Source organism: Nocardia sp. NPDC058640, from assembly GCF_042716995.1.
In the GTDB taxonomy this organism is placed as follows: domain Bacteria; phylum Actinomycetota; class Actinomycetes; order Mycobacteriales; family Mycobacteriaceae; genus Nocardia.
Genome location: NZ_JBHXRG010000017.1, coordinates 1 through 57,671 on the forward strand (window position 1 = coordinate 1; position 57,671 = coordinate 57,671).

The window sequence follows — 57,671 nt, forward strand, 5'->3', positions numbered from 1 at the left end:
CACCGTTGCTGGAGGCTTCGCCTCGGACGCAACGGCGGCTAACTCGCGGCCGGGCCGCTACGGCCACTGCGTGGCCGCTGCTCCCTATGGGTCGCAGGTGGGGGCTGGGTTTTGTGTGGGCGTGGCGGATTTGGGGTTTGCGGGTCAGCGCGGGTTGAAGGCGCCTTCGAGGGCCGTGATGAAGTACGGGAATTGGGAGGCGAAGCGGTGGAGGTTTCTGTCTTGGTCGTAGCCGGCGAACCAGTAGAGGCCTGGTTGGGAGTCGGCGCTGGGGTCCATGTCTCGGAAGGTGCGGATCCAGTTGTCTGCTCGGCCGCTGATCACGGTGTAGGGCAGGGCTCGGGAGAAGATCGTTTCCTGGTCGATGGGGGGGATCTGGTCGCGGGTGATGGTTTCCAGGGCGCGTTGCATGGCGCGGACTCGGCCGGCGACGGTGTCGCCCAAGGGGGTTCGCGTCGGCAGGTAGGTGGGTAGCAGCATGGCTGCGCCGCCTGCCAGGGCGATGGCTACGCCTACCAGGGCGTGGCCTGCGGTCAGGGCGAGGACGACGGTGATGGTCACGCCGAGGGCGATCAGGGCGGCGCCGATCCAGCGGGGCAGGCTTCGCTGTTTGGGGTCGGCGAAGGCGCCGGTGGCTACGGCGTCGTCGCGCATGGCGTTGCGGATCGGGTCCAGTTGCAGGCGGCCGGGGGTGCGTAGTTCGCGCACGGCCACGGTGTCGGTGCCCTCGGGCAGCAGCATGTCGTAGACGGTGCGCTCGAAGTCGCGCAGCTGGTCGTCGGGGGCGTTGACTCTGCTGATGCGCCAATCGTTTTCGCCGCGCGCGTTCACCGGCGTGATCCACAGGTAGCGGCGCACGGCGAGGTCGACCACGGTGGCGGCGATGTCGACGGGGTCGGCGTGCTCGTCCAGGATCAGGCCCGCCTCGCCGGGCAGCACACCGTCGGGGGAGGTGAATTCGACGCGGCCGCCCTGCTGGATCAGCGGATCGAACGCGTCACTGCCCGCCATCGCGGCCGCGGCACGTTTCCGGGCCAGCAACACGTAGGCGATCATGCCCGCCAGGGCCAGCAACAGCGCGCCGAACGCGGCGAGCACGGGCATGGTGAAGTCGAAGAAATTGTTCGAATCACCGCCCCGCACATCGGCATTGGCGGGCACGGTGCCCGGCGGCATCTGCAGGGTGAGGTCGATGGCATCGCCCTTGTGCAGGTCGGTCTGGCGCAGATACAGCACGCCGTCGGGTTCGGTGTGCACGTCCGCGCACGGCTTGGCATTGCCCGCGGGCCCGAGTTTGCAGTCGATGATGCCCATTTGGAAGCTGGGGCTGATCACCGAGACGTCGAGTTCGGCGATATCGGCGTTGAGCACGCCCAGCCAATGGAACACCTGCGTGCCGGGCGCGTCGGAGACGGTGTTGTGCACCGTATACGTGAACTTGGATTCGCCGGGCTTGGCTTCGACGACGAACTGATCTTCGACGGTGGTGGCGGTGCCCGACCCCGTCGCGGTCACATCGGTGACCTTGAACACGCGCTCGACATCGTCGCCGACCTTCAGGCGCAGCGGCAGCGACATCGTGAAGTTGCCGTTGTCGGGCACCACCACGGTTTCGCTGACCTGCAGCACACCGGTTTCGGTGAGTGTGAGGTCGGCGATGATCGAAACACCGGTCGGCGCGGGCTGCGTGTGGGCCACCGGCGCGGCCGCGAGCAAACCCGCCGCGGCGAGTAGCAGCGCGCCTGCGGCGCCCCCCCGAAAAGTCAGCATGGGTGCTTACTCTAGACAGCTTGCTATTCTGCGTCAGCGGCTGTCGATGACTCATGAGACAAGGGGGGTACGGGGGAGTGACTCAACCACCGTACGGTTATGGGCCCAACGGCCCAGGTGGACGACCGGTTCCACCACCCCCTGGCTATGGCCCGCCCCCGGGATATCGGCCTGCACCCGGATACGGGCAGCCAGGTTATCCACAGCCCCAGGGTTATCCGTCAGGTTATCCACAGGGTTACGGCCAGCGTCCGGCCTACGGTCCGCCGCCCGGATATCGGCCACCGCCGATGCCCTACGGCCCGCCCGGCAGGCCCACTCCGCCCCCGCGTAAGCGTGGCGGCGGGTTCACCTCGCTCGTGCTGGTGGTCATCTTCCTGCTGGTCGGCGGCCTGGTGAAGTACGCCGTCAACACCGGCGTCGACCTCGGCATCGGCGCGATCGGCCCCAAACCGAGCACCACCTACACCCCCGAACCCGGCATCGCGCCCGCCGCGACCGGCGACAACCCGCTGCTCACCGACGCCGACGGCGCCCTGGTCCCGTCCTCGTGCAACTACGCGCCGTGGGGCACCCAGGTCGACAAGGCCCGCGCCTTCTTCGAATCGGCCGCGCGCTGCCTCGAGGCGTCGTGGAAACCGTTGCTGGCGCAGAACAAACTGCCCTTCGAGGCGCCCACGCTCAGCGTCACCGCGAACACGTCGGGCATCACCACCCCGTGCACCGGTTCCACGAGCAACTTCGCCGCCTTCTACTGCCCGGCGAACAAGACCATCTACATGCCGATAAGCCAGCTGCAGACCGAGCAGTTCCGCGACAACTGGGTGGTGTACCTGTCGGTGTTCGCGCACGAGTACGGCCACCACGTGCAGGCCCAGTCGGGCATCCTGCGCAAGGCCAACAGCGAACGCGTCGACGTGGGCGCCCGCTCGGACAAGGGGCTGGAGCTTTCGCGACGAGTGGAGTTGCAGGCCAACTGCTTCGACGCGATGTTCATCGCCGCGTCCAACGACGCGGGCTCGCTGAGCTCGTCGCAGGTCACCGTCGCGACCAAGGATTCGCACGGCCGCGGCGACGGCCCCGGCGACATGCGCGATCACGGCACGGCCGCGCACGGCGGTCAGTGGTTCGAAACGGGCCTGGATAACCGCACGCCGCAGTGCAATACGTTCACCGCCCCGGCCGGCGAAGTCAGCTAGATGTCGCAACCGCCCGGCTACGGGCCCTACCAGGGTCCGGCCGTGCCCGGCTACGGGCAGCAGCCGAACTACGGGTATCCGCCGCAGTACCAGCGCCCGATGCCACCGCCGTACGGGCGCCCGATGCCACCGCCCTACGGTCGACCGTTGCCGCCACCGTATGGCTATGCGCCGCAAGGCTATCCGCCGCCGCGCCGTGGTGGGTCGGATGTGCTCGGTGCGATGTTCACCGTGCTGATCGTGTTCGGGGTCGTCGGACTGTTGGTGGCCGCGGTGGTGATGTCCGATCAGAGCTCACCCGGCACGGTCGCGCACCCGCCCTCGCCCAGCTTCACCTACACCCCGGCCGCGGCGACCACGAATCCGACCACGGCGCGCGCCACCTCCGCGCGCACCAGTGCCCCGACCACGACCAAACCCGCAGGGCCGCAACCGGTTATCGCGCTGGATCAACATCCGCTGTTCCGCGACGACAACGCCGGCCTGACCAATATGGACTGCGATCTGCCGCGCTGGTCGACGAATGCGACGGTGGCCAAGGCGTTCTTCGCGGCCGCGCAGGTGTGCCTGGACCAGATGTGGCGACCCAACCTCGCCGCGGCGAACCTGCCCTTCCGCAGTCCGGGTCTTGTTGTCACGGAACAACCTTCGGAACTGTCCTCGCCGTGCGGTGGCGCCACCAGCGACGCGTTCTACTGCAGTGCGTCGAGCACCATCTACATGTCGACGGCGGGGCTGGTGCTGCACAACACCCCGTATCCGCCGATGGAAGCGCTGTCGGTATACGCGCACGAATACGGCCATCACGTCCAGGGGCTCACCGGGCTGCTGCAGGCTTCGTCGAACCAGCGCCGCTCGCAGGGCACGATGTCGGCGGGCGGGCTGGAGACGTCACGTCGAATGGAGTTGCAGGCCAGCTGTTTCGGCGGCATGTACATCGGTTCGTCGGAAGCAGGCGGTTCGTGGACCTCGCAGGAGGGCTACGCCGCGGTGAAGCACAACTACAACCGCGGTGACGGCAACGGCCGCCACCGCGATCACGGCACCCCCGACCACAACGGGAACTGGTACAACCACGGCTACTTGAAGAACCGAAACTTCGAATGCAACACGTGGTTGGCACCAGCGAACGAGGTCAGTTAATTCCCGTAGTGACCTTCGCCGAAACGGCGGGGCGAACTACCGTGCACGCCTTCGGCATACGCGGTTTCGGCGTGGAGGGCGAAGTCGATGCCCGCGGTTTCGTCTTCCTTGCTCACGCGGAAGCCCAGGGTCTTGTCGATGCCCTTGCCCAGCACCCACGAGACCGCGAAGGCGTACGCCGCCACCGCCAGGATCGCCACGATCTGCTTGCCGAGCTGGGCGAGGCCGCCGCCGTAGAGCAGGCCGTTCACGCCGCCGGTCATCACTTCGGTGGCCAGCAGGCCGATCAGCAGGGTGCCGATGATGCCGCCGACGAAGTGCACGCCGACCACGTCGAGCGAATCGTCATAGCCCGCTTTGTGTTTCCAGCCGACCGCGAACGAACACACCACGCCCGCGAGCAGGCCGACGACCACCGCGCCGAGGGTGTTCACCACGCCACACGACGGGGTGATCGCGACCAGACCGGCCACCGCGCCCGAGGCCGCGCCGAAGGTAGTGGGCCTACCGTCGCGCACCTGCTCCACGATGAGCCAGCCGAGCATGCCCAGACTGCCCGCGACCAGGGTGTTCAGGAACACCGCCGCCGCGGCACCGGTGGCGCCCAGCGCGGAACCCGCGTTGAAACCGAACCAGCCGAACCACAGCAGGCCCGCGCCCAACAGCACGAACGGCAGATTGTGCGGACGCATCGCGTCGATGTTGAAACCGATCCGCGGGCCGAGCACCAACGCCAACGCCAAGGCCGAAGCGCCCGAGGCGATCTCGACCACCAGGCCGCCCGCGTAATCCAGCGCACCGAAGTTCAGCAGCCAGCCATCAGGACCCCACACCCAGTGCGCGATCGGCGCGTACACCGCCAACGTCCACAGCGGCACGAACACCATCCACCCGGCGAACTTGGCGCGGTCGGCGATGGCGCCGGAGACCAGGGCGGCGGTGAGGATCGCGAACGTCAGCTGAAAGGTGACGAACAGCAGTTCCGGAATGGTGCCGCGCACCGACTCGGGACCGATCCCGGCCAGGCCGAAGTGTTCGAGATTGCCGATCAGGCCACCACCGGCGTCGTCGCCGAAGGCCAGGCTGTAGCCGGCGAGCAGCCAGACCACGGTGACCAGCGGGATCGCGATGAAGCTCATCATCAGCATGTTCAGCACGCCGGTCGAGCGCACCATCCCGCCGTAGAACACGGCCAGCGCCGGCGTCATCAACAGCACCATGGCGGTAGCCGCGAGTAGCCAGGCGGTGGCCGCCGGGTCGATCGTTGCGGGCACGGGAACTCCTTCCACGCGTGATTGCGTCGCGAGAAAGTTACCGAACGCTCACCGTGGGGGTCGGCGCTAGGCCCGGTTTTCCTTCGCCAGCGCCCGCGCGCCGCGTTTGCCGGGAATGGGCAGGTCATCGCTGTCGGCCAGCCACTCCGCGGTGGTGAGCCAGCGGCGCTGGGCGTGCGCGTCGGCCACATCGAAGAACAGGCGGCGGCCGCGATCGTCGCGCGCGTCCCTGGCCAACACCGCCCAACTGGGCGGCTTGCCCCGCTGCGCGGTGTGTTCCACCACGAATCCGGTGACCAGCTTGCCGACCATGTTCACCGGCTTCTGCGAGACCCGATTGCCGAACTTGGTGGTGTGCCAGCGCCGCGCCGGGCACAGCGAACCGGGACTGGCGTTCGACGCGATCCAGCCCGCGCGCTGCGCCCGCTCGATCAGCCAGAGATGTTTGACTGCCGACGGCGCGATCTCGCCGACCCGTTCGGCGATGAGCTCGCAGATCTCGGCGTCGGCGAGGATGTCGCGCCTGGTCGGGCCCACATTGTGGTCGGTCCAGTGGGCGGCGGCCAGGCGCGCGAGGATGCGACCGAACTCGTCGATGCTGCGCTGGGCGCGACGGCCCAGACGTTCGATCCGCTCGGCCTCGCGGCGCATCTCGTTCTGCGCGGTCAGCGTGCGAATCGCCGCCATCGTCGGCACCTGCCCGCGGTGCAGCAGTTGCAGGATGGCGTCGGCGGTTGCCGGGTCGGCCGCGGCCGCGACGGGTAACGAGTCGCGTTTGATGTCGTAGTCCTGGGGGCTGATCGCGCGGCTCAGCAGCCCGACCGCGGCGTTGTCGCCTGCGAAGTCGGTGTGGGCCAGCCAGGCGGTTGCGATGTCATCACACGACAGCACGGTGAAACGTTCCTCCGGTCGGTGCGGTGGGGGAGCGATCGGTGCGCGAAAGTTGTTGTGCCCCGGCCGGGATGAGGGACCGGCCGGGGTCACCAACCTGATGAAGGTTTGGCCACCGAAGTTGCCGAGACCCACGTTAGCCAGACGCTTGCGCCGATGTCACGGTGCTTGATGTTTCCGTTACATTCAGTAAGTGGGCGTCAAGCGGGGAATGGGTTTGCATTTCCGGTGTAACCAGGATCGTTGGACTGGACGGTGCGGGTTTAGCCGTGCACGGCGCAGTCGATAGCTCGGTCGTTGCGCCTGCTGGACCGCTTTGCTCCTACGCTCCAGACCGCGTAATGCAATGTGATTTAGATCACAACATGGCCTTGGCTTCGTTACCTGGCGGGCGTCCAGTGCCAGCCGCCGATCAACCATGTCGGTGGGTCTCGGTAGCCTGTGAGCTGTGGCTCTGTACCGGAAGTATCGACCGGCGACATTCGCGGAAGTAGTGGGTCAGGAGCATGTCACCGACCCGCTGAGTACAGCGCTGGACACCGGGCGCATCAGTCACGCGTACCTGTTCTCCGGTCCGCGTGGTTGTGGCAAGACCTCGTCGGCGCGCATCCTCGCGCGCTCGCTCAACTGTGTGGACGGGCCGACCTCCACGCCGTGCGGGACCTGCTCGTCGTGTGTGGCGCTGGGTCCGGGTGGCTCGGGCAATCTCGACGTCACCGAACTCGACGCGGCCAGCCACGGTGGCGTCGACGACACCCGTGAGCTGCGCGATCGCGCCTTCTACGCCCCGGCCGAGTCGCGCTACCGCGTGTTCATCGTCGACGAGGCGCACATGGTCACCACCGCCGGTTTCAACGCGCTGCTCAAGATCGTCGAAGAACCACCGGCCCACCTGATCTTCATCTTCGCCACCACCGAGCCGGAGAAGGTGCTGCCCACGATTCGCTCACGCACGCACCACTATCCGTTCCGGCTGCTGCCACCCGCGACCATGCGCGGCCTGCTCGGCAAGATCTGCGAGCAGGAGAATGTCCCGGTCGAGGAAGCGGTGTATCCGCTGGTCATCCGGGCCGGCGGCGGTTCCCCGCGCGACAGTCTCAGCGTGCTCGACCAGTTGCTGGCAGGCGCCGGAACCGAAGGCGTCACCTACCCGCGCGCGGTCTCGCTGCTGGGCGTCACCGATGTGGCGTTGATCGACGACGCCGTCGACGCGCTGGCCGCCGACGACGGCGCCGCCCTGTTCGGCACGGTCGACGCGGTGATGGAAGCAGGCCACGACCCCCGCCGCTTCGCCGTCGACCTGCTCGAACGCCTGCGCGACCTGATCCTGCTGCGCGCGGTCCCCGACGCCGCCGACCGCGGGCTGGTCTCGGGGCCCGGCGACGTGCTGGAACGGATGCGTGACCAGGCGCAACGCCTCGGCCCCGCCACTCTGACCCGCTACGCCGAACTGCTGCACGAGGGGCTGGGTGAAATGCGCGGCGCGACCGCACCTCGGCTGCTGCTCGAGGTGATCTGCGCTCGGATGCTGCTGCCGTCGGTTTCCGATGCGGAATCGGCGACGTTGCAGCGGTTGGAACGGTTGGAGCGTGGGTTCGCCGGGGGAGTTGTTCCGGCTCCTGCGCGTCCGGGTCCGGCTGCGGGCGAGGGGGTTGATCGTCCGGCTGCTCAGGCCTCGACCAGCGAAAGCCGTCGTCGCGGAGCGGAACTCCTGGCCGCAGCCCGCGCTGAGAAAGAAGCAGCGGCCGGTGGAAACCCGAACTGCGGTGTCGCGGAGCAGGTGTCCGTCAGTTCGCCCTCGACCCCCGCACCTGTGCATTCCGCGCCACCTGTGGAAACGTCCTCGCCCGTTGCGGATTCGCCGGTCCGAGCCGCGCCGCCTGTATCTGTGCCGCCCGTGCCTGCGCCGGTACAGCCCGAGCCTGCGCCGGCGCAGGCCGAGCCGTCGGTGCCGGTCGTCGCGGCAGCCGCAGCGGCCTCGTCGTCTGTGGCCGTCGATCAACCAGCGGTCGAAAGTGCTCCCGTGCGCACCGTCGCTCAGGAGCCGGTCGCCGCACCGCCGGAGTCGCCCATCGTCGCCGCGCCGCCCGTCGTCGATGACGTCGTTGCCGCGGAAGTAGAAGCCTCGCAGCCTGATTCGGTTCCGGCACCGGCGGAACCCGAGCCGCAGCGTCCGTCCGCACCGGCAGAACCGCAGGCCGGCGCCCCGCAAGCACCGGAGTCGACCGAGGATCTGGTCGGGATCGTCGATGCCGCGTGGCCGGAGATCAAGGGGCGCGTGCGTGAGTTCGGCGCCACCTTGCAGGCGTTGTTGTCGGGCGCTGCGGTGTCGCGGGTGGACGGTGACGTGATCGTGTTCGCGCATCAGAGCGCTCCGCTGGCGCAGCGGCTATCCGATCCTCGCAATATCGATGCCGTGCGCTCGGCGGTGCGCGCGGTGCTGGGTCGCGAGTTGGATGTGCGCTGGGAAACAGGCGCACCCACGCCGCGCGCAGCACCGGCAACCAAGGCCGCGCCCGCACGGGGACCGGCGGAGACCAAGCCCGCGGGTCGACCGAAGTTCTCGCGACCGAGCCAGGCCGCGGGCAGTCAGTCGTCGAACCGGGCCAACCGTCCGTCCGACGACGACATCCCGCCGCCCGATTTCCCCGACTTACCCGACGACCCCGGCCCCGAAGACGGCTCGCAGCCCCGGTCCGACGCCGATTCCGCGCGTGCGGCCGCGGTTCTCGGACCGCCGACCCCGGAGGAGGAACGGGAGATGTTGGCCGCCGCCGCGGTGCCGGTGGCCGCGGGCGACCGTCAGGACCCGGACGAGGTCGCCTTGGCCTTGCTGCGTGAACAGTTCGGGGCAAAGAGTGTGGACGGTTGACAGTGGCCGTCCGCAGCGCGTTAAGTTAACCGGAGTTCGCACACCACGGTAGTATGAACGGGTGGCCGGAAACGCTGGATGGACATGGTTCTATGCTCCGCTGGTGCTTGCCGGGATTTGTACGACGCGCAGCCGATCGGTCGTGGCGTTCGTGCGGCCACCGCACCCCAAGGAAGGAAACACTCCGATATGACCACAGAGGCCTACATCTACGAGGCCATCCGCACTCCGCGCGGCCGCGGCAAGAAGAACGGCTCGCTGCATTCGGTCAAGCCGCTGGATCTGACTGTTGGTCTGATCCAGGAGCTGCGTAACCGTTTCCCTGACCTCAACGAGGATCAGATCTCCGACGTCATCCTCGGTGTTGTCACCCCCGTCGGTGACCAGGGCATGGACATCGCCCGCACCGCGGTCACTGCGGCCGGCCTGCCCGACACCGTCGGTGGCTTCCAGCTCAACCGCTTCTGCGCCTCGGGCCTCGAGGCCGTGAACTTGGCTGCGCAGAAGGTTCGCTCGGGCTTCGACGATCTGGTGATCGCCGGTGGCGTCGAGTCGATGTCGCGCGTGCCGATGGGCTCCGACGGCGGTGCGTGGGCGCTGGACCCGGCCACCAACTACGACGGCTACTTCGTGCCCCAGGGCATCTCGGCCGACCTGATCGCCACCATCGAGGGTTTCTCCCGCGATGACGTCGACGCCTACGCCGTGCGTTCGCAGGACCTGGCCGCCGCGGCGACCACCGGCGGCTACTTCGCCAAGTCGATCGTCCCGGTCAAGGACATCAACGGCCTTGTCGTGCTCGACAACGACGAGCACATGCGCCCCGGCACCACCGCCGCGGACCTGGGCAAGCTGAACCCGGCCTTCGCCGGCATCGGCGAGATGGGTGGCTTCGACGCGGTCGCGCTGCAGAAGTTCACCTACATCGAGAAGATCAACCACGTCCACCACGGTGGCAACAGCTCGGGCATCGTCGACGGCGCCGCCCTGCTGCTGATCGGCTCCGAGGCCGCCGGTAAGGCTTCCAACATGACCCCGCGTGCGCGCGTCGTCGCGACCGCCACCTCGGGTGCGGACTCCACCATCATGCTGACCGGCCCCACCCCGGCCGCCAAGAAGGCGCTGGCTCTGGCCGGTCTGACGATCGAGGACATGGACCTCGTCGAGATCAACGAGGCCTTCGCCTCGGTGGTGCTGAAGTTCCAGAAGGACCTGAACGTCCCGGACGAGAAGCTGAACGTCAACGGTGGCGCGATCGCGATGGGCCACCCGCTGGGTGCCACCGGCGCGATGATCACCGGCACGGTGCTCGACGAGCTGGAGCGTCGAGGCGGCCGCTACGGCCTGATCACGCTGTGCATCGGTGGCGGCATGGGTGTTGCCACCATCATCGAGCGTGTCTGATCCCCGGCCGAACACTTCTCACAGGAGAGAACGAAACACTATGACTGACAACATCATCGGCTGGGAGAAGGACGCCGACGGCGTGGTCGTCCTCACCATCGACGACCCCAGCCAGGGCGCCAACACGATGAACGACGCGTACATCACCTCGATGGCCGCCACCGTTGATCGCCTCGAAGCAGAGAAGGACGACATCACCGGTGTCGTCATCACCTCCGGCAAGAAGACCTTCTTCGCCGGCGGCGACCTGAAGAACATGATGCAGGTCGGCCCGGACAACGCGGCCGAGGTTGCCACGATGCTCAACGGCGTCAAGGGCCCGCTGCGTCGTCTCGAGCAGCTGGGCAAGCCGGTCGTCGCGGCGATCAACGGTGCGGCGCTGGGCGGTGGCCTCGAGATCGCGCTGGCCACCCACCACCGCATCGCGGCCGACGTCAAGGGTTCGGCCATCGGCCTGCCCGAGGTGTCGCTGGGCCTGCTGCCCGGTGGCGGCGGCGTGACCCGTGTGACCCGCATGATCGGTCTGCAGAACGCGCTGATGCAGGTGCTGCTGCAGGGTCAGCGTCACCGCGTGACCAAGGCCAAGGAAATCGGCCTGATCGACGAGGTCGTGTCCTCGGTCGACGAGCTGCTGCCCGCCGCCAAGGCGTGGATCGCGGCCAACCCCGAAGCGGCGCAGCCGTGGGACAAGAAGGGCTACCGGATCCCCGGCGGCACCCCGTCCACCCCGGCCTTCGCGGCGAACCTGCCCGCGTTCCCGGCCAACCTGCGCAAGCAGATCAAGGGCACCAACATGCCCGCCCCGCGCGCCATCATGGCCGCGGCGGTCGAGGGCGCGCAGGTCGACATCGACAACGCGCTGGACATCGAGGGTCGTTACTTCATCAGCCTGCTCACCGGGCCGGTCGCGAAGAACATGATCCAGGCGTTCTTCTTCGACCTCAACCACATCAACGGTGGCGGCTCGCGTCCGTCGGTCGAGGATGTGCCCAAGCGTGACATCAAGAAGATCGGTGTCATCGGCGCCGGCATGATGGGCGCCGGCATTGCCTACGTTTCGGCGAAGGCCGGCTACGAGGTCGTGCTCAAGGACGTCGCCATCGAGTCCGCCATCAAGGGCAAGGGTTACGCCGAAGCCATCGAGGCCAAGGCGCTGTCGCGTGGCAAGACCACCCCGGAGCGCTCGGCCGAGCTGCTGGCTCGCATCACCCCGACCGCGGACGCCGCCGACTTCAAGGGCGTCGACTTCGTGATCGAGGCCGTGTTCGAGAACCCGGACCTGAAGAACAAGGTCTTCCAGGAGATCGAGGACATCGTCGAGCCCGACGCGCTGCTCGGCTCCAACACCTCGACCCTGCCGATCACCCTGCTGTCGGAGGGTGTGAAGCGCTCCGAGGACTTCATCGGCATCCACTTCTTCTCCCCCGTGGACAAGATGCCGCTGGTCGAGATCATCAAGGGCGACAACACCTCTGACGAGGCGCTGGCCCGCGTGTACGACTACACCCTGGCGATCAAGAAGACCCCGATCGTGGTCAACGACAGCCGCGGCTTCTTCACCTCGCGCGTGATCGGCACCTTCATCAACGAGGCGATCTCGATGGTCAAGGAAGGCGTCGACCCGTCGACCGTCGAGCAGGCCGGTCTGCAGGCCGGTTACCCGGCCGCGCCGCTGAAGCTGAGCGACGAGCTCAACTTCACCACCATGCAGAAGATCTCCAAGGAGACTCAGGCCGCGCTGATCGAGGCGGGCCAGGAGGATCAGATCAACGCTGCCGCCAAGGCGTCGTCGGAGGTCATCAACAAGATGGTCGACGAGTTCGACCGCAAGGGCAAGGCGGGCGGCGCCGGTTTCTACGACTATGTCGACGGCAAGGCCACCGGCATCTGGGAGGGTCTGCGCGAGACCTTCAACTCCAGCCGTGAGCTCCCGGAGGGTGTGACCTTCCAGGACCTCAAGGACCGGATGATGTTCGCCGAGGCCATCGAGACCCAGAAGTGCTTCGACGAAGGCGTGCTCACCAGCACCGCCGACGCGAACATCGGCTCGATCTTCGGCATCGGCTTCCCGGCCTGGTCGGGCGGCTCGCACCAGTTCATCGTGGGCTACCCCGGCGGCCAGGAGGCCTTCGTGGCCCGTGCCGACGAGCTGGCCGCGAAGTTCGGCTCCCGCTTCGAGGTCCCGGCCTCGCTGCGCAAGTAGTTCACGGCTTCCGGTTCACCGGATAGGAGCCCGTCACCCTTTCGGTGGCGGGCTCCCGCTGTTTTCTGACGGCGTGCCGTGCCATACTGTGACGCAAGTTCTGAAAAAATTCAGAACTGTTCCCGGATGGCTGAGGTACGCGGCATGATCACCGAAGTGCAGTGGAGCGAGCTACAGCGAGACCCAAAGCAGGTGGCGCGGCTGGCCGACCAGGGCGACGTACGCGTGCGTCGCCGCGACGGCGCGGCCCTATTGCTGACGCGCGAGGATCGGGCGAATGGACAGTCCGAAGGCGCGGTCTTCGCCGCGCGTGCGCTTCGCAGCGTGTTGTTGCATCTACCGCACGACGCGGCGGCCCTGGCATTGCTCGACGAGTACCCGTGGATCGATCACCTGCCAGATGATGCGAAGCGGGAGTTCGTGCGCGACTTCGCCCGCGCCTTCCAAGCCTCAGCAGAACTCGGGGAATGGTCGTTGCTGACCCGCGTTCTGCATGAATGGCGAAGTACCGCACAGGTTTTCGCCGACCCCACGCTCGCGAAGCAATTGGCCGCGCCGATCGACGACGACTTCGGCCCAGTGCCTCCACCGGAGGGCGACTGACGTGCCCAAACGAGGAGATCGGGTGGCGCCGCCGGCTCGGCCAGGCGCGTGGGAGGCACGATTTGCCACCTCTGAGGCAGCCAAGGGCTGGGAAGAGCTCTGTCGGGTCTGTCGTTCGAATACCTGGGAGGCATGGATTGTGCTGACTGAGCGGCCGACAGACCCGGAGAACCCTTCGCGGCAGCATCGACTACGCAACATCTATTCAACTCGGACGATCGGTGGATCGACCCTGGATCAGTGGCAGTACGAGGTCACGTCCGGCGGCCGGATCTGGTATTGCCCCGATCCTGATGCTCGCGTGGTCTGGTTGACGTTGGCGGGCACTCGACATCCAAAAGCGACCGACTGAGATCGGTGTTCGTGGCTCGCGCCGACGAGCTGGCCGCGAAGTTCGGCTCCCGAGAAACCAATTCTTCGCCGATCCGCGGTGCGGCGCAAGAGTCGCTAGCGGAAGCCGATCGCGGCGGCGATGTCGGTGTGGCGGTAGCGCAGGTACTTGTCGACCAGGGCCGCGTCGACCGCGGCGGTGGCGGTGGCGAGGGTGATCACCACGAACTCCTTCGAGGAGCTGGCCTTCCATTTGCCGGTCTCGAAGTCGTCGATGATGCCGCCGGGTCGCACGTTCAGATCCTTCTCCTCGATCTGATCCGCGGCCGCCTCAGCCGCCGCCGCGTCCTTCATGCCCAACACGAACTGCTTCAACTTCACCGCCCCGCCCTCCGCGGTCAACAGCATCTCGGTGGCGTACTGGCAGCCGAGACCGGTGAGTTTCCCGCCCTTCTCGACCGGCGCGCACCCGCTGTGATCGCGCCCCTCCACCCAGTCGGCCGTCATCGCGACATCGCCCATCTTGAAGTTCCACGGACCTTCATAATCGGCATAACTCAACCGAGCCCCCGCCTTGGGCGTCGGCTTCCCGGTGGTGGTCTTGGTCGGCGCCGTCTTCGTCGTCGGGGTAGCCGTGGCAGACGCGGCCACCGCCGTCCCCGCGATCCCATCGCGCGCCCCCCACACCAAAAGCCCGGCCCCACCGACCAGCCCGACCACCACAATCAACGCGATGACAATCCACCCCGCGTTCGACTTCGGCGGCGGCCCGAGCGGCGGAACCTCCTGCGCGTACCCAACAGGCCCATACCCCTGCGGCTGCCCCCAAGCCCCTGGATCCTGTTGTCCCGATGGATACGTCATAAAGCCAGCCCCCCTTGTCAGCCCGGCGGCACTCCCAGTCCGGGTTCGTACCGTCGACCCTACTTTCCTCTATCGCTGAGGCGAGCGGGTGCTCCATTCGAGAAGTGATGACGCGACCAGGTATTGCTCAAATGCTATGTGAGAACACGGAATTGGAAATCACGTACTCCGTCCCGTACTGCTCGTTCGATGGACAGTTCGGCGCGCGGGCCTGATTCCTGCGCGCGGTGGAGCAGTGTGCGGCGACTCGCTATGCCGCGTTTGAGCAGGTCGGCGACGGCTGATGCGACGACATCTTGGTCTGTGGTGGCTAGTGCGGCGTCGAGGATCGATCGGACGGCGGTGGTTGCTACAGGGATGGCTCCACCAGGGCGATGGGCCTACGATCAGGGTAGGTCGGGCAATGGTTCAGCAATCTCTAGGAGATCTGATGAATGCGTTTCTTGCGCGGGCGTCCGCTGTTTCCTTCGCGTGCGCATCCGTCGCCAGCCTGGTTCTTTTCTCATCCGCTGCCGTATCGGCTGATTCCGGGGCGGGAATCACTGATTACGGCAACGGTTGTTATCTCGATCCTGGCAATCGTGGGGCGACCATCGACTCGTTGCGGTTCCGGTGCAATGTCACCCAGCAGGACCAGATCTACCGGGACTCGCAGGCGGGGGCGATCGCGAACGGGCTCACCAACGGGTGGGTGACGCGGCCGCCGCAGCTGGAATCGGTGGCGCCCGCGCTGTGGATCGGCAAGGTGTTCCGCACGGGGCCCGACGGTGGCTCCCTCACCAACCGGGTCACCGGCGCCGGCATCGAAGCCTTCCCGGCCGACGTCTACCGAGCCTCCTCGATCCTGGACGGCGGCCCGGCCTGGGCTCTGAACTACGCACCGTCGCCGACCCCGCAGGTCTACGACGAGATTCGCGAGGTCACCCCGGGTGTCTGGTTCGGCTATTCGTGGTGGCGCGAGGGTGATTGGCCGCTGTTGGCCGCGTTCGTTTTGGCACCGGCCTGATCGAGTTCTTGACCCTCCACCCGCTGGAGGGTGTTTTCTGGTTCTCATGACAGCAACCGTGGCGATCGGCGAGTTCGCCCGCCTCACCCATCTGAGCGTGAAAACGCTGCGGTACTACCACGAGATCGAGCTACTCGAGCCTGCGTCGGTAGACGCGGGCACCGGGTATCGCCGGTATTCCACCGACCAGGTGGAGGGCGCGCATCTGATCCGCCGCCTGCGCGATCTCGACATGCCGCTGCCCGAAATCCGCACCGTGCTGGCCGCGGCCGACCCCGCCGAGCGTGACGCCGCCTTACGGGCGCATCTGACCAGGATGGAGGCGGAACTGGATCGCACCCGGGAGGTGATCCTGTCGCTGCGCGCGCTGCTCACCGCGCCCCCGCCGCCGATCGACGTCGACTACCGCGTCGAGCCCGCGTTCACCGCTCTCGCCTACACGGACCAGGTCGACAGGACCGGCATCGACACATGGTGCGGGACCGTCTTCGAACAGCTGTACATGATCCTGCTCGAAGCGGGTATCGACCCGGCAGGTGTTGCGGGAGCGACCTATTCGAACGAGTTCTTCACCGACGACAACGGCGAGGTCACCGCGTTCGTGCCGTTACCGCCCGGAACGGACTTCGTCCCGATCGGCGACTTCGCTGTGCTGGAGTTCCCGTCCCGCCAGTTCGCCGTGGCCGTGCACGACGGCCCGTTCGAAGACTTCGACCGCACCTATGGCGCCCTGGGCAGCCACGTCGCCGAACACGACGCCGTACTGCCCGACGAACCGGTCCGCGAGCGCTATCTCGTGGGCCCTGACATCACCGACAACCCGGCCGAATTCCGCACCGAAGTGTGCTGGCCGATCACCGAAGGAGAGACCTCATGACCATCGCCCTGGCCAACATCACCATGGATTGCAGCGACGCGTCCGCGCAGGCGCAGTTCTACGCCCAACTGCTCGACGTGCCGGTGGACCCGGAAGCCACACCGTTCTTCGCCACGGTCGGGAAATCCGCGGGACTCTCCCCGATCCTGATGTTCATCCAGGTCGCCGACAAGACCCCTGGCAAGAACGTGGTCCACCTGGACTTCCACACCGCGGAATGGGCGGACTACATCGAGCGCGCAGTCAGCTTGGGCGGCAAGCACATCGGTGACTTCGACGAGTACGGCATCCAGTGGACAACCCTCGCCGACCCCGAAGGAAATCTCTTCGACATCGGCAAGGACTGACCAGCGACTGCGCTCAGGCCAGTTCGGCGGCGAGCTTGCCCAGCACCTCGGCCTGGATCTTCTTCAGGCCCAGCGGCGCGAAGATGCCTTCGAAGATGCCGGCGATACCGCCCGCGCCCTTCCAGCTGGTGTCGACGGTGACCTTCGAGCCGGTGCCGTCGGGGGTGACGGTGTAGGTGGTGACCATGGTGGAGTTGGCGTCACGCTCGGTGAGCACCGAATCCGACACCGTCACGGTCGCGCGGACGTTGCGGGACCGCTTCTCGGTGGCCTGCAACGTCCACTCCACCACGGTGCCCGCGCCCTGACCGCCCTCGATCACCTTGTAGTCGCGGTAGTGCGAGGAAAGAATGCGCGGCCGGATCGTCTCGTAATCGCCGATGGCCGCGAGCGTGCGCTGCGGATCCGCTGCGACCACGATCGAACTGCTGGCGCTGACCTGTCCCACTGTGTGACTCCTTGCTGGGGGGTGACGATATATCTCGACCGGGTTACATCCTGCCCTGTGCCAGTGCGGATCACCCGGCCAGGTTGCGGCGGCGGAGAAACATGTGCGTGACATTTTGTCGCGGCGCGCAAGTAACCGGTGGCCCAGCGGTCAGGCTCGTACTAGCGTCGAGGGGGTGGCAGTGAGTCTTTTGGGTAGGGCTGGTCACGAACCGGCCGCGCGCGAGTCCGGATATGCCGCGCATCGAGCGGGGGTGAAGCGACTGCTGGACAGCTATCGCGCCATCCCACCCGGTGCCGTCGTCCGACTGGCGAAGAAGACGTCGAACTTGTTCCGAGCCAGGGCGGCCACCACCGCGCCCGGGCTGGACGTGTCGGGCCTGGGGCAGGTGATCGCGGTAGACCCCGAAGCGCGCACGGCCGATGTGGCGGGCATGACCACCTATGAGGACCTGGTGGCGGCCACCCTCCCGTACGGGTTGGCGCCGCTGGTGGTGCCCCAGCTCAAAACCATCACCCTGGGCGGCGCGGTGACCGGCCTCGGCATCGAATCGACTTCGTTCCGCAACGGTCTACCCCACGAATCCGTGCTGGAAATGGACATTCTGACCGGCGCGGGCGAGATCATCACCGCGACCCCGACCGGCGAGAACGCCGACCTGTTCCACGGCTTCCCCAACTCCTACGGAACCCTCGGCTATGCCGTCCGCCTGAAGATCGAGCTCGAACCGGTCCTGCCGTTCGTCGAACTGCGGCACGTGCGTTTCCACAACCTGCGCGACATGGAAGCCGAGCTCGCCCGCATCGTCGAGGAACGTCGGTACGACAACGAGGATGTCGACTACCTCGACGGTGTGGTGTTCAGCGCCGGCGAAAGCTACCTGACGCTGGGTCGCAAGACCGACGAACCGGGCCCGGTCTCCGACTACACCGGCATGGACATCTTCTACCGTTCCCTGCAGCACGCCGACGGCGTGAAACGCGACCGGCTGACCATCGCCGACTACCTGTGGCGCTGGGACACCGACTGGTTCTGGTGCTCGCGCGCCTTCGGGGCGCAGAACCCGAAGATCCGTAGGCTCTGGCCGAAGTCGCACCGTCGCAGCAGTTTCTACTGGAAATTGGTCGCGCTGGACCGCAAGCACCACATCGGCGACCGTCTCGAGGCCCGCAAAGGCAACCCCCCGCAGGAACGCGTCGTGCAGGACATCGAGGTCCCTGTGCAACACACCGCCGACTTCGTCGAGTGGTTCCTGCGGGAAATACCGATCGAGCCGATCTGGTTGTGCCCATTGCGGTTACGTGCCGTCGATGACCCCGCTACGGAGAACGCGCGTCCGTGGCCGCTGTACCCGCTCGAACCGCAACGCACGTACGTCAATGTCGGATTCTGGTCGGCGGTGCCGACCAAGCGAGGTCAACCGGAAGGGGCGGCCAACCGCGCGATCGAGAAGATCGTGTCCGCGTTCGACGGACACAAGTCGCTGTACTCGGACTCGTACTACGACGAGGCCGAGTTCGCCCAGCTGTACGGCGGCGACACCTACACCGAACTGAAGAACCGTTACGACCCGGACCAACGACTGCTGAATCTGTATTCGAAGGCGGTGCAACGCAAGTGACGACATTCAAGGACCGAACTGACAAGGCCGTCGGCCTATCCGAACTGGGGACCCGGCTCACGATCGCGGAGGTATTCGAAACCCTCGTGAACGGCGATGTCCCGGTCCGCCTGACCGCCTACGACGGTAGCGCGACCGGACCGCAGGACGCGCCCTACACCCTCGAGATCAAAACCCCGCGCGGCATCAACTATCTGGCGGGTGCCCCCGGCGACCTCGGCATGGCGCGCGCCTATATCGCCGGCGACATGGTCGCCGACGGTGTGCACCCCGGCGACCCCTACGACCTGCTGAAAGCCATGCAGGGCATGAAGTTCCATCGCCCGTCGGCCCTGTCGCTGGTGACGATCGCCCGCTCGCTGGGCTGGGAACGGCTCAAACCGATCGCGCCGCCGCCGCAGGAGACGCTGCCGCGCTGGCGCCGGATCGCGCTGGAAGGCTTACGCCACTCCAAGACTCGCGATGCCGAGGCGATCCACCACCACTACGACGTGTCCAACAAGTTCTACGAATACGTCCTCGGCCCGTCGATGACCTACACCTGCGCGGTCTACGGCGACGAGAACTGGACGCTCGAGCAAGCACAGGAGAACAAGTACCGGCTGATCTTCGACAAGCTGCGCCTGAAAGAAGGCGACCGGCTGCTCGACATCGGCTGCGGCTGGGGCGGCATGGTCCGGTACGCGGCACGACGCGGCGTGCACGTGATCGGGGCGACCCTGTCCGCCGAACAGGCCGCGTGGGCGCAGCAGAAGATCGCCGAGGAAGGCCTGAGCGAGCTGGCGCAGGTCCGGCACAGCGACTACCGCGACATCCCCGAGGGTGAGTTCGACGCGGTGTCCTCGATCGGCCTCACCGAGCACATCGGCGTGCACAACTACCCGTACTACTTCGGCTTCATCAAGGACAAGCTGCGCGACGGCGGCCTGTTCCTGAACCACTGCATCACCCGCCACGACAACACCCGCACCACCAAAGCCGGCGACTTCATCGACCGCTACGTCTTCCCCGACGGCGAACTGATCGGCTCCGGCCGCATCGTCTCCGAGGCCCAGAACATCGGCCTCGAGGTACTGCACGAGGAGAACCTGCGCGAGCACTACGCCCTCACGCTGCACGAATGGTGCAAGAACCTGGTCGAAAACTGGGACGCCTGCGTCGACGAGGTCGGTGAGGGCACCGCGAAGGTGTGGGGCCTGTACATGGCGGGCTGCCGACTGGGCTTCCAGCGCAACGTGGTGCAGCTGCATCACGTGCTCGGCGTGAAGTTGGGCCCCGACGGAACCTGGGATGTGCCGTTGCGACCTTGGTGGACGCCTTAGCTTGTTGCCGTGTTCTCGGCGCGCCTCCGCCGATGGACTGACCGGAGGGTGCGACGAAGGAGTGCCCGTAGGGAGGGAAGAGGTGGAGTTAAGCGCCGAGAACCGCGGCGCCAGCCGCAAAAATTACAGCAATTGGTCGAGGAAGTGACCGGGGAGGGCCTGCAGGATCGGGTGGTCCTGCCCGTCATGGGATTGCGTGCGCAGCACGTGGAGCAGGCCCACCACCCCCGGGCCCGCGTCCAATAGCGGTCTGGTCCAGCCGAGTTCGGCGCAGGTGCGCAGGACCGGCAGCACCAGCCCGGTCGCTTCCCCGACCCACCCTGCCGACGCCAGGCACTCGGCAAGCAGCAAGGTCGCGTCCAATTCCGCACGGGGACGGTTCTGTTCGAGTGTCTGCGCGTAGATCACCCTGGCGTGCCGGGCCGCGCGATCGTCGGCGCGTAGGCGCTGCTCGGACAGCAGTACCCGGATGTCGGCGATGGCGCGCGCCTCGGTGATCAGCGCGGGGGCGCCCTTCTTGCTACGACGCACGCCATTGCCGGACGTGTCCGGTGCGAAGTTGTCGGGACCGGTGGGCAGCCCGAGTCGGGACCGCTCGGCGCGGACATGGGCGTCCAGGCGGGCCAGGTTGTTCTCCGCGGCCACCCGCGCGCCTTCGTCGAGCCGGGCCGAGGCCGTGTACTGGTCGCCGAGCGCGGCCTTCACCCTGGCCCCGATCACGAACGTCGCGATCAGGAAGTCGACCGGCCCGACCCTGGTCACCAGCTCGTGACTCTCGTCGAGTAGTCGATCAGCAGCCGCCAGATCACCACGGCGATAGGCCAACTCGCCCAGCAGAGCGGCTGCGACACGGGCGGCGTCCGAATGCGGGCCGGCTCGCTGCCGTGCGGTTTCGTAGGCCTGCTCGAAACAGTCTGTGGCAGTAGCGATATCGAGCTGCTCGTAAGCAGAATCGCCCAGCGCGCACAGTCCGAACACCGGACCGAGCGGATCCTTCGACTGCGCGTGATAGTCCGCCGCCCAGTCCTGCAACTGCGTCACCGCGGCGAAATCGAACTCGCACAGTCGAACGAACGACATCAAGTTCGCGGCGGTGGAAACCGTCCAGACGGGCAGGTCGTTCGGCTGCGCCACCAGGGAAGCAAGCCGGTCGGCCACCTCGGCGGTGTCATCATGCGCCACCCGATCCGCCGCATCCAACACCGTTGCCGCAGACCGCTGTTCGGACACCTCCGGCCCGTCTGGCGAACTGCGCGCCAGCAGGTTCGACAACCGACCCAGCGCACTGCGCGCCGACCCCGTCTGCTGCATGTTCATATTCGCCCGAGCCACCGCCATCAACAGCTTCGACCGCGAAGTCACCTGCTGCACAGGCAGTTTCGACACGCTGCTGAGCAGGGTAGCCAGCCGCGACCCATCGATCAGATCCATGCCACCGCTTTCGAGCAGATCGGCGGCCAGCTTGAGATCGGTCGCCGCCAGCGCGTGATCCACCGACTTCCGCAACGACTGATGCTCGGCATACCAACGAGCCGCCCTGCGGTGCAACACTTTCGAACGCCCCGGATGCTCGCGTTCCAGCCGCGCACGCAGATGCTCGGCGAACAACGGCTGCATCCGATACCACTCCGGATCATGCTGAACCCGATGCAGAAATAGCTCCCGTTGCTCGGACTGTTCCAGCATCGCCGCGCCGTCGGGCACATCGGCGAGCAGCCCGGCCAGCGAACCGTTCACCCGCTCGACCACCGAGATCGCCATCAGGAACTCCAACTGCTGCGGCGCCAACGCGTCGAGCACGTTCTCCGCCAGATACTCCCGCATCCCGTGCCCGCCCTCGGCCAGCGAACTGAGCAGCTGCGCCGGGTCGGCTTTTCCGCGCAGCGTCAGGCTCACCAGTTGGATCGCGGCGGGCCAGCCGTCGGTGGCGGTGTGGATCTGCTCGATCTGCTCGTCGGTGAGCGCGAAACCGTTGCGCTCCACCAGGATCTGCCGGGTTTCGGATTCGGTGAGGCGCAGCGCGGCGGCATCCAACTCGACCAGTTCGTCGCGCACCCGCAACCGACTGATCGGCAGGCCGGCTTGATCGCGGCTGGTGATCACGAACCGCACATGGTGACAACCGTTGTCGAGCAACGCCGCCATCGCCCGATGCACGCCGGGGTCGCGCACGCGATGCCAGTCGTCCACCACGATCACCACCGGTTCACCGCTGGCGTGGATCTCGTCGATCAGTTTCGCGATCACGTAGGCGACCGCGTCGGCGGGCCGTTCCTCCAGCACCTGCTCGAGGCCCGCGCCGACATCGGGGCGCACGCGGCGGATGGATTCGATGAGGTGCGCCAGGAACCAGATCTCGCTGTCGTCGTCCTGGTCGACACCGAGCCAGGCGACCGGAATGTCGCGAGTGGCCAGGTCAGCGCGCCATTGGGTGGCGACGGTGCTCTTGCCGAAACCGGCAGGGGCGTGGATCAGGGCGAGGCGGCGCTGACCTCCGTCGCGCAGGACGTCGAGCAGGCGTTGACGCGGAAAGGGCTCGCGGGCTGGGGTGGGCGGGCGGAATTTGGTGGCGGCGGTGGGCGGCAGGGTGCCGGTTGTCGTGCTGGGCATGGGCATCGACGCGCCCGCCGGTTGCAGCGTCAACGGCCAACTACGGTGGCCGGTCACCGATTTCAGCGCGTGAGGCGCCTCGTCGGTGGTGTCCGTGGAGTCCAGCAGCGCCATTTCGTCGGGCATCTGCGCGTGCGCGCGCTGGACCTCGCGCAACAGTTCGCCGAACTCGTAGGCCGAGGCCGGACGGTCGTTCGGGTCAGGGGACATGGCCCGTTCGATCACCGCGGCCACGTCGCCGGGGATGTCCTGAGCGCGCAAGTCGGGGACGTGCTGGGTGGTGATGCGCAGGAACTGGGCGACCACCTTCTCGCCGGTGTGGCGTTCGAACGCGGCGTGGCCGGTCAGCAGGGCGAACAGGGTCGCGCCGAGCCCGTAGACATCAGACCGCACGGTCGGTTCATGGCCTTTGAGAACCTCCGGCGCGGTGAACGCGGGCGACCCGGTGATCAGACTGCTCGACGTCTGGAACCCGCCGGGAATCCGTGCGATGCCGAAGTCGGTGAGCTGTGGTTCGCCGTAACCGCTGATCAGCACGTTCGCCGGTTTCACATCCCGGTGCAGGATCCCCGCACGATGCGCCGACTCGATCGCCGCGGCCAACTTCACCCCCGCACGCAGGGTATCCGCCCAGGTCAGCGGGCCGCGATCATGGATGAGCCGTTCCAACGAGCCGCGCGAGCAGTACGGCATCACGATCAGCGGCAGACCCGTCTCGGTCACGTCGACCTGCAGGATGTCGACGATATTCGGGTGCCCCGACAGCCTGCCCATCGCCTGTTCTTCGCGCAGAAACCGCTCCCGGCTCTCCATATCGATCTCCGAGGACAGCACCTTCACCGCGACGGCCCGATCCAGCGCCGGTTGTAAAGCCCGGTACACAACCCCGAACCCGCCCCGCCCGATCTCCTTGGCCCCCGTCAACCCCATGACGTCGAGTTCCGCGATCACCGCCTCGTCCGGCTCCCCCGGAGCCACCGTCCGCTGCGTGTTCAATCCCCCGGCCGCCGCCTCGGAGTGCCCGCGCTGCAACCGCGTCGGCTCCGGATCCATGTGACCACCTCTCGACAATCGGTGTCACCGGCGTTTCAGTCGGTACGCGGCGGCCGAAACCGACCATGCCGCACATATCCAAGCTAGCGCGATCGAGCATCTATCGGGTGGAGATTCGACGCTGTGGCGGCAACGGTTATCCCAACCGCCGCACCTGACGCCTACGACTAAACTGACAACACAACGCGCCCATCCCCGCTCCCACGGTTTTCGGCCGCCTCGCACCTGGGGGGCGCGACGGAACGTCGAAGGCGCAGTATCGTCCCTCGGGTGCGGCCTCGAGGGCCGAAAACCCCCGCGGCCCCGGCCGCCGAATAAACACAGGAGTGTTGTGCAACCCGGTGATGGTCAGTTCGATATGCAGGCACTGCTGGCTCAGGCTCAGCAGATGCAGCAGGCAGTGATGCAGGCGCAGGCCGAGCTCTCCGAGACCTCGGTGTCGGGTCAGGCCGGTGGCGGTCTGGTGCAGGCCACGATCAAGGTCAGTGGCGAGGTGACCGCGCTGACGATCGATCCGAAGGTGGTCGATCCCGCCGATGTCGACGGTCTGCAGGACCTGGTCATCGGGGCGATCAACGATGCGATGGCCAATGCGCAGCAGCTCGCGGCCGAGCGTCTCGGTCCGCTGTCGCAGGGTCTCGGCGGCGGTTCGATGCCCGGTCTGCCCGACTTCTGATGTATGAGGGGCCGGTACAGGATCTGATCGACGAGCTGGGCAAGCTGCCCGGCGTCGGTCCGAAGAGCGCACAGCGCATCGCTTTTCATCTGCTGCAGGTGGAGCCGCCGGAGATCGACCGGTTGCAGGCCGCCTTGCAGAAGGTGCGCGACGGCGTGCAGTTCTGCGTGTCGTGCGGCACGGTCGCCGACGGTGAGCTGTGCCGGATCTGTGCCGACCCGCGCCGCGACCGCACGATGATCTGTGTGGTCGAGGAGCCAAAGGATGTGCAGGCGATCGAGCGCACCCGCGAGTTCCGTGGTCGGTACCACGTGCTCGGTGGTGCGCTCGATCCGCTCAGCGGTGTCGGGCCCGACCAGTTGCGGATTCGGGAGTTGTTGACCCGCATCGGCAATCAGGAGGACGGCATCGATGTGAGCGAGGTGATCATCGCGACCGACCCCAATACCGAGGGCGAGGCCACCGCGACCTACCTGGTGCGGATGTTGCGCGATTTCCCCGGGCTCACCGTGACGCGGTTGGCGTCGGGTCTGCCGATGGGTGGCGATCTGGAATTCGCCGACGAACTGACGCTGGGTCGCGCGCTGTCGGGTCGACGGACGCTGTAGGGACTAGATCTCCACGCGCGACCAGGTCACGTCGCTGCCCATGTCGGGTTTGCCGTTGGCCCAGTCCCAGATGATGCTCGCGACCTGTGCCGGATCGTCCAGGGTGGTGCCGAAGTGCCGGTCGGGGGCGCCGTCGCGGTATTCCAGGGTGTACGGGCCGCTGGGGTCGCGGTAGGTCTGGATGTAGCGCTGCTCGCCCTGCTCGACGATCAGGTACGGGTTGGGGGCGGCCAGGCCAGCGACCCAACGGTGCGCCAATTCCTCGGTGAGGTACGGGAATTCGCCCGCGCCGCCGTGCGTGACATTGATCGGGATGTGTCCGGCCGGGTCGATCAGCCAGGTCAGCTGCGGGTCGTAGACGGCGTAGCCGAGGGGTGTGGCCAGGTCGAACAGCAGGTTGCGCACGAAGCCGATGGCGTCGTACGGCGAGGGGACGTAGAGCGTGTCGCCGCTGGGGCCGCCCACCGTCGCGACGCTGAGGAACGAGTCCTCCTCGGGCAGTTCGGCATTGCGCGCGTTCAGCTCGGCGGCGATCCGCGCGATCGGCTCGGACTCGGGTAGGCCCTCCTGGGCGGCCAGGTACGCGTCGATTTCGTCGACGGAGCTGGCGACGCCGGACGGCAGCAGGATGTGGTCGTAGCTCACCTGCTTCACCCTACGGGCAGCGGGTTCGCCTGCCATCGATGCGGGTCCGCGGCTCGCGCTATTACCAGCGTGTTTCGAAACGGGTGCCCGTCGGGAAACTCAGGTTTCGTCAGCCCGCGCCGTGTCGGTGGTGTGTGGTCCACTGGGTGAATGGGCATCAAGGTGTCACTCGAGCACCGCACGGCATACTCGTTCGATCGTCTCGTCGAGGTGCATCCGCATGAAGTGCGGTTGCGTCCTGCGCCGCATTCGCGGACACCGATCGAGGCGTATTCGTTAGAGGTGTCGCCTGCGGATCACTTCGTCAACTGGCAGCAGGACGCATTCGGCAATTTCGTTGCGCGGCTGGTGTTTCCGACGCCGACCAAGGAGTTGTCGATCACCGTCGGGTTGATCGCCGACCTCGAGGTGGTGAACCCGTTCGACTTCTTCATCGAGGATTACGCGGAGTTCATCCCGTTCGAGTACGACGCGGCCCTGGCCGAGGATCTCGCGCCCTATCTGCGGCGTGTCGACGAGGACGGGCCGGGCAGTGGGCCGGGGGAGCTGCTGCAGGACTGGGCGCGGGTGCACCGGCCGCAGGGGCGTATCAGGGCCATCGACTATCTGGTCGAACTGAACTACGCGCTGCGCAACAGCGTCGACTACACCGTGCGCATGGAAGCCGGTGTGCAGACGCCGGATCACACGTTGCGCACCGCGCTGGGGTCGTGCCGTGATTCGGCGTGGTTGCTGGTGGGGGTGTTGCGCGAGCTGGGGTTGGCGGCGCGGTTCGTCTCCGGGTATCTGGTGCAGTTGACGTCGGACGTGCCGTCGCTGGACGGGCCTTCGGGTCCGACCGCGGACTTCACCGATCTGCACGCTTGGACCGAGGTGTATCTGCCCGGCGCTGGGTGGGTAGGCATGGATCCCACGTCCGGCCTGTTCGCGGGCGAGGGGCATATCCCGCTCGCGGCGACCCCGCATCCCGGCGCCGCTGCTCCGATCACGGGCGCGACCGGGATCACCGAGGCGACACTGGATTTCAGCAATGTGGTGCGGCGGATTCATGAGGATCCGCGAGTCACGTTGCCCTACACCGAATCTCAATGGGAGCGGATCGTCGCCTCCGGTGCCGCGATCGATGCGCGGATGGCCGCGGCCGATGTGGGGCTGACGATGGGTGGCGAGCCGACGTTCGTGTCCATCGACGACCAGGTCAGCGCGCAGTGGACCACCGATGCCGACGGTGCGCACAAGCGTGAGCGTGCGGTCGACCTCAGTGATCGGCTGCGGTCGATCTACGCGCCGACCGGGATCGTGCAGTATCGCCAGGGCAAGTGGTATCCGGGAGAGCCGTTGCCGCGCTGGGAGATCGCGATCGCGTGGCGGGCCGATGGTGAGCCGATCTGGACGCGGCAGGATTTGCTTGCTGATCCGTGGACGCCGGTTGCGCGCAGCGTGGCGCGTTCGAACGGGTACGCGCCTGCGGGGGCTGAGGTCGCGTCGGCTGTTGTCGCGTTGGGGTTGGCTGATGACGGCGATGATTCCGTCGATGAGCAGCAGTGGGCTTCGGATTCGGTGTCGGTGCTCGATGCGCCTCGTTCGGCTGCGGTCGACCGGGTTTCCGCTGGTCCGGTCGATATGGTCGCAGTGTTCGATGCGCGGCGTCGAGTCGGTGGGGGTGAGGTCGCTGCGGCGGTCGTCGCGTTGGGGCTGGCCGATGACGGTGAGACGCAGGGGGTCGGTGGCGATGTGCTCGAGATGGTCGATCCGGGTGGGGTGGGTGATGTCGCCGGGGCGGTGATCGCGCTCGGTCTCGCGGGTGGGGCGGATGCGCCCGGTGAGATGTTCGGGGCGGTCGCCGGGCCGACGCTGCCGGATCAGGGTGCGGTGGCTGCCGCGGTGGTCACGATGGGCCTCGCTGATGCGGATGACCGGAGTGCGGGATTCCAACCGGCCGACGAGCTTGCCGATGTCGGCGACCGCACGGAGTCGGCGGTCGAGGCGGATTACCTCGCCGATGCGCCTGATTCCGGTGTCGAGTTGGTGGAGTTCGAGGACGCGCCGGTGTTGATCGACGAGCCTGTCGGTCTGGTCGAGGCCGAACATCGGCGGCCGACGGAGGCGCAGCAGGCCTGCGCTGATGCCGGTGGTTCTGTTCGCCCGGCGAAGAAGTCCAAGGTGTCGGAGAAGGCCGACAAGAAGGCCAAGTCCGCCGCACGGAAGGGGCTCGGGAAGAAGAAGTTGCGCGGGAAGAAGGCGAAGGCTGCGGCGAAAGAGGCTGCGGCCAAGGGGGTTCGCGCTACCGAGTCGCCGCAGCAGAACTCGGCTGCCGGGGTGATCCCGGATCGGGCGCCTGCGGCTGATATCGATGCGGCCAGGGCGTTGATCGCGGAGATCGCCGGCACGCTCGGGCTGCCGGAGGGGCAGGTGCGGCCCGCGTTCGAGGATCCGTTGGCGCGGTTGGCGGCGACGGTGAGTGCGCCGTACGGGGATCCGCCTGTCGCCGATATCGATCCCACGGAGGACTCGCCCGAGGTACGGCGGGTGTTGCTCGAGACGTTGGAGGAGTCGGTCGACCGGCCTTCGGCGTATGTGTTGCCGATTCACCGGCGCGCCGACGGGGCGGGTTGGGCCAGTGCCGATTGGCAGTTGCGGCGTGGGCGCAGTGAGGACGGGCCGGGGCGGATTGTCCTCGCGGACGGTGATTCGCCTGCGGGACTGCGACTTCCGATCGGGTCGGTGTCTTGGCACGCGCCGCCGGTGCTGCCCGACAGTGATCCGCTGTACCAGAAACCGTTGTCCGACAAGCGGTCCGAGCCGCCCGCCGCGGTGGAACCGGCTGATTTCACGCCGACGACCGCGCTGGTGGCCGAGGTCAGGCAGGGGCGGCTGCACGTGTTCCTGCCGCCGGTTACCGAGTTGGACGATTTCCTCGATCTGATCGCCAAGGTCGAGGCCGCGGCGGTGGCGATCGGGCAGCCGGTGGTGTTGGAGGGCTACGCACCGCCCAGTGACGCACGGCTGCACACGTTTTCGGTGACGCCGGACCCTGGCGTAATCGAGGTGAACATCATGCCGACCAGCTCGTTCGCCGAGCAGGCGCAGGTGTTGAACACCCTGTACGAGCAGGCCAGGCTGGCTCGGTTGAGCACCGAGTCGTTCGATGTGGACGGCACGCACGGCGGCACCGGCGGCGGTAACCACATCACCCTGGGTGGGGTCACGCCCGCGCGTTCGCCGATGTTGCGTCGTCCGGATCTGCTGGTGTCGATGCTCACCTATTGGCAGCGACACCCCGCGCTGTCGTACCTGTTCTCCGGGCGTTTCATCGGACCGACCTCGCAGGCACCCCGCGCCGACGAGGGTCGCGAAGACGCGCTGTACGAACTCGAGATCGCGTTCGCCGAGGTCGCGCGACTGTCCGCCGAGCAGTCCGACGGTTCAACTCCGTCGGAAATCCGTTCGGCCCCTTGGCATATCGACCGGGCGTTGCGGCATCTGCTCACCGACCTCACCGGCAACACCCACCGTGCCGAGTTCTGCATCGACAAGCTGTACAGCCCCGATTCCGCGCGGGGCCGACTCGGGCTGCTGGAACTGCGCGGTTTCGAGATGCCGCCGCATTTCCAGATGGCGATGGTGCAGTCGTTGCTGGTGCGCGGTCTGGTCGCGATGTTCTGGGACAAGCCGTTGCGCGCGCCGCTGATCCGGCACGGGGCCAACCTGCACGGGCGCTATCTGCTGCCGCATTTCCTGATGAACGACATCGCGGAAGTGGCCGCTGACCTGCGCGCGGCAGGGGTCGACTTCGATACCGCGTGGCTGGACCCGTTCACCGAGTTCCGGTTCCCGCGCATCGGCACCGCGATGATCGGCGAGGCGGAACTGGAACTGCGCGGCGCGATCGAGCCGTGGCTGACCCTGGGCGAACAGACCACCGGGCAGGGCACCGCCCGGTACGTCGACTCGTCGGTGGAACGCCTGCAGGTGCGACTGGTCGGCGCGGATCGCGGCCGGTACGTGCTGACCTGCAACGGCATGCCGGTCCCGCTGCTGGCCACCGACAAATCCGACGTCCAGGTGGCGGGCGTGCGCTACCGCGCCTGGCAGCCGCCGAACTCGCTGCACCCGACGATCACCGTCGACGCGCCGCTGGTATTCGACCTGGTAGACGTGGCAACGGGCATCTCCCGTGGCGGCGCCACCTATCACGTCGTGCACCCCGGCGGTCGCGCCTACGACGACGCACCCGTCAACGCCGTGGCCGCGCAGTCGCGCCGCAACCGTCGGTTCGAGGCGGCCGGACATACGGTGAATCCGATGGATCCCGCCGAACTCCGTGCGAAGATCGCGGCGCAGTCGACCGATGTCGGCGCACCAGGCATCCTGGACCTACGCCGCGCGCGAACCGTGTGGGGCCGCTAGGCGAGAGATTTCGGGTGAGTGCGCGGGCCCTCCACGGGTAGGCGGTCTTTGTCGGGTTGGCCGCGAAAATTACAGGAGGCTCGGGTGGTGCGCGACGAAGCGCTGGGGGACGGGTCGACGACGGGCGTGCGCGCAGCGGTGGCTGAGCAGTTCGCGCGGTATCGGGCCGAGAGCAAGACGCAGGCCCGGTTCGACGAGTGCGGGCGGCCGACCACGGGCTACTACGACGAGTTGGTCGACGGGCGCGGCCGGGTGCGGTCGATGTGGTCGGAGCTGTCGGCGGACTTCGTCGACCAGGGGATCGGCGGGATCGACCGGATCGATCATCGGGTGCGCAGGCAGATCGAGGACGACGGTGTCACCTACACCGAGGTCGGTCTCGGTGGCGACGACGACACCGCCATCCCGCAGCCGTGGCGTCTGGACCCGATTCCGCTGCTGGTCTCCGCGGAGGACTGGACCCGCCTGGAAACCGGGCTCGTCCAGCGGTCGCGGGTGCTCGACGAGGTGCTCACCGATGTGTACGGGCCGCGCAGGCTGCTGAATTCCGGTCTGCTGCCGCCGGAGTTGGTCTTCGGCAGTACCGGGTATGTGCGGGCCGCGCACGGCATCACCATTCCGGGTAACCATCAGCTGTTCCTGCACGCCTGCGACATCAGCCGCTGGAGCGACGGGCAGTTTCGGGTGCTGGCCGACTGGGCGCAGGCGCCCTCGGGGGCCGGGTACGCGCTGGCCGACCGGCGCGTGGTGGCCGCGGCCATTCCCGAAGCATTCGAACACGCGGGCCCGCGTCCGCTGACGCCGTTCGCGCGGGCGATGCGGTTGATGCTCGAGGAGGCGGCGCCGGAACTGGCCGACGGGGAGGAGCCCGTCGTGGTCGTGCTCAGCCCCGGCTCGCACTCCGAAACCGCGTTCGACCAGGCCTATCTCGCGCAGATGCTCGGGTTCCCGCTGGTCGAGAGCGCTGATCTGGTGGTGCGCGACGGTGCGCTGTGGATGCGGTCGCTGGGCAGTTTGGAACGGGTCGATGTGGTGTTGCGGCGCGTGGACGCCGAGTTCTCCGACCCGCTAGACCTTCGGCCGGATTCGCGGCTCGGCGTGGTCGGGCTGGTGGAAGTGCTGCGCCGCGGTGCGGTGACCGTGGTCAATACGCTGGGTAGCGGGCTGTTGGAGTCGCCCGCGCTGAGTCCGTTCCTGCCGCGCATCGCCCGCTCGGTATTGGGGGAGGAGCTGCTGCTCGAAGCCACTCCGAGCTACTGGGGCGGCGACGACACCGAACGTTCGCATCTGGTCTCGCACGTCGGTGACCTGGTGATCCGCTCCGCAGTGGACGGGTCGACGATCTTCGGGCCCAGTCTGTCCGCAGCGGAACGTACCGACCTCGCCGCCCGGATCGAGGTCGAGAAGTGGAAGTGGATCGGGCAGGAACCCGCCGAGTTCTCGGTCGCGCCCGCGGTCGACGGTCCGGCCGGGTTGGCGCCCGCACCGGTGGGGATGCGGTTGTTCTCGCTGGCCCGGCGCGGTGGTTACACGGCGATGTCGGGCGGGCTCGGGCAGCAGCGGATGCGCCTGGAACCCACCCGCAGCGTGATCAAGGTGGCCGCCAAAGATGTGTGGGTGCGCGCGGCTCCGGCGACGGTGCCTGCCGTGAGTTCCGAAGCGCCGCACGAGGAACGGTTGCGCAGGGCGGTGCCGGTCGTCGAGGCGATCAGTTCGCCGCGTGTGCTCAATGATCTGTTCTGGATGGGGCGGTACAGCGAACGGGCTGAGTCGGTGGTTCGGCTGTTGGCGGCTACGCACGACGTCTATCAGGATTACCGCTATCGGCCCTGGCTGGACGGTGCCGAGGCGTTGCCGATTCTCATGCGGGCGTTGTCGATCACCACGGGAACTGTTGCGCCACAGTCGGTGCTGCCCAACGGGATCGGCAATGTCGGGCTGGCCACGGTGCGCTCATCTGCCGACGACGTCGACTTGTTCGATGCCGATGAGGTCGCATCCGAAGATGAAGTCGAACAACACGATTCGACGCTGGTGGCTGATTCGAGCGGGTCGTCCTTACGGCAAGCTTCGTCGGCGCAGGCAGATGCTGAACCTGATGCAGTGCGACAAGAGTCGCCATCGGCCCCGCCGCCGCTGCAGTCCGCTGGACAAAGTCAATCCACAGGGCAAGGTCAGTCCGCGGGGCAGAGCCAGTCCGCAGGGCAGAGCCAGTCCGCGGGGCGGAGCCAGTCGGCGTCGGGGGGCGAGCGGGACGCCGGAGAGGACGAGGGCGAGGCGCCGTGGGAGCGGGCGGGGACGAGTGCGCTCGCGCGTGCCCTGCGCACCACAGGTGTCACTGCTGAGCGGGGCGTCGAGCCGGAACCGGAGCCAGTCGTCACTCGGTCGCGGCAGACACAGGGTCAATTTACCCATCGCGCAATGGATTCCAGCGGTCAGGACGGCGTAGCCGCGCGCAGGGCTGTTGCGGGTGCTTCCGCGGAAGGGTTCCAGTACCTTGCCTCGCTGACCGGCAATCGCGAACTACCAGGGTCGCTGTCATACGCGGTCGACCACTACGGGTCCGCCGCGCGTGCGGTCCGTGATCAGCTGTCGGGTGACACCTGGATGATCGTCGGTGCTGTTGACCGTGCGCTGGCTGAATTCCGCAGCGCCAGTACGGAACAGGAGACCGCGCTGTCGGCCGTGCATTCACTGACACTGGCCGCACTACTGTCCCTGTCCGGCATCGGCGCGGAGTCGCTGGTGCGCGACACCGGCTGGTACGTCATGGATATCGGCAAGCGCATCGAACGTGGCCTGGCGGTGACGGCGCTGATCAATGCCACGCTCGGCCGGGAGAGTTCGCCCGAGGCGCAGGGTGTGGTCGCGGAAGCCGTACTCACCGCGACCGAGTCGGCGGTGAGTTACCGTCGCCGCCACCGTGGTTCGGCGCACGTGGCCGCACTGGCCGGCCTGCTGCTGTTCGACGCGGGCAACCCCCGTTCGTTGATCTACCAGCTCGACCGACTCGAAGCCGACTTCCAAGCCCTCCCGGGCGGTTCCGGCGCATCTCGCTCGCACCGCCTGCTCGCCGACGCCCAGCGGATGTTGCGCCGCGTGGACCCGGCCGACCTGGAACACACCGACGACGACGGCGTCCGGACCGAACTGGTGGAACTCCTAGAAGGTGTGCACTTGCGACTGCGCAAGCTGGCCGAATCGTTCGAGACCACCAAACTGGCTGTGCCACTGGGTATTCAACCGCTGTGGGGTAACACCAGGATGGTCGGATGACCCGCCGATACATGGTGGTGCACCGCACCACCTACAGCTACTCCGACGAGGTGACCAGTTCCTACGGCCGCGCCTACCTCACCCCGCGCGAATACCCCGGCCAACGCCTGCTCGAACACGAGATCTACATCGACCCGGTGCCTTCGGACCGCTCGATCGGCACCGACGTCTACGGCAACACCACCACGTATTTCCATGTGACATCGGAACATCGGAACCTCGAGGTCACGGGCGAATCCCTGGTCGATGTCGACGGCGAACACCCGTCGAACATGCCTGGCGCCGATATGCCTTGGGAGGCAGCACGTCCCACGATCGCCACCGGCCCACTCGCCATCGAGTTCACTCTCGATCTGCTTCCGCCCGAAATAACCCCTGACGTAATTGCCTATGCCGCAGAAAGTTTCCCACCAGGTAGGCCGCTGCTCGAGGCCGTCACCGAGCTGAACACGCGCATCCACCACGACTTCCAGTACCGCTCGGGCTCGACAACGGTGAGCACCAGCGTCGCCGACGTGTTCGCCGCCCGCGAAGGCGTCTGCCAGGACTTCGCCCGCATCGGCGCCGCCTGCCTGCGCTCGCTGGGCCTGGCCGCCCGCTACGTCTCCGGCTACCTCGCCACCGACCCGCCACCGGGCAAGGAACGCATGGTGGGCGTGGATGCCACGCACGCCTGGGCCGCGGTGTGGTTGCCCGGCCTCGACGAGACCGACCGCACCGGTCGCTGGATCGCCTTCGACCCCACCAACGACCAATTCGCCGACGAGCGCTACGTGACCGTGGCCTGGGGGCGCGATTACCAAGATGTTCCGCCGTTGCGTGGCATCATCTACACCGACGCTAAGCAGTCCACGATCAAGGTCTCAGTCGATGTAGCCCCGGTGGAGGTGTAGTCCGTGCGTGATTTCGTCTGCCCGAATTGCGGTCAGCAGTTGGCTTTCGAGAACTCTGTGTGCCTATCGTGCCGCAGCGCACTAGGTTTCAGCGTGAGCGAGCGGGCGCTGGTGGTGATCGGCGACCCGCCCGGCGACGACGCGATCGATCACGCGGCAGGTGTCGTGGATGCAGACCGTTTCCGGTTGTGCGACAACCTGCATGTAGCGCAATGCAATTGGCTCGTCGATGGCCACGTCGACGGCCCGGCACTGTGCCTGTCGTGCCGGCTCACCAGGACCAGGCCCAATGATTCCGACAAAGAGGGACTGGTCGCCTTCGCCGAAGCGGAAACGGCCAAGCGGCGGTTGATCTTCGAACTGGTCGAACTCGGCCTGCCGATCGTGGGCCGCGACGAAGATCCCCAGCACGGACTGGCGTTCGATCTGTTGTCCAGTCGCACCGACGGCGTGCTCACCGGGCACGTCGACGGCGTGGTCACCCTGGACCTGGCCGAGGCCGACGACCCGCATCGCGAGCAGTTGCGCATCGAGATGGCCGAGCCGTACCGCACCCTGCTCGGTCACTTCCGGCACGAGACCGGGCACTACTACTTCCCGGTGCTCGTCTCCGATGACACTGCGCTGCAACGCTTCCGCGATCTGTTCGGCGACCCCTTTGCCGACTATCAGGCGGCGCTGGACCGCCACTACTCTCAGGGCGCGCCCGCGGGCTGGAAACGCAATTACGTCTCCTCCTACGCGACCATGCACGCCGCCGAGGACTGGGCCGAGACCTTCGCCCACTACCTGCACATCCGCGACACCCTCGACACCGCCGCCGCCTTCGGTCTCGCCCCGGCGGGTGCGACGCTGGATCGCCCGCAGGTCGGCCGGGCGGGCTTCGACAAGATCATCGAACTGTGGCTGCCGCTGGCCTGGCAGCTGAACATGGTGAACCGTTCGATGGGCCGCGACGACCTGTATCCGTTCGTGCTGCCCGAGCCGGTGCTCGAGAAGATGCGCTTCGTGCACGACCTGTGCACCGGCAGTCACGCGCCCGCGCCGGAGGTCGTCGCCTCCGCGCAGTAATACGTCGTCGGGCAGTAATGCGTCGCTGATTTTCCTGCGACCGGGCTCACAGTCAGTTACCCTCCGACATTGAGACCATCGCGTCTCAATCCGGGTCGGCTCCTCGGCCCGGACTGCTCGACGAGGATGGCTATGAACTCTCCCCTGGTATCGATCGGTCTACCGCTGGCGCTGGCGGTGATCATGTTCGGGCTCGGCCTGTCGCTGACCACCGCCGACTTCACCCGTATCGCGAAAACCCCGCGCATCGTCGCCATCGCGCTGGTCTGTCAGCTGCTCGTGCTGCCGGTGGCCGCTTTCGGCCTGGTGCTGCTGTTCGATCTGACGCCGATTCTGGCCGTGGGCATGATGCTGCTGGCGGCCTCGCCCGGCGGCACCACCGCCAACCTGTTCAGTCACCTGTTCCGCGGTGACGTGGCACTGAACGTGTCGTTGACCGCGGTCAACTCCATCATCGCCGTGGTCACGGTGCCCGTGGTGACCAACTTCGCCATCGGCTATTTCCAGCCCGCGGGCGAGGACGGCTCGGTCGGCCTGCAGCTGACCAAGGTGATCCAGGTGTTCGCCATCGTGCTGGTGCCGGTGGGCCTTGGCATGTTGGTGCGGCGCTGGTCGGCGGCGTTCGCGGACCGGATGGACAAGCCCGTGCGCATCGGTTCGGCGATCACGCTGCTGCTGGTGATCCTGGGCACCATCGCCAGCGAGCGCGAGGCGCTGGCCAACGACATCGCCGAGGTCGGCGGCATCGCCGTGGTGTTCTGCCTGCTCAGCCTGACCGCCGGCTACTACCTGCCGCGTCTGCTCGGAGTGGCCGACCGTCAGTCGATCGCTTGCTCGTTCGAGGTCGGCATCCACAACAGCACGATCGCCATCACCATCGCGATCAGCGTGCTCGGCAGCACCGAAATGGCCGTTCCAGCAGCGATTTACGGTGTGTTGATGTTCCCGATCGCAGCTGTGTTCGGCTATGTCATCTCGCGCAGGAGGGAACCCGTTGCGGCCCAGTAGTTATCGATGCGCCGCGTAGATGTGACGAGCCAATTCGTCACGTAGCGCACTGAATTCGGGATGGGCACGCACCGTCGCGAAATCCGCTCCGTCTTTGAAGGTGGGTGTCACGTCGTGCACGATGCGTCCCGGCTCGGTACCCATCACCAGAATGCGGGTACCGAGCAGGATGGCTTCGTCGATGCCGTGCGTGACGAACAGGACGGTCTTACGACGTTCGCGCCATAGGGCGACCAGTTCGCGCTGCAGTCGTTCCCTGGTCAGCGCGTCGAGGGCGCCGAAGGGCTCGTCCATGAGGACGATGCTCGGGTCGTTGATCAACACGCGAGCGATCTGGGCACGCTGCTGCTGGCCGCCGGACAGTTCATAGGGTTTACGGTCGCCGAGCTGGTCCAGACCGACCAGCTCGAGCAACCGCTGCGCTTCGGTGCGACGCGTATTCTTCGGTACCCCAAGAACTTTGGGCCCGAACTCGACATTGCCGCGAACGGATAGCCACGGGTAGAGGTTCGCCTGCTGGAACACCACCCCGCGATCGTGGTCGGGCCCGTCGATCACCCGATCGCCGATGCGCACCTCGCCCGAAGTCGGTGGCAGGAATCCGGCGAGGATATTCAGCAGGGTGGACTTGCCGCAGCCGGAAGGGCCGATGACACAGACGAATTCGCCGGGTTCGATGGTGAGATCGGTCGGCGCGAGCACCTCGATCTCGCCATAGCTCTTGCTCACCCCACTCAGTGCCACCCGTTCGGTCACCGGCCCGGCGGTCACGAGCTCGCGCCTGCGGCGGGCGTGGCGGTGATGCCGTCGCGGTACTGCTGCTCGGTGCCCACCGCGGCAATTCCGCCCTGGCTCAACAGGAATCGTGCGGTGCCGGTGAGGTCCGTGCTGAAACCGCCGCCGAGATACTTCGCCCCGGCCTGCTCGGCGGCGGGCAGGTACTGGTAGCCCGCCAACTGCGGAATCACCTTGTCGGGGGCGATGCCCAGCTGCGCGCCGATCGACACCGCGGCTGCGGCCTGGTCGGTCTTCAGCTGACCGACCGCGTAGTCCTGCACCTTGGCCCAGGTCTTGGCGAAGGCGGCGTTGTCGGCGAGGAACTTCTTGTCGGCGATGGCCAGGTCATAGGTGGGTGCGCCGGCCGCGGCGGTGTCGGCGCTGCTGGTGAGCACCGTGCCGCCGGCCTCGGTGAGCTTGGACAACGTCGGGTCCCAGACCCACGCGGCGTCGATCTGATTGCCTTGCCATGCACCGGGAATGGCGTCCGGCTGCAGGTTGATCAGGTCTACCTTGCCGGTGAGCCCGGCTTTGTCCAGCGCAGCCAGCAGGCTGTAATGCGAGGTGGAACCGAACGGCGTGGCCACCTTCTTCCCGACCAGCCCGGACAGTGCCGTGATCGATTTGTCCCGCACCACCAGCGATTCCGATGTCCCGATCACGTCGTGGATCCACACCACCTGCACGGGCAGGTTCAACGGCGCCGACAGTGCCTTGGTCGCCGGACTCGAGCCCAGCGTGCCGATGTCGAGACTGCCCGCGCCGAACGCCTGCACCACATCGCCGCCGGAGGCGAACTGGCTCCAGGTGATCTTCGCGTTGGGCAGGCACGCCTGCAGCAGGTTGCGGTCCTTCACCAGCAGGTCACCGTTGGGAATGGCCTGGAAGCCGAGGCGCACGGTGCTGGTGACGTTGGGATCCGCGGCGAACGGGCAGCTCGCGGCGGCGGCGCCGGTGTCCTCGCGTCCCGATTCCACGCAACCGGCGGTGACCGCGAGCACGGCGGACAGGGCGGCCGAGGTCGCGACGACCTTGCGCAGGGCGATACTCATGATTTGCCTTTCCACGGAACAGCTTTGGTGCCCACGAACGCGATGGCCGCGTCCAGCAGCATGGCCGCCACGCCGATCACGATGATGCAGGCGATGGTCAGCGGGGTATTCAGTTGCGTACCTGCGATATACGCCAGGCCCCCGATGCCGGGGATGCCGTTGTTGAGTTCGGCCGCCACGACCGTTGTCCAGGCGAAGGCCGTCGCGATTCGAACTCCGTTGATGACATTCGCGAGGGTCGCGGGTAGTACGACCAGCGAAATGACTTGTGCGCGACCGGCTCCGAGCGATCGGGCGGCATTCAGATAGTCCTGTTTGACGCTGGTGACGCCGTCGAGAGTCGCGATGACGATCGGCGGGAAGGCGGCAAGGAACAGCAGCCAGATCTTGGAGGTGTCGCCGATGCCGAACCACACGATCAGCAGGCCGATATAGCCCAGTGGCGGCAGGGCGCGCAGAAAGTTCAGGATCGGTTCGGTCAGCCAGCGCACCGGCGCGACCATCCCCATCACGAACCCCACCGGCGGCCCGAGCAGCACCGCCGCGCCCACGCCGATCGCGATCCGCTGCAGGCTGGCCAGCAGGTGTTCCCACAGGTAATAGTTCTGCTCGCCGACCACGAACCGGTCCACGCCGTCGGCGATGCGATGGGTGGAGTTGGCGCGCACGAACGCGTCCCACACCGCGCGCGGCGACGGCAGATACAGCGGATCGACCAGCCCGGCCGCGGTCACCACGGTCCAGCCCAGCAGCACCAGGGCCAGCGCGGCCAACCCGGCTACGACCGGTCCGCCCCGCCGCGGTGACTTCGCCGCCGCGGGCTTCGAACGGGTCGCGTCAGCGTCCACGGCCGATACCACTGCGGTCACCCCAGCACTCCTCACCTAGCAGTGCCACGGCGGCACTGTGAGGCGAACGCTATCGGCGCAGGTAGTAGTCGCGGGAGGGTAAAAGTCGGCGTGAGCCGAACTCAGGCGCGCAGACGTTCCTTGCGCAGCTGGGTCACCTCGGGCAGGTCGAGGGGGGCCAGGTCGGTGGCGGGGATGCCCAGCGCCATGGCGATGAGCAGGTCGGCCAGTTCCGGGTTGCGGGCCAGGGCCGGACCGTGCAGGTAGGTGCCGAAGACCGAACCCTGGACTACGCCTTCTGTGCCGTCGCCTACGCCGTTACCCACGCCGCGGGTGACGCGGGCTAGCGGAGCGGCATCGGGACCGAGAGTGGTTCCGCCACGATGGTTTTCGAAGCCGGTCAATGGTGCGGTGAGGCCGGCGACCAAGGGCGTGGTGGTGACTTCGCCGATGGAGCGGACCTTCTGGGGTGCGGTGGTGACGTCGAAAAGACTGACGCCGTCGACCTTTTCGCCCGCCGAAGTCTCGTACCATTTGCCCAGCACCTGGATGGCCGCGCAAATGGCAAGCACGGGTGCGCCTTTGGCGGCCGCCTGTTGCAGGCCGGGGTACTTCTGCAGGTGGCGGGTGGCCAGTCGCTGCGCGGAGTCCTCGGCGCCACCGAGGGTGTAGATGTCGAAGGAATCGGGCACCGGGTCGGCGAGGGTGATGTCGATGATCTCGGCGTCGTAGCCGCGCATCCGCAGCCGTTGCCGCAGGACCAGCGCGTTGCCGCCGTCGCCGTAGGTGCCCATCACGTCGGGCAGCACGAGGCCGATACGAATGGTTGACTTGCTCACCGGCGGGCCTCCAAATCACGATTCAGATCACGGAACGCGGTGTAGTTGGCCAGCACCTCGACGTGGCCGGCGGGACAGGAAGCGATGGCGCGCACCGGATCCGGGATCAACGTGTGCTCCACACCCGCGTAGGTCAGGCGCACGGCCAGATCGGTCGCGCGTTCGCCCGAGGCGACCACCTGCACGCCTTCGAAGTGCTCGAACCGCACGTCCCACAGCCAGGACAGATCCTCGCCGTCGGGCACCTGACCGTTCACCGCGATCACCAGACCCGCCGACGACGGCTCGATCATCGACAGCGCCTCCTGCCAACCGGCCGGATTCTTGGCCAGCAGCAGGCGCGCGTCGTGCTCACCGACGGTGACGGTGCGGTAGCGGCCCGCGATCTCGCGTACGGTACCGGTGGCATCGGTGGCCTTCGCGGGCTCGGCGCCCATCGCCACCGCCGCGGCCACGGCCTGCGCCGCATTGCCGCGATTCGCCCGACCCGGCAGTGCCAGGTGCAGCGGCGACCGGAAACCGTCAGGGCCACACAGATCTTCGCCCTCGAGCCACCAAACAGGTTGCGGGCGATGGAAATCCGCGCCGGTCGAGCGCCAGTTCTCGCCCTCCCAGACGATCGGCTCGCCACTGCGCGGGCAGCTGGTCGCGTCCACGGCCCAGCCGCTGCCCGCCGACACCCACACCACATTCGGGTGGTCGTAGGCGATCGAGGCGACCAGCACGTCGTCACAGTTGGCGATCACGACCGTGTCGGGATGCCGGGCCAGGCCCGCACGCAGCTTGCGTTCGATCATGTTGATCTCGCCGACGCGGTCGAGCTGATCGCGGCTCAGGTTCAACAGCACCACGGCTTCGGGGTTCAGCGCGTCGGCCACGTGCGGCAGATGCAGCTCGTCGACCTCGATCGCGGCCAGCTTCACCCCCTGGTGCAGGCTCAGCGCGGCCACGATGCCCGCGTCCATGTTGGCGCCGTCGGCCTGGGTGGCGACCTCGCCGAGCGTGCCCAGCGCCGCGGTCGTCATCCGGGTGGTCGTCGATTTGCCGTTGGTGCCGGTGATCAGCACCGTTCGCCGTTCGCGACCGAGCTGCGTCATGATCGACGGGTCGATCTGCAACGCGATCAGGCCGCCGATCATCGAACCCTTGCCGCGTCCCGCCTTCTGCGAAGCCCACGACGCTGCCGCCGCCGCTCGCAGGGCCAAGCGCCCACGCACCGAGATGTCTGCCACGCCGCGAGTCTATGTGCGTCGCGCGCGGCGGTGCGGGCGGGAGCGGTTCGGCGTGCGTGAGGACCGTGTTAATTCCTCCGGGCGACCAGGTGCGGACCACGTCGGAGGTGACCGTGGGCACATTCCTGCAGCCCGTTCCGTATCGACCGGTGTCAGGTCGGGGTGTCGAAAAGGTTCGGCAGACCCTGCGCGTAGCGGCTGGCGTCGACCGCGCGCAGCGGCTCCAACTCGGGCGTGCGGCGCAGTTTGAAACCGGTGCAGCGCTGGGCATTCGAACCGGACACATCCAGTAGCGCGTTCACCGCGGCACGCGCGGACTCGTTGGCACCCTCCATCGTCGCCAGGTCGACGTCGGTGCGCACGTAATCGCCTGCCAGGAAAAGGTTTTCGATCGATCCATGCGCGTTCGGTCGCGCGTCCCACGAGCCCGCCGTATTGATGAGCAGCGGGTCGGCATTCGCGTTCTGTGCGCCCTGCCAGGTGATTCCCGGATCGAGAAACCAGGAATGGACGTCGGCGGGGCGCAGCAGTTGTTCGCGGTCGTTGAGATGGCTGCTCAACTGGGCCCAGACTTCGCGGAAGATCTCCTCGTGCGTGCACTCGGTGGCGGGCTTGCCGTAGAGCATGCCCACCGAATGCCAATCGGAGATGTCCACCGAGAGGCAGTCGGCCACCGAACCGTCGCCGAACGACGGCAGCTTGTGGGTCCACAACTGATTTTGGCTGATCGATGTCAGTGACCACGGGGTATCGACATAGGCCGTGTGGCCGCGCGAAATGCGCAGTGGCGTACGGAAATAGATCTGTATTCCGTTCATCCAATCGACGAAAAGGCGATCCATCGCCGACAGTTCGGGAGCAACGGCCAACACTTCAGACGACCACAGTTTCCTGGCCTGCTCCACCGGCAGCGCGACCACGAAATAGTCGGCGTCGACAGTGCGTGCGTCGGCGAGGCGAGCGGACTGGATTCGCTTGTCGCGCACCACGAGTTCGGACACGCGCGCGCCCAGTTCGAACCGCACGCCCAGGGTGCGCAGGTGCTGGACCCACGGGTCGATCCAGGCGGTGTTGGTGGTGTTGTTCAGCACGCGGTCCAGGCCGCCGTCGTTGCCGTGGCCCAGCGGATTGCCCAGGAACTGTTCGCCCATGCTGCCGATGGTGCGGGTGCTGGCCAGATTCTCCTTGGCGGCGACCATGATCGACGTCAGCGACCGGGAGATGAGCGCGCGGAACTCGTGCGAGCGCTGGTTCCCGCGCACGAAATCGTGCCAGGACGTGTATTCCCACTGGCCGAAGCGGCGGGCCTCGCAGCTGGTGTTGAACACCATCAGCCGGTTGGCGAAATACGCGCCCTCCGCGGGCGGCATCTTGGTCGCGGTGGTGATGGTGGCGGCCAGAGATTCTCGGATCGAGTCCGGGGTGACCTGGATCGCGGTGAGGCTGTCGGGCAGGGCCAGCAGGATGTCGTCGCCGTCGCGGCGGGAGAACCTGGCCTCGGGGACGGCGAGCAGATTGCTCCACACTCCATCGGCATTGCCCGGCACCGGAATTCGACGCATCGTGTCGGGCAGGTTCTGATAGAAGCCGGGGAAGAAACGAAACCCGTGCTCACCGGGCAGATCGGGCCTACCGCCACGCCCGGTGCCCGGCACGCCCACACTGCGCGCCTTCCCGCCCAGCGCCCGCGCCTCGTACACCGTCACCTCGAAGCCGCGCTCGGCCAGCTCGTGCGCCGCGGTCAGCCCCGCGACACCGCCGCCGAGCACCGCGACCCGACGCCCCGGTGGCGCCGCGAAACCTGGCGCACCCGCTACGGCCCCCGCCGATATCGCCCCCGCTGCGACCGTGCCGCGAAGGAAGGTTCTTCGCGAAACGGACCACCGCTGTTCCGCCATACGCTGTTCAGCTGCCTTGCTCGAGTATTGCCTGGGATTTGCTACCACTCTAGAGCGCGGCGAAGACCTGGCTATATCGACCTGTGCGTCGTTCGCCCGAGTTGAGAACGGTCACATGCTAGCCATACCCCAGGCAACTGCGGGGCCGAATCAGCCCAACAGCCCTCGGTTGATCAAGCCGGTGCCGGCTCACGAACCGGTACCAGCTCGCGAACCGGCTCCACAGCCTTCTTGACTCCACCGCCGGTCGTAGCCGCGAACGCTCCCGCGATCACCACCGCTCCACCCAGCAGCGCGAACATCGACGGCTGTTCGTCCAGTACTGCCCACGCCGCGGCGATGCCAACAACCGGGACCAGCAGCGACAACGGCGCCACCGTGCCCGCCGGATACCGGCTCATCAGATACGTCCACAGGCCCGAACCGCACACCGTCGCCAGGATCGCGATGTAGGCGACGGCGCCCAGCGCGGGCAGGCCGTCGGTTGAGAACGCCGCCCCCAGCGCACGGAAACCGGTTCCGGGGCCCTCGACGGCCATCGACAGAGCCAGCATCGGCAGTACCGGCACGACCGACATCCATAGGGTCAGGTGCAGCGGGTTGAAGCCGGGGGAGTCGGCGCCGGCCTGGCGGGCACCGATATTGCCGAACGCCCAACCCAAGCCACCCGCCAACGTCAGCAGGACTGGCAGCAGGGTCGCGGTCGCCATTCGATCGGCGCCGATGATGACCATGCCCAACACCGCCACCGCCAGCCCGGCCATCTGCACCGGTCGCAGCCGCTCGCGCAGCAGCACCGCGCCCAGCACCACGGTGAACGGGGCCGAGGACTGCAGCACCAGCGAGGCGAGACCGGTCGGCATGCCGGTGCGCATGGCCGTGAACAGGAAGGCGAACTGCAGAATGCCGAAGCCGGTGCCGTAGAGCAGCAACCACCGGGTCTTGACCGCGGGGCGCGGGATGAAGATCAGCACGGGGATCGCGATCACCGCGAAACGCAGCGCGACGAAGAAGAAGGGCGGGAAGTGGTCGAGGCCGATGCGGATGGCCAGGAAGTTCAGGCCCCAGAGCACAACGACGGTCAGTCCGAGCATGCGGTCACGAGTGGTCACGGGTCTAATGGTGCGGCCCGCTAAAGATCAGCACAATCGAATAAATGTGGATCAATAACGTAGATTTACTTCATGTTCTCCATCGAGCGGTTGCGGATTCTGCGCGAGCTGGCCGACCGGGGCACCGTCGCGGCGGTGGCCGACGTGCTGTCGATGACGCCGTCGGCGGTGTCGCAGCAGCTGAAAGTGCTGGCGCGGGAGGCCGGGGTGGCGTTGCTCGAGCCGGACGGGCGGCGGGTGCGGCTCACCGATGCCGGGCAGGCACTGGTGTTGCGGGCCGACGATGTGCTCGTGGCGATGGAACGGGCCATCGCCGAGATGGCGCACTATCGGGGCTCGCCGCGCGGTCAGGTGCGGGTGGCTTCGTTTCCGTCGGGGGCGGCGTTGCTGTTGCCGCCGGTGCTGGCCGCGTTGGCGTCCAGTGGCGTCGAGTTGGTTGCGGGGGATGAGGATCTGCCGCCCAGTGAGGTGTCGAAGTTGTTGGCGGACTACGACATCGTGCTCACGCATCGGGATGAGCGGGCGCCGTCGGTGTCCGGGCCGCGGCTGGCAGCGCGCGTGTTGATGCGTGAACCCATCGATGTTGTTGTGGCGCCGGATCATCCGCTGTCGGGTCGGACTTCGGTGCGACCCGAGGAGCTCGCCGAGGAGACGTGGGTGAGTGTGCGCGGTGGGTTTCCCGTTGATGATGTGCTCGAATCCATCGCCACTGTCACCGGGGTGCGGCCGCGGATTGCTCAGCGGCTCAATGAGTTTCGTGTGATCGAAACGCTGGTTGTCTCCGGCTACGGTGTCGCGCTGATGCCGCGCTATGCCGTGGCCCACCCCGACCTGTCGGTGCTGCGGTTGGACGGCGTGCGAGCGGCGCGAGTGTACGAGATCGTCACCCGTCCACAAGCCCACCGCAGCCCGGCCATCGCGACCGTGCTGGATGCGTTCGACAGTGCGGCGCGGGCGATCCTCGCGCGATGAACGGATCGGTTCTCATCGCCGGATGGCGACGGGGTCGTCGGCCTCAGGCCCCGACCCGCGTCGACCGTCGTTGTCTACGTCAGACCTGGCCCGGATACTGCTGGCCCGGGAACTGCTGACCGGGGTACGGCTGGCCCGGGTACGGCTGGCCGGGCTGGTAGGGCTGCTGCTGGAACTGTTGCTGCTGACCGTGGTAGCCGAAATCGTCGGCGACCATGGCGGCCAGTTCGAGCAGGGCGCGCCTGGTCGGCTTGCTCACCAGTTCGAGGTCGATCTCGGCGCCCTCGGCCAGGTGATCGTCGAAGGGGACGATCTGCACGGCGCGGGTGCGGTCGAGGAACAGCTTGCGCAGCTGGTCCAGGTCGACCGTGGAAGCGCCACGGCGCGAAGCGTTCACGACCACGACGGTGCGTTCGACCAGCTTGCTGTAGCCGTGGTGGTCCAGCCAGTCCAGCGTCGCCGAGGCGCTGCGCGCACCGTCGATCGCGGGGGAGGTGACCAGCACCAGCGAGCTCGCCATGTCCAGCACGCCCGACATCGCCGAGTGCATCAGACCGGTGCCGCAGTCGGTGAGGATGATGTTGTAGAACGACTGCAGGATACCGATCGCCTTGCGGTAATCGGCCTCGCTGAAGGCCTCCGACACGGCCGGATCCTGTTCGGACGCAAGCACTTCCAAGCGGCTGGGGGCCTGCGAGGTGTGTGCGCGCACGTCCGAGTAGCGGGTGATCTGCTGATCTTCGAGCAGGTTGCGCACCGTGGAACGGGTCTGACGGGGCACCCGGTGGGCCAGGGTGCCGAGGTCGGGGTTGGCGTCGATGGCGATCACGCGGTCACCACGCTGGGAGGCGAAGGTGGAGCCGAGACCGACCGTGGTGGTGGTCTTGCCGACGCCGCCCTTGAGCGACAGGATCGCGATCCGGTAGTCGCCGCGCACCGGCTGGTTGACGCGCTCGCCCAGATCGCGGAACACCACGTCGGCCGCGGACTCGCCGGGGTTGATCGCGCCGCCGGACACCTTGTGCACAGCCTTGCGCCACCCGCTGCGGGGCGACTTGCGCGCGCGCTTGAGCAGGTTCAGGTCGTTGACCGAATGGCCGGGCTGACCTGGCTGCTGCATGTGCTGCGGCTGGAACGGTTGCTGCTGCGGGGCGCCCCACTGCTGGCCGGACGGCGGACCCGCAGGGCCAGGCTGGCCGGGGAACTGGCCCGGCTGATCGGGCTGCTGGCCCGGGAACTGGCCGAACTGTTCGGGCTGCTGACCAGGGAACTGCCCCGGCTGACCGGGGAACTGGCCGGGCATCTCAGGCTGACCCGGCGCCATCCCGCCCTGCATGGGCGGTGCGAACATCGGCGGCGGCGGCGCCCAGCTGTAGATGGGCTCGGACTGCTGCCCCTGCTCCGAGAACTGCTGCTGCTGTTCAGGACCGGGGTAGGGCTGCCCCTCAGCACCCGGATACTGCGGCGCACCCTCGGCGCCGGGGTACTGCGGCGGCACGCCCGGATACGGCTGCTCACCGGTCGCGTGCGGGCCGGGGTACGGCTGCTCGGCGCCCGGCTGACCCGGCATCCACGGTTCGCCCTGCGGCTGACCCGGCCACGGCTGCTGCTCCGGCCCGTTCGCCACGTTGCCCTGATACGGATCGGGCATCGAGTACGGCGCGCCCTGCGCGAACTGAGCGGGCGGCGCGAAACCGCCGGGCTGATACACGGTCTGGTCGGCGAGACCAGGCTCGGCGATGGGCTGCTCGCCGGTCGACGGATCGCTGACCTCGCCGGTCGGCTCGGCCGCGGTCTCGGCGGGCTCGAGCTCGTCGTCGACGGTCGCGGTCTGTACTCCGGAGGGACCGGACGCAGCGTCGGACTCGTCAGCCGACGGACTCTGCAGCCACGGCGGCGAGGTCGGATTATGGTCGTTGTTGGTCACAGTGTCCCCCACTTGCTCGCTGAACGAGCAGGAAAGCTCGGCGCTGAATGTGCTTTAAAACGCTAACACGGAGGCAATTTTCGTGCGTCGGGGGCAGGGCGTCGCGCGCATCGAAGCGATGTCGAATGCGCCCAGCTCAACCGGCATATCCGACGCGAAGTCGACCAGCCGGACCGGACTTATCCACAGGCTCTGGAATCTATCCACAGGCACGAAAGCGGCCGGGACCACCAGGTCCCGGCCGCCATAGAGCGAACTACTGAGCCGCGCGGTTCACCGCGGAGACGACTGCGCGCAGGGAGGCGGTGGTGATCGAGGTGGCTATGCCTACGCCCCAGACGATCTTGTCGCCGATGGCTACCTCGACGTAGGCGGCGGCTTGGGCGTCGTCGCCTGCGGACATGGCGTGTTCGCTGTAGTCCAGGACTCGTACGTCGAAGCCGACGGTGGCGATCGCGTCGACGAACGCGGCCAGCGGGCCGTTGCCGGAACCGGTGATCTCCTGCTCGACGCCCTCGACCTTCACGGTCGCGGTGATCGAGTCCACGCCGCCGTCGGTCTCGGCGGCGGTGACCTTCTGCTTGATCCGCTCGAGCGGCAGGATCGGGTTCAGGTACTCGTCGGCGAAGACGTCCCACATCTCCTTGGGCGTCACCTCGCCACCCTCACCGTCGGTGATCGCCTGGATGGCCTGCGAGAACTCGATCTGCAGGCGGCGCGGCAGCACCAGGCCGTGATCGGTCTTCATGATGTAGGCCACGCCGCCCTTGCCGGACTGCGAGTTCACCCGGATCACGGCCTCGTAGGTGCGGCCGACGTCCTTGGGGTCGATCGGCAGGTACGGGACCTCCCAGACGATGTCGGCCACATCGGCGCCCTGCGCGTCGGCGGCGGCCTTCATCGCGTCCAGGCCCTTGTTGATGGCGTCCTGGTGGCTGCCGGAGAACGCGGTGTAGACCAGGTCGCCGCCGTAGGGGTGACGTTCCGCGACGGCCAGCTGGTTGCAGTACTCGACGGTGCGACGGACCTCGTCGATGTCGGAGAAGTTGATCTGCGGGTCGATGCCGCGCGAGAACATGTTCATGCCCAGGGTGACCAGGCAGACGTTGCCGGTGCGCTCGCCGTTGCCGAACAGGCAGCCCTCGATGCGGTCGGCGCCTGCCTGGTAGCCCAGCTCGGCGGCCGCGACGGCGGTGCCACGGTCGTTGTGCGGGTGCAGCGACAGCACGATCGAATCGCGACGGGCCAGGTTGCGGTGCATCCACTCGATCGAGTCGGCGTACACGTTCGGCGTGGCCATCTCGACGGTCGCGGGCAGGTTGATGATCAGCGGCTTGTCGGGCGTCGGCGCGATGATCTCGGAGACCGCGTCGCACACCTCACGGGCGTAATCCAGCTCGGTGCCGGTGTAGGACTCGGGGCTGTACTCGTAGCGCCACTCGGTGTCGGGGTAGCGCTTCTCGATCTCCAGGCACAGCTTGGCCGCGTCGGTGGCGATCTTCTTCACCGCGTCGCGCTCGGCGCGGAAGACCACGCGGCGCTGCAGGATCGAGGTGGAGTTGTAGAAGTGCACGATCACGTTCGGTGCGCCGTTGCAGGCCTCGAACGTGCGCTCGATCAGCTCGGGGCGGCACTGGGTGAGCACCTGGATGGTGACGTCGGCGGGCACGGCGCCGTCTTCGATGATCTCGCGGACGAAGTCGAAGTCGGTCTGGCTCGCGGCCGGGAACCCGACCTCGATCTCCTTGTAGCCCATGCGGACCAGCAGGTCGAACATGCGGCGCTTGCGCGCGGGGCTCATCGGGTCGATCAGCGCCTGGTTGCCGTCGCGCAGGTCGACGGCGCACCACGCGGGGGCGCGATCGATGATCTTGTCCGGCCAGGTCCGGTCGGCCACGGCGATCGGCTCGACCTCTTCGGCGAAGGGGCGATACCGGAACGAGGGCATCGAGGAGTTCTTCTGGGTGTTCCACGCGGGCTGGTCGGCCGGGGCCGGTTTGCCGGGGGCCGCGATGGTGCGCGAAGCGGATACGAATGCGTCAGCCGAGGACATGCAAGTTTCTCCGTGAGTGTGAAGGATTCCCTGATGGGAGCGGGTCGACCGGCGCGTTGGAACCCCGCGACGGGAGCCGGTCCTTGTCAGAACCCGTCGCGGCGGCCGAGAAGAAGTGCCCGCTGCAGCATGATCCTTCGAGCTTACCGCGCGCACACCCCCGCCCGTAAGCGGCCCGGTGAATCAACCTCCCCGAATCAGCTGTCCGGTTGACCAGTACGGTTTCCCCCATAACGCACGCTTGTACGGACCACGCGTCCGACGAGACGTACCAAAGGAATTCGCATGACTTGGTTGCAGCAGGTGGCCATCTTCGCGGCGGGCATCGCGGCGGGTGGCATCAATACGATCGTCGGATCGGGAACGCTGATCACCTTTCCCACGCTGCTGGCGTTCGGGTTGCCGCCGGTGACGGCGAATGTGTCGAACACGATCGGGCTGGTTCCCGGCTCGATCAGCGGGGTGATCGGGTATCGGCGTGAGCTCGCCGGACAGCAGAAGCGGCTGGTGCAGCTGGGTAGTGCGTCGCTGCTAGGCAGCATCGTGGGCGCGATCGTGCTGATGACGATGCCGGAGTCGGCGTTCAAGGCGATCGTGCCGGTGTTGATCATCGTGGCGCTGATCCTGGTGGTCGTGCAGCCGCGGCTGGCGGCCTGGGTGAAAAAGCGTCGTGAGGGCGGTGAATCGGCCGCTCCCGAACACGGCGGGCCGATTCTGCTGGTCGCGGTGTTCGCCACGGGTATCTACGGCGGGTATTTCGGGGCGGCGCAGGGCGTGCTGCTGCTGGGCCTGCTCGGGGTGTTCGTGCACGAGGACATCCAGCGGCTCAACGGTGTGAAGAACGTGCTGGCGTTGATCGTGAACGCGGTGTCGGCGGCGATCTTCATCGTGATCGCCGACGTGGACTGGCGGGTGGTGGCGTTGATCGCGGTGGGGTCGATCATCGGCGGGCAACTGGGCGCGAAAGTGGGTCGGAAGTTGTCGCCGAACGTGCTGCGCGCGGTGATCGTGGTGGTGGGCACGATCGCGGTGATCCGCCTGCTCACCAGCTGAGTTCTCGCCCGCGCCACCCACCGGTCGTGACTTGCGACAAATGTGGGTACTAGCGGGCGGTTTCCGCTTGTTGCGGGGTATTCTTCGCGTCGGCCATGCGTGATGAGGGAGGTGGCCTGGTGCACAGACGTGCCTTTTTCAAGGCGACGGGACTGGCGGCTGTTGCTGGTGCCGTGGGAACGACGCTGAGCAACGCGCCCGCTTCGGCGGATCCGCGCGCCGCGATGTTCCAGTCCTGGGTGCCGGAGATCTTCGCCCCGATCCCGGACGCGCCCGCGCATTCGCCCGCGATCGTGATCGGATCCGGCTTCGGAGCGGCGGTAACCGCGTTGCGGCTGGCCGAGGCCGGCATCGCCAACACCGTGCTCGAACGCGGTTCGCTGTGGCCCAACGACCCGTGGCGGGAGATCTTCACCGGCGACGACCTGCCCGACGGTCGCGGGTTCTGGCATCGCACCAGCTTCACCGGCGTCACCAAGGTGCCGATGAGCTTCAGCGCCTTCGGCGGCGTGCTGGATGTGACCCAGTATTCCGGGATCGACGTGTGGCGCGCGGCCGCGGTCGGCGGCGGTTCGGTGATCTTCACCGGCGCGATGGTGGCTCCCGAACGCAAGCTGTTCGACCAGGTCTTCGGCGGCGTCGTCGACTTCGGCGAGCTGGAACGCGTGTACTACCCGCGCGTGCGGCAGATGCTGCGCCTGGACGCGATGCCCGCCGACATCTACAACTCCTCGCCGTTCGCGCACTCGCGTGCCTGGGACGCGCAGGTCCGCGCGGCCGGCTACCAGCCGCTGGCCAACGACTCGATCTTCAACTGGGACGTGCTGCGCAGCGAACTGGCGGGCACCTCGCGCGCCTCGGCCACCACCGCGCGCTCCAACCTGGGCAACTCCAACGGCGCCAAGTTCGACCTCAACCAGAACTACCTGCGCTACGCCCGCGAGACCGGCAAGTCGCAGGTCTTCGCCGGTCATCGCGTCGACGCCATCGCTCAGGAAGCAGGCGGCAAGTTCGTGGTCGCGGTGACGAAACTGTCCCCGACCGGCCAGGTACTGAGTACCCGAAACCTGACCTGCGACAAGCTGTTCCTCGGCGCAGGATCTGTCGGTACCTCGGAACTGCTGGTCCGCGCGCAGGCCACCGGCACGCTGCCCAACCTCAACGAGCACATCGGCGACGGCTTCGGCACCAACGGTGACGTGGTCCTGGCCCGTGGCGCGAGCCAGGTCGCGGGCCACGGCCAGGGCGTGCCCAGCGCCAGCCGCATCTACGACGAATCCAGCGTCCCGCTGACCCTGGAGAACTGGTACATCCCCGGTATCCCGTTCGAAACCGGCGCGCTGGCTTCGCTGGGCATGGTCCTCGACCCGACCCGCGCGCGGTTCGGCTATCAGGCGGCCACGGGCGGCGTCGGCTTGAACTGGTCGGCGGCCACCCAGCACGCCGTGGCCGGTGCGGCACGCGCGGTCGATCACCGGATCGCCGAACGTGCCGGTGCGGTCGCCGAATACGGCGTGCTGGGCTATGACGCCAACGCCCAGTTCACCGCGCACCCGCTGGGTGGCGCGGTGCTGGGCAAAGCCACCGACGGCTACGGTCGCGTGCACGGCCACCCCGGCCTGTACGTGATGGACGGCGCGGCGATTCCCGGCAGCACCGCCACGGTCAACCCGTCGCTGACCATCACCGCACTGGCCGAACGCAATATCGAGGCCGTGCTGCGCGGCTGAACACGCGCCCGACCGGCGTTCGCAAGTCCGCTCGCGGCGCCGGTCGACCAATTAGCGTGGCAAGCGAAGTCGAGGCCGACAGTCGACCTCGAACAGGCCGTTCGGGTCACGGGCTCGAACACGCGGTGTCAGCCGCCGACAGCACAGGAGCATCAGTGGCTTCACCGGGGATCGAACGGGTCGAGGCACTGCCGGACGTGCGCGCCAAAACGCCCACACTGCGCACCGACCTGTTCATGCTCGCCCTGGCGATCGTGTCGGTGGTGCTGGTCGTGTGGATCACGTTCTTCCACGTCAGCGGGCCGACCTATCACGCGATCGTCATCGTCGACACGTCGATCTGCGCGATCTTCGCCGTGGAATTCCTGTGGCGCTGGCGGCGCGCGGGCTGGCCGTGGACGTTCCCGTTCGTCTACTGGTACGAAGTGCTCGGCATGATCCCGGTGACCAGCCCGCTGTTCCGCGGATTCCGGTTGTTCCGGATCGTGGTGATCTTGATCCGGCTCGGGCGGGTCGCCGATCGGGCGCTGGGGGAGCGGGTCACCGCCACGATCGTGAACCGGTTCGTGGGCACCATCGTGGACATCATCAAACGTCCGATGACGGTCGCGGTCCTGGACGAGGTCTCCAATGTGCTGCGCGCCGGGCACTACACCCAGAACATCGCCAACGCGCTCGAAGAGAATCACGCCGAGATCGACAACCTGATCATGGACCTGATCAAGAACGATCCGCAGACCGGCAAGTTGCGCTACCTCCCGTTCCACGACGACATCATCCGGCTGGTCGCCGACACGGTCTACCGCATGCTGCGGCAACTGCTGGACGACCCGCGCACCGACGAACTCGTGGCCGACATGCTGCGCGAGAACCTCGATCAGATCAACGACGCCGTGCGCAAAGGGGTGAAGGTGCCGCCGTCCAAGTTCGGCGCGTCACATCCCGAACATGGTGTGCGGCACCAGCTTTCGCAGGTCAAGCGTGCCTGATCCGGTCGCGCGGCTGAGCGAAACGGATAGTCTCCGCGACCACCAGCGCGGCCAGTAGCGCGCACAACAGCGTCAGCGAGGCCAGCGCGGGCAGGTGCGCGGCGACCGGGATCAGCGCGAACAGCAACACCGCAACCACCACGCGTTCGATCGAAACAGATTGTGTCGCATAGTATTTCGCGAACGCGATGCCGAGCAGGAACAGCGCAGGACCACCGTAGAGCGCCCCGAGCGGAATCCCGTACAGCGGATCGGTGAGCGTGTGATGCGAGGAATCGCCGACGTAGTACAGCACCTTCTTCAAGCCCAACGACAACCCGATCACGCCCACGATCATCGGGAAATGCCCGTACATGTAGCTGTTCTGGGCGATCTTGATCTGCCGCGCGTCCTTGGCATGGGCGAAGGCGTGCTCGATCGAGATCGCCGCCACGTCGAAGTACAGCCACCACAGCAGACCCGACACCGCAAGCCCCAGCATCGAACCGACCGCGATCGGCCACGAGATCGGCAGTCCGGCCACGCCGACCCCGATCGACACGATGGATTCGCCCAGCGCCACGATCACGATCAGGCCGTAGCGTTCGGCGTAGTGCTTGGCCGAGTTCAGCCGCCAGTCGGTGCCCGCCGCCCACGTCCACACCATGTCGCCGACGATCGCGGCCAGCCACAGCAGAATCTGCACCGCGCCGGTGGTCATCGCGGCCACCACCAACAGTGTGGTGCCCAGGGTGATCGAGCCAAGCGCCCAGCGCAGCAGCTGCCTGCGTAACTGCGCATCGCCCGCGCTGACCATCCAGAAGACCGACACGTGCACCAGTCGCACGATCAGATAGGCGATGGCGAACACCAGCGGACCGAACCAGCCGCCGGGCATATCCGTGAACGCCTCGGGGATCGTGAGCGCGGCCAGGAACGCACCGCCCATCGCGACGAACATCGCCACCCGCGTGAGGCCCTCGTCGGCGCGCACCACATTGCCCAGCCACGAATACGCGATCCACAGCCACCACATCAGGGCCAGCACCAGCGTGGCCCGCAGCATGTTCACCGCGGTGGTCTCGTCCGCGGCGAGCGCGGTGACCATGGTGAACGCGAAGACGATCACCAGGTCGAAGAACAGCTCGAGCTGGGTCACCGTCTCGCCGTCGCGCACCGGCTGGAACCGGACCCGCCGTTTTCCGCTCATGCCGACAATGGTCGCACTGTCGGCGGCGATCCGCGCGCACGGAAACCGGTTTCGCGGATGGCGGAACTAGCCCGCCGCGTACCCGCTGATCTCCGGGAACCGCTCGGCGAAGTCGATGAAGTTCGAGACCGCCTCGTCGTGCAGTTTGCGCAGCGAGCGGTTGAACAGGATGCCCGGAATGGGCAGTGGCAGTGACAGTTCCACGTGGTAGTCGACCTCGGTGCCCTCGCGACCCTCGGTCAGGTCGATCCAGCCGCCGCCCTTGGAACCGCGACTGCTGTCCACCACCGTCCACGACACGCGGTTGCGTTCCCAGGCGTACTCGAGCACTTGGGCGTCGGAGTTGCCCATGAAATGGGCCGTGACGAACACGCGACGGGGTCGGCCGTCGTTGTCGCGCGGGCCCACCCGGACGTCGCTGTAGGAGGTGGACCACTCCGCTGTCATGTCGACCGCCAGTAGCGCGTCCATGACTTGGTCGACCTCAGCGTCCACGGTGAATCGGATGTCGATCTTCGAGCGCATCTTTGTCTATCCTCCGAAACCGCAGTCGTTCGCGCCCGATTGTGCACAGGTGAGTCAGTGATCGTCAACACGTCTATGGTCTGGACATATGACCGGGTCAGCTGCTTATCACACGCTCGACGGCGGTTTCGATCAGCCTCATGCTCTGTTCCTCGGTGAAGATTCCGGGCAGTGTGAGGTGTTCCACGATGAGCCAGTTCAGGGCCAGATACAGCAGTAGGACCGACTCCGCGTCGCCGGGCAGACCGGATGCCAGATGGTTGCGGACGTTGAAATCGATGTCGGCGCGCACCCGTTCGGTGAGCACTTGGCGCAACTCCGGGCGTCGGGTGGCTTCCAGGCGCAGTTCCAGCAGTGCGAGGTAGGCCTTGCGGTGTGATTCGAGGCGGCCGACCACTTCTTTCATCAGCGCGGTGATGTTGTCGATGTTCTTGGGGCCGTCGCTGACCAGGGCCATGGTCTCCTCGCTGGGCTGGACCACTTCGTAGAAGCGGACGCCGGCCTGGGTGAGCAGTTCGTCGCGGTTGGCGAAGTAGTTCGAGGCGGTTCCGGCCGGGACGCCTGCCTGTTTGTCGACCGCGCGGAAGGTCAGGCCGCGCGCGCCTTCGTCGGCGAGGACGTCGATGGCCGCGTCGAGCAGGGCTTGCCGTCGTTCGGGGTTAGTTCGCACTTGACACCACTCCATTCGTAGTACTACGTTGAAACCACTACATATACAGTACAACAACTTAGGCGGTAACCCCATGCGAAAGCTTGTCTACTACATCGGCGTCTCCCTCGACGGTTACATCGCAGGTCCCGACGGCGAGGTCGACTTCTATCCGATCCCGCCGGACTACGTGGCGTGGTTGTCGACGGAATTCCCCGACACCATGCCCACGCACATCCGGCCGCACCTCGGCCTCGACCCCGAGCTCCCTGCCCAGCGCTTCGACACCGTGCTGATGGGCCGCGGCACCTACATCCTCCCGGGCGAGCATGTGGAGAACCCGTTCCAGCACCTACGGCAGTACGTCGTGTCCGGCTCGCTCGCGGCGAGCGATCACCCCGCCGTCGAGATCGTCGACGACCCGGTGGAACTGGTCCGCGAACTCAAGCGGCAAGACGGACTCGACATCTGGCTGTGCGGTGGCGGAAACCTCGCGGGTCAGCTCATCGACGAGATCGACCAGCTGATCGTCAAGAGCTACCCGGTCATCGCGGGCGCGGGCATCCCGGCCTTCACCGGCGTCTTCAAACCGACACTTTTCACCCCGACCCGACGCCACGAATTGGCCAGTGGCACGCAGGTCACCTGGTTCGATCGGAGCTGAAACCGGAGGGTAGCCACAGGTGACAAGCCTGTGTCGTTTCCGCAGGCAGGGTAGGTAGCAGCAAATCCGGTGGCCCGAGCCCGGTACTCTTGGTCGCTGATACCAACCTGACACTCGATCGTGAAGGACCTGCTGTGGCTCTCGTAGTTCAGAAGTACGGAGGATCCTCGGTGGCCACCGCCGAGCGGATCCGGCGCGTCGCTGAACGGATCGTGGAGACGAAGAAGCAGGGGCACGACGTAGTAGTCGTGTGCTCGGCCATGGGTGACACGACCGATGAGCTCCTCGATCTCGCCGAGCAGGTGGCCCCCGCGCCGCCCGCTCGCGAGATGGACATGCTGCTCACTTCGGGCGAGCGCATCTCGAATGCGTTGGTGGCCATGGCCATTCACACCCTCGGTGCCGAGGCTCGCTCGTTCACCGGTTCGCAAGCCGGCGTGATCACCACCGGCGCGCACGGCAACGCCAAGATCATCGACGTGACCCCCGGCCGCCTGCAGGAGGCACTGGCCGAAGGTCAGATCGTGTTGGTCGCGGGCTTCCAGGGCGTGAGCCAGGACAGCAAGGACGTCACCACGCTGGGCCGCGGCGGCTCCGACACCACCGCCGTCGCGCTGGCCGCGGCGCTGAAAGCCGACGTCTGCGAGATCTACACCGACGTCGACGGCATCTTCTCCGCCGACCCGCGCATCGTCCCCGACGCCCAGAAACTCGACAACATCTCCTACGAGGAAATGCTCGAGATGGCGGCCTGCGGGTCGAAGGTGCTCATGCTGCGCTGCGTCGAATACGCGCGCCGCTACAACGTTCCCGTTCATGTTCGGTCGTCCTACACCGACAAGATCGGCACCACTGTTTTCGGATCGATGGAGGACATTCCCGTGGAGCAGGCAATCCTGACCGGCGTCGCACACGACCGCAGCGAAGCCAAGGTGACCGTCGTGGCGCTGCCCGACGAGCCCGGCTACGCGGCCAAGGTGTTCCGCGCGGTCGCCGACGCCGAGATCAACATCGACATGGTGCTGCAGAACATCTCCAAGGTCGACACGGGCAAGACCGACATCACCTTCACCTGCCCCAAGACCGACCTGGTCCGCGCGGTGCAGAAGCTCACCGAACGCCAGGCCGAGATCGGCTTCGCCGAGATCCTGTCCGACGACCACATCGGCAAGGTCTCGCTGGTCGGCGCGGGCATGAAGTCGCACCCCGGCGTCACCGCCACCTTCTGTGAGGCACTGGCCAACGCGGGCGTCAACATCGACCTGATCTCCACCTCGGAGATCCGGATCTCGGTGCTGGTGCGCGATACGGAACTGGATGAGGCCGTGCAGGTGTTGCACAAGGCATTCGATCTCGGCGGCGACGAGGCTGCTGTCGTCCACGGCGGAACGGGGCGTTAAGCAATGGGTGTACGTGTAGGTGTTGTCGGTGCGACCGGTCAGGTCGGCACCGTCATGCGCAAGCTGCTCGAAGAGCGCAACTTCCCGGCCGACGAGGTGCGATTCTTCGCGTCGGCTCGCTCCGCCGGTAAGACCCTGCCCTGGCGTGGCGGCGAGATCGTCGTCGAGGACACCGAGACCGCCGACCCCACGGGTCTGGACATCGCGCTGTTCTCCGCCGGTGCCACCATGTCTCGCGTGCAGGCCCCGCGTTTCGCCGCCGCCGGTGTGACCGTGATCGACAACTCCTCGGCTTGGCGCAAGGATCCCGATGTGCCGCTGGTCGTCTCGGAGGTCAA

At 67.0% G+C, this 57,671-nt stretch carries 44 protein-coding genes (1 of these 44 running past the window's edge); 25 read left to right on the top strand and 19 right to left on the bottom strand.

Annotation, left to right across the window (positions count from 1 at the left end; all coding sequences use genetic code 11):
- Positions 1-144 precede the first annotated feature (144 nt).
- Positions 145-1,770: a DUF2207 family protein gene (locus ACFWU5_RS18635; protein ID WP_379268059.1), complete on the bottom strand. Its 1,626-nt coding sequence runs from the start codon at positions 1,768-1,770 to the stop codon at positions 145-147.
- Between the two features lie 290 nt (positions 1,771-2,060).
- Here ACFWU5_RS18635 and ACFWU5_RS18640 point away from each other — a divergent pair, with 290 nt between their 5' ends.
- On the top strand, positions 2,061-2,969 hold the full coding sequence (locus ACFWU5_RS18640) for a neutral zinc metallopeptidase (protein ID WP_379247732.1): 909 nt from the start codon (positions 2,061-2,063) through the stop codon (positions 2,967-2,969).
- Positions 2,970-4,112, top strand: a complete 1,143-nt coding sequence (locus ACFWU5_RS18645) for a neutral zinc metallopeptidase (RefSeq protein WP_379268060.1) — start codon at positions 2,970-2,972, stop codon at positions 4,110-4,112.
- Here the strand turns inward: ACFWU5_RS18645 and ACFWU5_RS18650 are convergent.
- Both ACFWU5_RS18650 and ACFWU5_RS18655 read right to left on the bottom strand, forming a co-directional pair.
- A complete protein-coding gene (locus tag ACFWU5_RS18650; RefSeq protein ID WP_379247736.1) occupies positions 4,109-5,332 on the bottom strand; it encodes an ammonium transporter in 1,224 nt (407 codons plus the stop codon). The two genes, ACFWU5_RS18645 and ACFWU5_RS18650, sit on opposite strands and share 4 nt — an antisense overlap.
- Before the next feature lie 120 nt (positions 5,333-5,452).
- A complete protein-coding gene (locus tag ACFWU5_RS18655) occupies positions 5,453-6,277 on the bottom strand; it encodes a hypothetical protein (RefSeq protein WP_379247728.1) in 825 nt (274 codons plus the stop codon).
- A gap of 448 nt (positions 6,278-6,725) precedes the next feature.
- On the opposite strand from ACFWU5_RS18655, the gene ACFWU5_RS18660 reads away from it, so the two are divergent.
- The 4 genes from ACFWU5_RS18660 to ACFWU5_RS18675 all read left to right on the top strand — a co-directional run bounded on the left by ACFWU5_RS18660 (position 6,726) and on the right by ACFWU5_RS18675 (position 13,359).
- On the top strand, positions 6,726-9,149 hold the full coding sequence (locus ACFWU5_RS18660; RefSeq protein ID WP_379268061.1) for a DNA polymerase III subunit gamma and tau: 2,424 nt from the start codon (positions 6,726-6,728) through the stop codon (positions 9,147-9,149).
- 189 nt (positions 9,150-9,338) lie between these two features.
- Positions 9,339-10,553, top strand: a complete 1,215-nt coding sequence (locus tag ACFWU5_RS18665) for an acetyl-CoA C-acetyltransferase (RefSeq protein WP_379247724.1) — start codon at positions 9,339-9,341, stop codon at positions 10,551-10,553.
- A 40-nt stretch (positions 10,554-10,593) separates the two neighbouring features.
- Positions 10,594-12,756, top strand: coding sequence for a 3-hydroxyacyl-CoA dehydrogenase NAD-binding domain-containing protein (locus ACFWU5_RS18670; RefSeq protein WP_379268062.1), 2,163 nt, complete (start codon positions 10,594-10,596; stop codon positions 12,754-12,756).
- A 126-nt stretch (positions 12,757-12,882) separates the two neighbouring features.
- Entirely contained in the window at positions 12,883-13,359 is a 477-nt protein-coding gene (locus ACFWU5_RS18675) for a hypothetical protein (RefSeq protein ID WP_379268063.1), read from the top strand.
- A gap of 447 nt (positions 13,360-13,806) precedes the next feature.
- On the opposite strand, the gene ACFWU5_RS18680 is transcribed toward ACFWU5_RS18675, so the two are convergent.
- Positions 13,807-14,553, bottom strand: a complete 747-nt coding sequence (locus ACFWU5_RS18680; protein ID WP_379268064.1) for a hypothetical protein — start codon at positions 14,551-14,553, stop codon at positions 13,807-13,809.
- 430 nt (positions 14,554-14,983) lie between these two features.
- Between ACFWU5_RS18680 and ACFWU5_RS18685 the strand changes: the two genes are divergently transcribed.
- From ACFWU5_RS18685 to ACFWU5_RS18695, 3 genes are read left to right on the top strand one after another with little or no spacing between them, the layout of a single operon-like run.
- A complete protein-coding gene (locus tag ACFWU5_RS18685; protein ID WP_379247714.1) occupies positions 14,984-15,559 on the top strand; it encodes a hypothetical protein in 576 nt (191 codons plus the stop codon).
- A gap of 46 nt (positions 15,560-15,605) precedes the next feature.
- A complete protein-coding gene (locus tag ACFWU5_RS18690; RefSeq protein WP_379247712.1) occupies positions 15,606-16,436 on the top strand; it encodes a MerR family transcriptional regulator in 831 nt (276 codons plus the stop codon).
- Positions 16,433-16,783, top strand: a complete 351-nt coding sequence (locus tag ACFWU5_RS18695; RefSeq protein ID WP_379268065.1) for a VOC family protein — start codon at positions 16,433-16,435, stop codon at positions 16,781-16,783. Before ACFWU5_RS18690 ends, ACFWU5_RS18695 begins: the two co-directional genes overlap by 4 nt.
- A gap of 13 nt (positions 16,784-16,796) precedes the next feature.
- Here the strand turns inward: ACFWU5_RS18695 and ACFWU5_RS18700 are convergent, their stop codons facing one another.
- Positions 16,797-17,231 carry an SRPBCC family protein gene (locus tag ACFWU5_RS18700; protein ID WP_379268066.1) on the bottom strand — a complete coding sequence of 145 codons (435 nt, stop codon included), beginning with the start codon at positions 17,229-17,231 and terminating at the stop codon, positions 16,797-16,799.
- 181 nt (positions 17,232-17,412) lie between these two features.
- Here ACFWU5_RS18700 and ACFWU5_RS18705 point away from each other — a divergent pair, with 181 nt between their 5' ends.
- Both ACFWU5_RS18705 and ACFWU5_RS18710 read left to right on the top strand, forming a co-directional pair.
- On the top strand, positions 17,413-18,852 hold the full coding sequence (locus ACFWU5_RS18705) for an FAD-binding oxidoreductase (RefSeq protein WP_379268125.1): 1,440 nt from the start codon (positions 17,413-17,415) through the stop codon (positions 18,850-18,852).
- A complete protein-coding gene (locus ACFWU5_RS18710; RefSeq protein WP_379268067.1) occupies positions 18,849-20,174 on the top strand; it encodes a class I SAM-dependent methyltransferase in 1,326 nt (441 codons plus the stop codon). The genes ACFWU5_RS18705 and ACFWU5_RS18710 overlap by 4 nt, the downstream gene beginning before the upstream one ends.
- Positions 20,175-20,297: 123 nt before the next feature.
- Here the strand turns inward: ACFWU5_RS18710 and ACFWU5_RS18715 are convergent, their stop codons facing one another.
- Complete coding sequence (locus tag ACFWU5_RS18715) at positions 20,298-23,837, bottom strand: protein kinase (protein WP_379268068.1); 3,540 nt, start codon at positions 23,835-23,837, stop codon at positions 20,298-20,300.
- Between the two features lie 358 nt (positions 23,838-24,195).
- On the opposite strand from ACFWU5_RS18715, the gene ACFWU5_RS18720 reads away from it, so the two are divergent.
- Both ACFWU5_RS18720 and recR read left to right on the top strand, forming a co-directional pair.
- The gene (locus ACFWU5_RS18720) at positions 24,196-24,513 is read left to right on the top strand and encodes a YbaB/EbfC family nucleoid-associated protein (RefSeq protein WP_379247055.1); all 318 of its coding nucleotides are present in this window, start codon (positions 24,196-24,198) and stop codon (positions 24,511-24,513) included.
- Positions 24,513-25,121 (top strand): recombination mediator RecR, encoded by a 609-nt coding sequence (recR, locus tag ACFWU5_RS18725; protein WP_379268069.1) that lies wholly within the window; start codon positions 24,513-24,515, stop codon positions 25,119-25,121. The genes ACFWU5_RS18720 and recR overlap by 1 nt, the downstream gene beginning before the upstream one ends.
- Before the next feature lie 3 nt (positions 25,122-25,124).
- Here recR and ACFWU5_RS18730 read toward each other — a convergent pair whose 3' ends face one another.
- Complete coding sequence (locus ACFWU5_RS18730; protein WP_379268070.1) at positions 25,125-25,766, bottom strand: hypothetical protein; 642 nt, start codon at positions 25,764-25,766, stop codon at positions 25,125-25,127.
- A 150-nt stretch (positions 25,767-25,916) separates the two neighbouring features.
- Between ACFWU5_RS18730 and ACFWU5_RS18735 the strand changes: the two genes are divergently transcribed.
- From ACFWU5_RS18735 to ACFWU5_RS18755, 5 genes are all read left to right on the top strand, one after another.
- Entirely contained in the window at positions 25,917-30,176 is a 4,260-nt protein-coding gene (locus ACFWU5_RS18735) for a transglutaminase family protein (RefSeq protein ID WP_379268071.1), read from the top strand.
- A gap of 84 nt (positions 30,177-30,260) precedes the next feature.
- Positions 30,261-33,452 (top strand): circularly permuted type 2 ATP-grasp protein, encoded by a 3,192-nt coding sequence (locus ACFWU5_RS18740; RefSeq protein WP_379268072.1) that lies wholly within the window; start codon positions 30,261-30,263, stop codon positions 33,450-33,452.
- Positions 33,449-34,345, top strand: a complete 897-nt coding sequence (locus ACFWU5_RS18745) for a transglutaminase N-terminal domain-containing protein (protein ID WP_379246937.1) — start codon at positions 33,449-33,451, stop codon at positions 34,343-34,345. The genes ACFWU5_RS18740 and ACFWU5_RS18745 overlap by 4 nt, the downstream gene beginning before the upstream one ends.
- A gap of 3 nt (positions 34,346-34,348) precedes the next feature.
- Complete coding sequence (locus ACFWU5_RS18750; protein ID WP_379246939.1) at positions 34,349-35,416, top strand: putative zinc-binding metallopeptidase; 1,068 nt, start codon at positions 34,349-34,351, stop codon at positions 35,414-35,416.
- A 132-nt stretch (positions 35,417-35,548) separates the two neighbouring features.
- A complete protein-coding gene (locus ACFWU5_RS18755) occupies positions 35,549-36,424 on the top strand; it encodes a bile acid:sodium symporter family protein (RefSeq protein WP_379268073.1) in 876 nt (291 codons plus the stop codon).
- On the opposite strand, the gene ACFWU5_RS18760 is transcribed toward ACFWU5_RS18755, so the two are convergent.
- From ACFWU5_RS18760 to ACFWU5_RS18790, 7 genes are all read right to left on the bottom strand, one after another.
- Positions 36,425-37,195: an ABC transporter ATP-binding protein gene (locus ACFWU5_RS18760; RefSeq protein ID WP_379268074.1), complete on the bottom strand. Its 771-nt coding sequence runs from the start codon at positions 37,193-37,195 to the stop codon at positions 36,425-36,427.
- The gene (locus ACFWU5_RS18765; protein ID WP_379268075.1) at positions 37,192-38,253 is read right to left on the bottom strand and encodes a glycine betaine ABC transporter substrate-binding protein; all 1,062 of its coding nucleotides are present in this window, start codon (positions 38,251-38,253) and stop codon (positions 37,192-37,194) included. The genes ACFWU5_RS18760 and ACFWU5_RS18765 overlap by 4 nt, the downstream gene beginning before the upstream one ends.
- Entirely contained in the window at positions 38,250-39,113 is an 864-nt protein-coding gene (locus ACFWU5_RS18770; RefSeq protein ID WP_379268126.1) for an ABC transporter permease, read from the bottom strand. Before ACFWU5_RS18770 ends, ACFWU5_RS18765 begins: the two co-directional genes overlap by 4 nt.
- Before the next feature lie 110 nt (positions 39,114-39,223).
- Complete coding sequence (locus tag ACFWU5_RS18775) at positions 39,224-39,940, bottom strand: type 1 glutamine amidotransferase (protein WP_379268076.1); 717 nt, start codon at positions 39,938-39,940, stop codon at positions 39,224-39,226.
- Positions 39,937-41,172 carry a MurT ligase domain-containing protein gene (locus ACFWU5_RS18780; RefSeq protein WP_379268077.1) on the bottom strand — a complete coding sequence of 412 codons (1,236 nt, stop codon included), beginning with the start codon at positions 41,170-41,172 and terminating at the stop codon, positions 39,937-39,939. Before ACFWU5_RS18780 ends, ACFWU5_RS18775 begins: the two co-directional genes overlap by 4 nt.
- A gap of 152 nt (positions 41,173-41,324) precedes the next feature.
- Complete coding sequence (locus ACFWU5_RS18785; RefSeq protein WP_379268078.1) at positions 41,325-43,070, bottom strand: FAD-dependent oxidoreductase; 1,746 nt, start codon at positions 43,068-43,070, stop codon at positions 41,325-41,327.
- 173 nt (positions 43,071-43,243) lie between these two features.
- On the bottom strand, positions 43,244-44,182 hold the full coding sequence (locus tag ACFWU5_RS18790; RefSeq protein ID WP_379268079.1) for an EamA family transporter: 939 nt from the start codon (positions 44,180-44,182) through the stop codon (positions 43,244-43,246).
- A 72-nt stretch (positions 44,183-44,254) separates the two neighbouring features.
- On the opposite strand from ACFWU5_RS18790, the gene ACFWU5_RS18795 reads away from it, so the two are divergent.
- A complete protein-coding gene (locus tag ACFWU5_RS18795; protein ID WP_379268080.1) occupies positions 44,255-45,154 on the top strand; it encodes a LysR family transcriptional regulator in 900 nt (299 codons plus the stop codon).
- A gap of 79 nt (positions 45,155-45,233) precedes the next feature.
- Here ACFWU5_RS18795 and ACFWU5_RS18800 read toward each other — a convergent pair whose 3' ends face one another.
- Both ACFWU5_RS18800 and leuA read right to left on the bottom strand, forming a co-directional pair.
- Complete coding sequence (locus ACFWU5_RS18800) at positions 45,234-46,724, bottom strand: AAA family ATPase (protein ID WP_379268127.1); 1,491 nt, start codon at positions 46,722-46,724, stop codon at positions 45,234-45,236.
- Between the two features lie 613 nt (positions 46,725-47,337).
- Positions 47,338-49,134 (bottom strand): 2-isopropylmalate synthase, encoded by a 1,797-nt coding sequence (leuA, locus tag ACFWU5_RS18805; protein WP_379268081.1) that lies wholly within the window; start codon positions 49,132-49,134, stop codon positions 47,338-47,340.
- Positions 49,135-49,419: 285 nt separating this feature from the next.
- Here leuA and ACFWU5_RS18810 point away from each other — a divergent pair, with 285 nt between their 5' ends.
- The 3 genes from ACFWU5_RS18810 to ACFWU5_RS18820 all read left to right on the top strand — a co-directional run bounded on the left by ACFWU5_RS18810 (position 49,420) and on the right by ACFWU5_RS18820 (position 52,906).
- Entirely contained in the window at positions 49,420-50,187 is a 768-nt protein-coding gene (locus ACFWU5_RS18810) for a sulfite exporter TauE/SafE family protein (RefSeq protein WP_379268082.1), read from the top strand.
- Between the two features lie 119 nt (positions 50,188-50,306).
- Positions 50,307-51,917, top strand: a complete 1,611-nt coding sequence (locus ACFWU5_RS18815; RefSeq protein WP_379268083.1) for a GMC oxidoreductase — start codon at positions 50,307-50,309, stop codon at positions 51,915-51,917.
- A gap of 155 nt (positions 51,918-52,072) precedes the next feature.
- Positions 52,073-52,906: an ion transporter gene (locus tag ACFWU5_RS18820; protein ID WP_379246964.1), complete on the top strand. Its 834-nt coding sequence runs from the start codon at positions 52,073-52,075 to the stop codon at positions 52,904-52,906.
- Here the strand turns inward: ACFWU5_RS18820 and ACFWU5_RS18825 are convergent.
- The 3 genes from ACFWU5_RS18825 to ACFWU5_RS18835 all read right to left on the bottom strand — a co-directional run bounded on the left by ACFWU5_RS18825 (position 52,893) and on the right by ACFWU5_RS18835 (position 55,290).
- Complete coding sequence (locus tag ACFWU5_RS18825) at positions 52,893-54,095, bottom strand: low temperature requirement protein A (protein ID WP_379268084.1); 1,203 nt, start codon at positions 54,093-54,095, stop codon at positions 52,893-52,895. The genes ACFWU5_RS18820 and ACFWU5_RS18825 overlap by 14 nt on opposite strands.
- Before the next feature lie 66 nt (positions 54,096-54,161).
- Positions 54,162-54,620, bottom strand: a complete 459-nt coding sequence (locus tag ACFWU5_RS18830) for an SRPBCC family protein (protein WP_379246968.1) — start codon at positions 54,618-54,620, stop codon at positions 54,162-54,164.
- A 97-nt stretch (positions 54,621-54,717) separates the two neighbouring features.
- Positions 54,718-55,290, bottom strand: coding sequence for a TetR/AcrR family transcriptional regulator (locus tag ACFWU5_RS18835; RefSeq protein ID WP_379246970.1), 573 nt, complete (start codon positions 55,288-55,290; stop codon positions 54,718-54,720).
- 73 nt (positions 55,291-55,363) lie between these two features.
- Between ACFWU5_RS18835 and ACFWU5_RS18840 the strand changes: the two genes are divergently transcribed.
- The 3 genes from ACFWU5_RS18840 to ACFWU5_RS18850 all read left to right on the top strand — a co-directional run.
- A complete protein-coding gene (locus ACFWU5_RS18840) occupies positions 55,364-55,933 on the top strand; it encodes a dihydrofolate reductase family protein (RefSeq protein WP_379246972.1) in 570 nt (189 codons plus the stop codon).
- A 134-nt stretch (positions 55,934-56,067) separates the two neighbouring features.
- Positions 56,068-57,333 (top strand): aspartate kinase, encoded by a 1,266-nt coding sequence (locus ACFWU5_RS18845; protein ID WP_378609935.1) that lies wholly within the window; start codon positions 56,068-56,070, stop codon positions 57,331-57,333.
- Between the two features lie 3 nt (positions 57,334-57,336).
- A protein-coding gene (locus tag ACFWU5_RS18850) for an aspartate-semialdehyde dehydrogenase (RefSeq protein WP_379246974.1) crosses the window boundary here: on the top strand, positions 57,337-57,671 show its beginning. The gene runs 700 nt beyond the window's last position; only the first 335 of its 1,035 coding nucleotides appear in the window; its start codon is at positions 57,337-57,339; its stop codon lies beyond the right edge, outside the window.

Bases quoted from the DNA above. Each gene is read 5' to 3' on its own strand.
- ACFWU5_RS18735 (WP_379268071.1), top strand. From the start codon at position 25,917: ATGGGCATCAAGGTGTCACTCGAGCACCGCACGGCATACTCGTTCGAT.
- ACFWU5_RS18785 (WP_379268078.1), bottom strand. From the start codon at position 43,070: ATGGCGGAACAGCGGTGGTCCGTTTCGCGAAGAACCTTCCTTCGCGGC.
- ACFWU5_RS18695 (WP_379268065.1), top strand. From the start codon at position 16,433: ATGACCATCGCCCTGGCCAACATCACCATGGATTGCAGCGACGCGTCC.
- ACFWU5_RS18765 (WP_379268075.1), bottom strand. From the start codon at position 38,253: ATGAGTATCGCCCTGCGCAAGGTCGTCGCGACCTCGGCCGCCCTGTCC.
- ACFWU5_RS18795 (WP_379268080.1), top strand. From the start codon at position 44,255: ATGTTCTCCATCGAGCGGTTGCGGATTCTGCGCGAGCTGGCCGACCGG.
- ACFWU5_RS18670 (WP_379268062.1), top strand. From the start codon at position 10,594: ATGACTGACAACATCATCGGCTGGGAGAAGGACGCCGACGGCGTGGTC.
- ACFWU5_RS18685 (WP_379247714.1), top strand. From the start codon at position 14,984: ATGAATGCGTTTCTTGCGCGGGCGTCCGCTGTTTCCTTCGCGTGCGCA.
- recR (WP_379268069.1), top strand. From the start codon at position 24,513: ATGTATGAGGGGCCGGTACAGGATCTGATCGACGAGCTGGGCAAGCTG.
- ACFWU5_RS18635 (WP_379268059.1), bottom strand. From the start codon at position 1,770: ATGCTGACTTTTCGGGGGGGCGCCGCAGGCGCGCTGCTACTCGCCGCG.
- ACFWU5_RS18680 (WP_379268064.1), bottom strand. From the start codon at position 14,553: ATGACGTATCCATCGGGACAACAGGATCCAGGGGCTTGGGGGCAGCCG.
- ACFWU5_RS18830 (WP_379246968.1), bottom strand. From the start codon at position 54,620: ATGCGCTCGAAGATCGACATCCGATTCACCGTGGACGCTGAGGTCGAC.
- ACFWU5_RS18810 (WP_379268082.1), top strand. From the start codon at position 49,420: ATGACTTGGTTGCAGCAGGTGGCCATCTTCGCGGCGGGCATCGCGGCG.
- ACFWU5_RS18840 (WP_379246972.1), top strand. From the start codon at position 55,364: ATGCGAAAGCTTGTCTACTACATCGGCGTCTCCCTCGACGGTTACATC.
- ACFWU5_RS18715 (WP_379268068.1), bottom strand. From the start codon at position 23,837: ATGGATCCGGAGCCGACGCGGTTGCAGCGCGGGCACTCCGAGGCGGCG.
- ACFWU5_RS18650 (WP_379247736.1), bottom strand. From the start codon at position 5,332: ATGGTGCTGTTGATGACGCCGGCGCTGGCCGTGTTCTACGGCGGGATG.
- ACFWU5_RS18720 (WP_379247055.1), top strand. From the start codon at position 24,196: ATGCAGGCACTGCTGGCTCAGGCTCAGCAGATGCAGCAGGCAGTGATG.
- ACFWU5_RS18665 (WP_379247724.1), top strand. From the start codon at position 9,339: ATGACCACAGAGGCCTACATCTACGAGGCCATCCGCACTCCGCGCGGC.
- ACFWU5_RS18675 (WP_379268063.1), top strand. From the start codon at position 12,883: ATGGCTGAGGTACGCGGCATGATCACCGAAGTGCAGTGGAGCGAGCTA.
- ACFWU5_RS18825 (WP_379268084.1), bottom strand. From the start codon at position 54,095: ATGAGCGGAAAACGGCGGGTCCGGTTCCAGCCGGTGCGCGACGGCGAG.
- ACFWU5_RS18640 (WP_379247732.1), top strand. From the start codon at position 2,061: ATGCCCTACGGCCCGCCCGGCAGGCCCACTCCGCCCCCGCGTAAGCGT.
- ACFWU5_RS18645 (WP_379268060.1), top strand. From the start codon at position 2,970: ATGTCGCAACCGCCCGGCTACGGGCCCTACCAGGGTCCGGCCGTGCCC.
- ACFWU5_RS18800 (WP_379268127.1), bottom strand. From the start codon at position 46,724: ATGCCGGGTCAGCCGGGCGCCGAGCAGCCGTACCCCGGCCCGCACGCG.
- leuA (WP_379268081.1), bottom strand. From the start codon at position 49,134: ATGTCCTCGGCTGACGCATTCGTATCCGCTTCGCGCACCATCGCGGCC.
- ACFWU5_RS18755 (WP_379268073.1), top strand. From the start codon at position 35,549: ATGAACTCTCCCCTGGTATCGATCGGTCTACCGCTGGCGCTGGCGGTG.
- ACFWU5_RS18690 (WP_379247712.1), top strand. From the start codon at position 15,606: ATGACAGCAACCGTGGCGATCGGCGAGTTCGCCCGCCTCACCCATCTG.
- ACFWU5_RS18745 (WP_379246937.1), top strand. From the start codon at position 33,449: ATGACCCGCCGATACATGGTGGTGCACCGCACCACCTACAGCTACTCC.